We start from the raw sequence: 54,937 nt of genomic DNA on the forward strand, positions 1-54,937 counted from the left end.
CTCGTCCAGGGCCTGCCGAGCGCGAGCCCCTCCCCCACCAGCACCCCGTAGCGCAGCCCCCCCCCCCCCCCCCCCCCGGGCCCCCAGGGGGCCCCGACCCCCGGCGGCCCCCCCCCCCCACAACGCCCGGGGGGGCGCCCCCCCGCCCCGCCCCCGTACGGGGGGGCGGCCCCCCCCCGGGGGCCGGGGCGGGCCCCTCCCGCGAGTGCGGGTGCGGGTGCGGGTGCGGTTCAGGAGATGTACAGCGTGGCGGCGCCGGTGGGCGAGGCCGTCGGCGAGCCCGTGGGCGAGGGGGAGGGGGAGGCCGTCGGGGAGGCCGAGCCGGGCGGGGTGGGCAGCGTGTAGACGTTGTTCGGCGAGACGATCTGGGTGATCGCCCGCGCCAGGAACGTCGAGGGTTCCGAACCGTCGTGCAGGATGTCGGTGTTGAGGAGGATGGCCAGGCTGGCCTTGGCCTGCGGCAGGTAGATCACCACGCTCTCGTACCCGGGCAGCGAGCCGTTGTGGCCGATCCACCCGTGGGTGGTGAACACCCCGAAGCCGTAGCCGAGGTCGGGGGTCGGCCCGACCGGCACGAACTTCAGCCGCTCCGCCTGGGTGGCGGGCTTGAGCAGCGGCTCGCCGGTGGCCAGCACCTTCGACCAGGTCTGAAGGTCGGTGAGGCTGGAGATGACGGCGCCGGCCGCCCAGCCCCAGGACGGGTTCCAGGTGGTGGCGTCCTCGACCGCGCCGCTGGCCGTCTGGTTGGTGTAGCCGTGGGCGTGCGGGTCCGGGAAGGCCGCGTCGGTCGGCAGGCTGGTCTTGGAGAGCCCGGCCGGGGTGAACACCTGCTGGTTCAGGAAGTCCTGGAGCGGCTGCCCGCCGACCTTCTCGACCACCAGGCCGAGCAGGATCAGGTTGGTGTTGGAGTACTCGAACTGGGCGTTCGGCGCGAAGTTCGCCGGGTGCTTGAACGCGTACGCGAGCAGCTGGTCCGGCGTGAACGGCTGGTTGGGGTCGCCGAGGAACGCCTGCTGGAAGCCGGAGTCCAGGGTGTAGTTGAACAGGCCGCTGCGCATCTCGCCGAGCTCGCGCAGGGTGATGCCGTCACCGCCGGGCACGTTCGGGACGTACTTGGAGATCGGGTCGTCCAGGCCCACCTTGCCCTGGTCCACCAGCCGCAGGACGCCGGTGGCGGTGAAGGTCTTGGACACGCTGCCGATCCGCATGTACAGGTTGGGCGACATCGGCGTCCCGGAATTCTTGTCGGCGACGCCGAAGGTGCGCTGGTAGCTGCCGTCGGGGGTGGTGTAGCCGACGATCACCCCGGGGATGGAGACCTCGCTCATCACCTGCTTGATCGCGTCGTCCAGACGGCTCGTGACGTCCGGGGTGAGCGGCACCACCGCGCTGGTGGGGCTGCCGGTCGCCGTGGCGGTCGGGCTGAGCGCGGCCGGTTCGGCGGTGACGGCCGGACCGGCCTGCCGCGCGGGCCCGGCGTCCCCGGAGCAGGCGGGGACGGCGAGCAGGCCGCTCAGCGCGAGGGCGGCGGAGGCCACCCGTACGGACCGCGGAACGGCCGGGCGCGGAGAGCAGGGGACCCGCACGGAGCGGGGAACGGCCGGTCGGGGCCGTCGGGTGTCGGTCATCGGCGCAGACGCCTCTCTGGGGCGGACGGCCCCTTGGCGAAGGGCCCCGGAGCGCTGCCCGGGCAGGCCGGGGCGCTGCTCCACGGGGCCGCGGGGGAGCGTCGCCACCGTAAGCACCGCCGCCGTGCGGGCGCGCGCGGGTCGAGGCCCGGCTGGACCGAACGGGAGTGCGCTCAGCCGGGTGCCGCGTCCGGCTGGCGGCCCGTGCCACCCACCCGCGGCGGCATCGCGCAACCCCGGCCGGCGTCCCGTCGGACGGTGTCGCGGCGGCCGCCCCGCGCTCGGCCGGACGGGTGAGCACCGGCATGCCGCACCCGCCGTCGGCCGCTGCTCGGGCACGATCGTTCAGCCCAGCTGTGGCCGCCCTTAAGAATTCCTCGATGGACCGCACCCCATCCGACCAGGCAGATTTCTGCCTGCCCGGAGTGCGACCGTCAGGAACGGCCGAACCGGGCCCCTCGGCCTGCCCGACCCCCGAAGGCCGTCCCCGCGCACGTCAGGAGCCGTTGCCGTGAAGGCACTCGTCAAGCAGCAGGCCGAGCCCGGCCTCTGGATGATCGATGTCCCGAAGCCCGAGATCGGCCCCGGCGAGGTGCTGATCAAGGTGCTGCGGACCGGCATCTGCGGCACCGACCTGCACATCCGCAAGTGGGACGGCTGGGCCCAGCAGACCATCAGGACCCCGCTGGTGCTGGGCCACGAGTTCGTCGGCGAGGTCGCCGAGCTCGGCGCCGGCGTCGCGGACATCGCGGTCGGCGACCTGGTCAGCGGCGAGGGCCACCTGGTCTGCGGCAAGTGCCGCAACTGCCTGGCCGGCCGCCGCCACCTGTGCCGCAACACCGTCGGCCTGGGCGTCAACCGTGACGGCGCCTTCGCCGAGTACGTGGCCCTGCCCGCCTCCAACGTCTGGGTGCACCGGGTGCCGGTCGACCTGGACGTGGCCGCGATCTTCGACCCGTTCGGCAACGCCGTGCACACCGCGCTGTCCTTCCCGCTGGTCGGCGAGGACGTGCTGGTCACCGGCGCCGGCCCGATCGGCATCATGGCCGCCGCCGTGGCCAAGCACGCCGGCGCCCGCAACGTGATGATCACCGACGTCTCCCCGTACCGCCTCGACCTGGCCCGCCGGGTCGGTGTGACGCTGGCGCTCGACGTCTCCGAGCACACCATCGAGGAGGGCCAGCAGAAGCTGGGCCTGCGCGAGGGCTTCGACGTCGGCCTGGAGATGTCCGGCCGTCCCGAGGCGATGCAGTCGATGATCGCCAACATGACCCACGGCGGGAAGATCGCCATGCTCGGCCTGCCCGCCGAGCAGTTCCCGGTGGACTGGGCCTCGATCGTCACGTCGATGATCACCATCAAGGGCATCTACGGCCGCGAGATGTTCGAGACCTGGTACGCGATGTCCGTGCTGCTGGAGGGCGGCCTGGACCTCAGCCCGGTGATCACCGGCCGCTACGCCGCCACCGACTTCGAGGCCGCCTTCGACGACGCCGCGGGCGGCAACTGCGGCAAGATCATCCTCGACTGGACCGCCTGAGCCCGCCCCAGCCCCGCCGAACTGCTCCCGCCGAACTGCTTAGGAGACCGCAGTGTTCGACAACGTGCGTGCCGACGTCGCCGCCACCCTGGACGAGATCCGCGAGGCCGGCCTGTTCAAGCCCGAGCGGGTGATCGGAAGCCCGCAGAGCGCCGCCGTCACCGTGACCGGCGGCGGCCGCCCGGGCGAGGTGCTGAACTTCTGTGCCAACAACTACCTCGGCCTGGCCGACCACCCCGAGGTGCTCGCCGCGGCCAAGGACGCCCTGGACCGCTGGGGCTACGGAATGGCCTCGGTCCGCTTCATCTGCGGCACCCAGGACGTCCACAAGGAGCTGGAGGACCGCCTCTCGGCCTTCCTCGGCCAGGAGGACACGATCCTCTACTCCTCCTGCTTCGACGCCAACGGCGGTGTCTTCGAGACCCTGCTGGACGACCGCGACGCCGTCATCTCCGACGCGCTGAACCACGCCAGCATCATCGACGGCATCCGGCTCAGCAAGGCCCGCCGCCACCGCTACGCCAACCGTGACCTGGCCGACCTGGAGAAGCAGCTCCAGGACACCCAGGACGCCCGCCGCCGCCTGATCGTCACCGACGGCGTGTTCTCGATGGACGGCTACGTCGCCCCGCTGCGCGAGATCTGCGACCTGGCCGACCGCTACGACGCCATGGTCATGGTGGACGACTCGCACGCCGTCGGCTTCGTCGGCGCGGGCGGCCGGGGCACCCCGGAGCTGCACGGCGTGATGGACCGCGTGGACATCATCACCGGCACCCTCGGCAAGGCGCTCGGCGGTGCCTCCGGCGGCTACGTGGCCGCCCGCCGGGAGATCGTCGCCCTGCTGCGCCAGCGCTCCCGCCCGTACCTGTTCTCCAACTCGCTGGCCCCGGTGATCGCGGCCGCCTCGCTCAAGGTGCTCGACCTGGTCGAGAAGTCCAACGAGCTGCGCGAGCGGCTCGCGGCCAACACCGCGCTGTTCCGGACGAAGATGACCGAGGCCGGGTTCGAGATCCTGCCCGGCGACCACCCGATCGCCCCGGTGATGATCGGCGACGCGGCCGAGGCCGGCCGGCTCGCCGAGCTGCTGCTGGAGCGCGGCGTGTACGTGATCGGCTTCTCCTACCCGGTGGTGCCGCACGGCCAGGCCCGGATCCGGGTGCAGCTGTCCGCGGCGCACTCCACCGAGGACGTCGAGCGCGCCGTGGCGGCCTTCGTGGACGCGCGCGCCGCCCTGGAGGGCTGACCTCCACCCAGGCTGCCCGTGGGCCGGACCGCTCGGAACCGGACCGGCCCACGGGCTCACAACCGCCGCGCGGCGGGGGCGCAGCGGCGCCCCCCCCCCACCGCCCCCCGCCCCCCCCCCCGGCGGGCCCCGCGCTTCCGGTTTGCGGGTGCCCGTGGGGCGGGCCCCCCCGCTGGCATTCCGGCCGGAATATTTCCCGGTCGAGTCGGAGTAGAGTGTGGCTCGGTTGGGAACAGGGTTTCCCTTTCGGCCCCCGCAGTGCTCGGCCCGGGGGCGTCCGGCCGGCGGGACCGGCCCGTGAAACATGTCAGGCGGATGTCAGAATTCCCGCGGACATTTGAGTAATTCGTCCGCTATGTCCGGCGTGAAATGCCGAGATTATTCCGATTCGGCCCGTCCTGTCCCTTGACATCGAGGCGGAATTACCGGTGGTTGGCCCTGTTGCAGAGGGCGTCGATCCGGATACATTCAGCGGCGGTCGACGCAATCACCCGCTCGCCGGAAGCCGCCTGGCGTCCTGCACGGAGGGTTGCGGCGTGCACGGCTGCGCCCAGGGGGGGTTCCCCGGGCCGGCCTTCAACCAACCCGGGCCCGCGACCTGCGGGCGCGTGAAGGGCCAGCACAGCACTAGGGGAGTTCGGAATGGCTCAGGGCACCGTCAAGTGGTTCAACGCGGAGAAGGGCTACGGCTTCATCGCGGTCGACGGTGGTGCGGACGTCTTCGTCCACTACAGCGCGATCCAGATGGACGGCTACCGCACCCTCGAGGAGGGCCAGCGGGTCGAGTTCGAGATCTCTCAGGGACAGAAGGGCCCGCAGGCGGACATGGTCCGCGCCGCGGTCTGACCCCTTCCGACCCCAGGAGCTCGGCGCGGCCCTGCGGCTGGTGACCTCTCGCTTCTCGACGGGCCCGTGCGACTCGTGTCGCACGGGCCCGTCGGCGTTCCCGGGCGGCCCCGGCGGCGGCTCGCGGATTGCCGATTGGGCTTGCACTCGCCCACCCGGAGTGCTAATCATTGGCGTTAGCACTCACAGTGTGAGAGTGACAGCGGACCGGGTCGGTGAGGCCCCCGGGAGCGGAGGGAATGGACCTCCGCGCACCAGGGCCGTCCGTCGCGGGCACCCCTTGGTCCGAGCAGTCGACCGTGTCCCGGAGGACCACTTCTGATGGCCAAGATCATCGCCTTTGATGAGGAAGCTCGCCGCGGCCTTGAGCGTGGCATGAACCAGCTCGCCGACGCGGTGAAGGTCACGCTCGGCCCCAAGGGCCGCAACGTCGTGCTGGAGAAGAAGTGGGGCGCCCCCACGATCACCAACGACGGTGTCTCCATCGCCAAGGAGATCGAGCTCGAGGACCCGTACGAGAAGATCGGTGCGGAGCTCGTCAAGGAGGTCGCCAAGAAGACGGACGACGTCGCGGGTGACGGCACCACCACCGCTACCGTGCTCGCCCAGGCCCTGGTTCGCGAGGGTCTGCGCAACGTCGCCGCCGGCGCCAACCCGATGGCCCTGAAGCGCGGCATCGAGAAGGCCGTCGCCGCCGTCTCGGACCAGCTGCTGGCCCAGGCCAAGGACGTGGAGACCAAGGAGCAGATCGCCTCCACCGCCTCCATCTCGGCCGCCGACACCCAGATCGGCGAGCTGATCGCCGAGGCCATGGACAAGGTCGGCAAGGAAGGCGTCATCACCGTCGAGGAGAGCAACACCTTCGGTCTGGAGCTTGAGCTCACCGAGGGCATGCGCTTCGACAAGGGCTACATCTCCGCCTACTTCGCCACCGACCTGGAGCGCATGGAGGCGACGTTCGAGGACCCGTACATCCTCATCGCCAACTCCAAGATCGGCTCGGTCAAGGACCTGCTCCCGCTGCTGGAGAAGGTCATGCAGAGCGGCAAGCCGCTGGTCATCATCGCCGAGGACGTCGAGGGCGAGGCCCTGTCGACCCTGGTCGTGAACAAGATCCGTGGCACCTTCAAGTCCGTCGCCGTCAAGGCCCCGGGCTTCGGTGACCGCCGCAAGGCCATGCTCGGCGACATCGCCATCCTCACCGGTGGCACCGTCATCTCCGAGGAGGTCGGCCTCAAGCTGGAGAACGCCGGCATCGACCTGCTGGGCACCGCCCGCAAGGTGGTCATCACCAAGGACGAGACCACCATCGTCGACGGTGGCGGCGACAGCGAGCAGGTCGCGGGCCGCGTCAACCAGATCCGCGCCGAGATCGAGAACAGCGACTCGGACTACGACCGCGAGAAGCTCCAGGAGCGCCTCGCCAAGCTGGCCGGCGGCGTGGCCGTCATCAAGGCCGGCGCGGCCACCGAGGTGGAGCTCAAGGAGCGCAAGCACCGCATCGAGGACGCCGTCCGCAACGCCAAGGCCGCCGTCGAGGAGGGCATCGTCGCCGGTGGTGGCGTCGCCCTGCTGCAGGCCGGTGTCGCCTTCGACAAGCTGGAGCTGGACGGCGACGAGGCCACCGGTGCCAACATCGTCAAGGTCGCGCTGGAGGCCCCGATCAAGCAGATCGCGACCAACGCCGGCCTGGAGGGTGGCGTCGTGGTGGAGAAGGTGCGCAACCTCCCCGCCGGTCACGGCCTGAACGCGGCCACCAACACCTACGTCGACCTGATCGCCGAGGGCATCATCGACCCGGCCAAGGTCACCCGCTCCGCGCTGCAGAACGCCGCCTCCATCGCGGCGCTGTTCCTCACCACCGAGGCCGTCATCGCCGACAAGCCGGAGAAGGCCGCCGCGGCCGCCGGCGGCGGCATGCCGGGCGGTGACATGGACTTCTGATCCTGATCGCTTCGATCGGATCGGTTGGACCTCGTCCGTGTGGGCGGTTCCCTTCGGGGGGCCGCCCACACGGCGTTTCGGCGTTCCGGGCGTTTCGGCGTTCCGGACGTGTCGACGGAGAATGGACGGATGGCTGCTGACGACATCGAGACCGCCCTGCACAACGCGCGGGCACTGATCCTGGCCGACCTCACCGCGCGGGACGTGGCGGACGCCGCCGTCGTCTCGCTGGTGGAGCAGGCCGTGACGCACCGCCGCTGGTGGCTGGAGCAGTGGCCGGACGGCACCGAGTACGTGCTCGGGCTGGTCGCCCAGGACGTCCAGGACGCGCTGCTGGAGGCGTACGGGCGCTGGCCGCTGTGCGCCGACTGCGCGGCCGACGGGGACCCGCACGCCCTCGGCGTGGAGCCCGAGCTGGGGCCGGACCCGCACTGGGTGTGCGGCAAGCAGGGCGCGGTGGTGGCACCCGTGGGGAAGCTCGCGTAGACCCGTGCGTACGGTGGCGGCATGAGGCGCTGGGTGTGGGGTGCGGTGGGCGGGTGCTGCGGGCTCGGGCTGTGGTGGGCCGCGGTGGAGCTGTCGGGGGCCGGCCAGGACGCGTGGTGGGCCGTGGTGGGTCGCCTGCCCGCGGTGCTGGCGGGAATGGCCGCCGCGGACCGGGTGCTCGCGCGGCGGGGCTGACGGGCGTCAGAGGGCGCCGAGTTCGGCCGTCAGATTGGTCCGCGCGGCGGCCGTGAAGCGCTCGCGGGCGGCGGGGGTGCGGTAGAGCGCGGGCAGGGCGAGCAGGTGGCGCAGGACGGCGGCCCGGCCGGCCGAGAAGTCCGGCGCGGGGACGAAGCCGTACTCCTCGCGGACGGCGGCCGCGTACGCCGCGTACGCCTCGGGGCTGCCGCCGAGGACGGCGAGGTCCGCGTCGCAGAGCACCTCGCCGTTGCGGTCGCCGGGCGCCGGGTCGTGGCCGACGGTGAGCAGCACCAGGCGCTCGACCTCGGCGACCCGCTCGGCGGGCAGTCCGGCGGCGGTCAGCGCGCGGACGGCCAGGGCGGCGCTGCGCTCCTCGTTCTCGGTGCGGTCGGGGCGGTAGACGGCGTCGTGGAACCAGGCCGCGAGCCGGACGGCCTCCGGGTCGTCGGCGTGCCCGGCCAGCTCGTCGACGTGTTCCAGCACGGCGTGCAGGTGGGTGACGGTGTGGTAGCGGCGCTGCGGCTCCGACCAGCGGCGCAGCAGCTCCCGGCCGTACGGTTCGGGCTCGACGGCGGCCCCGCAGCGGTGCAGCAGGGCGGTCCAGGCGGCGAGCAGGCCTTCGCCGAGCGGGCCTTCGGTGAGCGGGCCTTCGCCGAGCGGCCGGTGCCCGGGGGTGGACGGTCGGTGCCCGGCGGCGGACGGGTCGTGCGCGGTGGTCGGCATGGCGACCATTGTGGCGGCCCGGCCGGGCGCTGGACCTATAGGTAGGTTGACGATATATGTAGTCGTATGACTGAACGCTCCATGCAGGAGCCCACGCTGCTGCTGCTCACCGCGCTGGCCGACGCCCCGCGGCACGGCTACGCGCTCATCCAGGAGATCGCCGCGATCTCCGACGGCCGGGTCAGGATGCGCACCGGCACGCTCTACGGGGCGCTCGACCGGCTGCTGGGCCAGGGCCTGATCGAGGTCGCCGCCGAGGAGGTGGTGGACGGCCGCGCCCGGCGCAGCTACGCGCTGACCGGGGCCGGCCGGGACGCGCTGGCCGCCGAGGCGGAGCGGCTGCGGGCGGTGGCCACCGAGGCCGAGCGCCGGCTCAGCAGGATCCGGTCGATGCTGCCGGGCAAGGCCGGGTCGCAGGGGCGGCCCGCGGCGGGGGGAGGCCTCTCATGAGCACGCCGGCGATCGGCGCGGCGCCCTCGGCGGTGCTGCGGGCCGCGCTCCAGCTCTACCCGGAGCGGTACCGCCGCGAGCGCGGCGAGGAACTGGCCGAGGTGTTCGCCGACACGACCGCGGCCGGCGGCCGGCTGGCGGTCGCCCGGGAGGTCCTCGGCCTGGCGGTGTACGGGCTGCGGGTGCGGCTCGGACTGACCGGGGCCTCGCCGGCCGGGCGGTTGCTGGCGCTGCTCGCGCCGATGCTCGCCGGGGCGGTGGCCGGGGCGGCGTTGGCGGCCTGGCTGACCACGGCGGACCGGGTCGCCAACCGGTTCGCCTGGGACGACTCGTTCGGGACCCGGTTCGCCATGTTCTGCCCGCCGGTGGCCGCCGCGCTGCTGGTGGTGGCGGCCCTCCTGGGACGGTGGGCGGCGGTGCGGGGCAGCGCGCTGATCCTGGGCGCGTCGGCGCTGTACGAGCTGGGGGGTGCCGTGTGGCACGACCTGGCGGACGCCGCGCTGTACCCCCGCTTCGACCTGTGGTGGAGCGGCTACATCGGGATGGCCACGCTGCCGTTCGTCGGGGCCGCGCTGCTGCTGGTCGCGGCGCCGACCGACCTGCTGCCCCGGGCGACCTGGCGCACGGGCGGCCTGGTGCTGGCCTCGGTGGCGGTGGGCGCACTGCTGGAGGCGGCCCAGAACTGGGACGACACCAACTTCCCGCTGGACCTGGGGTGGGTCGTGGTGATGCTGATCGTGCCGGTGCTGCTGACCCTCGCCGGGCTGCGCGGGCGGATGGCGCCGGCGGCGGTGGGGGCGGCGGTGCTGGTGCTGACCGGCCCCGGCTGTCTGTTCAACATCTGGCGCGAGTCCCGCGGGGTGTCGCACCTGCTCCCGGTGGTGGCGCCGACGGTGGCCGTGCTGCTGCTGGTGGCGGTGGCGGTGCACCGGTTCGGGCGGCGGGAGGCGGTCGGGGCGGTCCAGGGGCCGGCCTGACCGGGAGGAGCGGGGAGGCCGTTTCCGGGTGACCGGAACGGCCTCCTCGGAGTTTCCGGGGGCGGACGGATGTGGCAGGCTGTCGAATATGTCTAGACCAATTTTCGAAGTCATCGCGCTGACGCCCCAGGACGCCCAGGCCGCCGAGTCGGGCGGCGCCGACCGGCTCGAACTGGTCACCGACATGGCCGCCGACGGGCTCACCCCGTCCGTCGAGGACTTCGGCCGGATCCGGGCCGCCGTCGGCATCCCGCTGCGGGTCATGCTGCGGATCCGGGACGGCTTCGCCCCCGGCGACGTGGACGGGCTGTGCGCCCGGGCCGCCGCGCTGCGGGCCGAGGGGGCCGAGGAGTTCGTCCTCGGCTTCCTCGACGCCGACGGCGCCGTCGACCTGGCCGCCACCACGGCCGTCGCCGGGGCGATCGCCGGCTGCCGCTGGACCTTCCACCGGGCCATCGACCACAGCGCCGACCGGGCCGCCCTGCGGGCCGCCGTCGGCGGGCTGCCCGGCCTGGACACCTTCCTCACCTCCGGCGCGGCCGCCGGGGTGGACGCCGGACGCGAGGTGCTGTCGGCCGAGCTGGCCCGGGCCGGCGAGCCCGGGTACCGGCAGCGGATCCTGATCGGCGGCGGCCTGCGGGCCGAACACCTGAAGGAACTGCGGGCGGAGGGCTTCGACGCCTTCCACGTCGGCGGCGCGGTGCGGGTCGACGGCTGGCGGACGCCGGTGGACGCGGCCAAGGTCGCCGAGTGGCGGGCGCTGATCGACGCCTGAGCGCCCGCGGCGGGCGCCGTACCGCGCGCCCGTGCCGAGCACCGCGCCGGGAGTCCGCGTCGGGAGCCCGTGCCGAGCGCCCGCGGTGGCCGGCCGCGGGCGGCCACCGGGCGAAAGGGCCGGTCCCCGGTCCGGCCCTTTCGCGCGCTACCGCAGCTGCTCCGGCAGCGGCTCGCCGTGCAGCACCGTCAGCCCGGAGACGGCACGGGTCAGCGCCACGTACAGCCGCCGCAGGCCGGTCCGCTCGTCCGGCTCCCCGGCGATCACCGCGGCCGGCTCGTCCAGCACCACGTAGTCGTACTCCAGGCCCTTGGCCAGCGAGGCCGGGACGAGGGTGAGCCGGGCCTCCGCGCTGGTCTCGGCGCCGGGGGAGAGGTGCGGCAGGCCCGCGGCGGTCAGCGCCTCGGCGAGCCGCGGGATGCTGGCGTCGGCGGCGATCAGGCCGGTCGAGCCCTCGTGCCCCAGCGCCTCCCGGCAGGCCGCCAGGACCGCCTCCGTGGTGTCCTCGTCGGCTACCCGGCGGATCGTCAGCGAGCCCGGGGCCTCACGGACCGAGGAGGCCGGGGCCAGGCCGGGGGCGATCGCCGGGAGCAGCCGGGAGGCGTACGCGATGACCTCCTCCGGCACCCGGAAGCCCTTGGTCAGCTCCTCGATGTGCGCCTCCGGCTTGCCCAGGTGGCGCAGCGCCTCCGGCCAGCTCGCCGTCGCCCACGGGGTGGTGCCCTGGGCGAGGTCGCCGAGGACGGTCGCCGAACCGGTGGTGCAGCGCCGGCCCACCGCGCGGTACTGCATCGGGGAGAGGTCCTGGGCCTCGTCCAGCACCACGTGCCCCAGCGAGGGGGTGCGCTGCACCAGGTCGGTCGCCTCGTCCACCAGGACGGCGTCGGCCGCCGTCCAGCGGGCGGTCCGCACCGAGCGGTCGGGCTTGGGCCGGAGCACCGCCTGCTGCTCCTCCGGCGTCAGCAGGCCCTCGGCGCACGCGGCCAGGAACTCCGGCTCGGAGAGCAGCCGCAGGACGACCTTCGCCGGATCCACGGCCGGCCAGCACTCCTTGACCACCGCCTTGACTGCGCTGTTGCGGGCCACCGCGTCCTGCACCCGGTCGTCCGGGGCCTCGCCGCCCTGCTCCATCTTCAGCAGCACGGCGTGCGCGATGCGCTGCGGAAGGGCGTCCCGCGCCGCGCCGTAACGGACCTCACGGCCCTTCAACTCCTCGATGATCTCGGCCAGTTCGTACACCGGCACGCGCCAGCGGCGGGAACCGCGGACCACCACGCAGGGCTCGGTGGGCAGGGTGATGCCCGAGCGCACCGCCCGGCGCAGCACCTCGGCCATCCGGGCGTCGCCCTTCAGCCGGGCCGCCTGCGGGTCGTCCTCGCCCCTCACCTCGACGTGCCCGACCAGCTGCTGCACGGTGGCCTGGGCGACGTCCAGCTCGCCGAGGGCCGGGAGCACCTGCTCGATGTAGGACAGGAAGGCGTTGTTCGGCCCGATCACCAGGGTGCCGGTACGGGCGAGGCGCTCGCGGTGCGCGTACAGCAGGTAGGCGACGCGGTGCAGGCCGACGGCGGTCTTCCCGGTGCCGGGCGCCCCCTGGACGCAGATGGTGCCCGTGATGTCGGAGCGGACGATCTCGTCCTGCTCCGGCTGGATGGTGGCGACGATGTCGCGCATCGGGCCGACGCGGGGCTTCTCGATCTCGGCGGCCAGCAGGGCGGAGGCGGTGTCGTCCTCGGCCGGATCGCTGAGGTGCTCGTCCTCGTAGGCGGTGAGCTCGCCGCCGGTGTAGCCGAAGCGGCGGCGGCGCTCGACGTCCATCGGCGCGGTGCGGCTGGCCCGGTAGAACGGCTGGGAGACCGGCGCGCGCCAGTCGATCACCATCGGGTCGCCGTCGGCGTCGTGGACGTGCCGGCGGCCGATGTAGAAGTTCTCCCCGCCTCCGCCCTCGCTCAGTTCCTCGCTGATCGCGTGGAGGTAGTCGAGGCGGCCGAAGAACAGCGGGGTGTGCGAGAGGTCGGCCAGTGCGGCGATCCTGGCCTCGATCTGGTTCTGGAGCACGAGGGCGGTGACCCAGGTGCCGGTCACGTCGCGGATGTCGAGCGACTCGACGTCCTCGCGCATGGCGCGCAGCGCGGCCCGGGACGCGGCCAGGTGGTCGCGTTCGCGCTGGAGGGGGTCGGTGATGGGGGTGGCGGGCACAGCGAACCTTCCCGGCTGCCCCGGTGGCGGGCGCAGCGGATCGTAGGAGCTCACGGTGGGCACGCCGACCGGTTGCCGTGCGGTCGGCACCTCCCCCGGCTGCCTGCGGGACTTCAGCAGGTACCACGGTTCGGGAGGGGGCAGACGGACGATCCTAGACCCGTCCGCCCGGCGGTTCCAGCCCGGTTGCTCCCGGGGTCGGCCCCGCGGGGTCTCGGGGTTCCTCCCCTGCGGGGTCTCGGGGTTCCTCCCTGCGGGGCGTCGGGGCCGCCGTACACCGGCAGGACGACCCGTGCACCTGCGGATACGGCCTTTGGAGTGATGCCGTCGGCCGTCCGGGTGCCTACCGTTGAAGACATGAGCACCACGAACCGCATCCCCCGATCCGGCCCGGCCGGCGCCACCGCCGTCTCCGGGCGTCACCGCAATCCGCTGAGCACCGTCGTGCGCAACGTCGGCATCGCCCTGGACACCGCCGCGCGCGTGATCTTCCTCGGGCGCGACGGTGTCCGGTACTGAACGCGACGGTGTCCGGTACGGAACCGGTGCCGGACAGCAGTCCTACAGCACGTCGTCCGCGTCGATGATCCGGTACGCGTAGCCCTGCTCGGCCAGGAAGCGCTGCCGGTGGGCGGCGAAGTCCTGGTCCACGGTGTCGCGGGCGACCACCGAGTAGAAGTGCGCCGCGTGGCCGTCCGCCTTCGGGCGCAGCACCCGGCCGAGGCGCTGGGCCTCCTCCTGGCGGGAGCCGAAGGTCCCGGAGACCTGGATGGCCACGGTGGCCTCGGGCAGGTCGATCGAGAAGTTCGCGACCTTGGAGACCACCAGGACGCCGATCTCCTTGTTCCGGAAGGCGTCGAAGAGCTTCTCGCGCTGGGCGTTGCTGGTCTCGCCCTTGATCACCGGGGCGTCCAGGGCCTCGCCGAGCTCGTCCAGCTGGTCGATGTACTGGCCGATGATCAGCGTCTGGTCCTTCTCGTGCTTCCTGACCAACGCCTCCACCACCCGCCGCTTGGTCGCCGTGGTGGCGCAGAAGCGGTAGCGCTCCTCCGGCTCGGCGGTCGCGTAGGCGAGCCGCTCGGAGTCGGTCAGGGTGACCCGCACCTCGCAGCAGTTGGCGGGCGCGATGTAGCCCTGGGCCTCGATCTCCTTCCACGGCGCGTCGAAGCGCTTGGGGCCGATCAGGCTGAACACGTCGCCCTCGCGGCCGTCCTCGCGCACCAGCGTGGCGGTCAGGCCGAGCCGGCGGCGGGCCTGGAGGTCGGCGGTGAACTTGAACACCGGCGCGGGCAGCAGGTGCACCTCGTCGTAGACGACCAGGCCCCAGTTGCGGGCGTCGAACAGCTCCAGGTGGGCGTAGACGCCCTTCCGCTTGGTCGTCATCACCTGGTAGGTGGCGATGGTGACCGGGCGGATCTCCTTCTTCGTCCCGCTGTACTCGCCGATCTCGTCCTCGGTGAGCGAGGTGCGCTTGACCAGCTCGTGCTTCCACTGGCGGGCCGAGACGGTGTTGGTGACCAGGATCAGCGTGGTCGACTTGGCGTGCGCCATCGCGGCCGCGCCGACCAGCGTCTTGCCGGCGCCGCAGGGCAGCACGACCACGCCCGAGCCGCCGTGCCAGAAGCCCTCGACGGCCTGCGCCTGGTACGGGCGCAGCTGCCAGCCGTCCTCGTCCAGGTCGATCGGGTGCGCCTCGCCGTCCACGTAGCCGGCGAAGTCCTCGGCGGGCCAGCCGAGTTTGAGCAGCACCTGCTTGATCTGCCCGCGCTCGGAGGGGTGCACCACCACGGTGTCGGGGTCGACCCGGGCGCCGACCAGCGGGACGATCTTCTTCGAGCGCAGCACCTCCTCCAGCACCGGCCGGTCGGTGGTGGTGAGCACCAGCCCGTGGGTCGGGTGCTTGAGCAGCTGGAGGCGGCCGTACCGGCCCATGGTGTCCGCCACGTCCACCAGCAGCGCGTGCGGCACCGGGTAGCGCGAGTACGTCACCAGGGCGTCCACCACCTGCTCGGCGTCGTGCCCGGCCGCCCGCGCGTTCCACAGGCCGAGCGGCGTCACCCGGTACGTGTGCACGTGCTCGGGCGCCCGCTCCAACTCGGCGAACGGCGCGATGGCGCGACGGCAGTCGCCGGCCCTGGGGTGATCGATCTCCAGGAGAAGAGTTTTGTCGCTCTGGACGATGAGCGGTCCGTCGTTCACGCGGGGAAGCCCTCCACTGGCTGACAGGGTGGATTGACGCAGACCCTCCAGTGTCGCGCATTCCGCCGGGAGCGTGGGCGGGCCGGTTCCGGGCGGCTACTTCCACTCGTAGAACTTGCCGGTGATCTTGCCTCCGGCGTCCGTCTCGAACTCGAAGACGCCGACGACGCCGTTGAGGCGTTCCAGGGCGGGCGAGGCGGTGGAGAAGAAGATCGCGCCGCGGAAGCTGGTGCCTCCGCCGTCGGTGAAGTGGCCGATGCCGCTGCCGTGCCAGCCGACGCCCTGGCCGTCGGCGGTCATGTCGACGCCCTGGCCCTCGCCGAACAGGGAGCCGTCGGAGCGCAGTTCGGATTCGTAGGTGGCGATGGTGCTGACGGCGGTGCCGTAGTAGCTGCCGGTGCCCTTGATGGACACCTCGACGACCGGGTGCCCGTCTCCGGCGGAGAGGACGCGTCGGCCGGTCTCCTCGGCCTGGATCTCACCGATCAATTCGCCGAGCATGGTGGGTGCCTCCTTGTCGGAATCCCCTGCTTCCGGACTACGCCGATGGGACCGGCCCGTCAATTACTTCGAGTGACCACGGTGCGTACTCGCTCGTTGAGTCGGCCATGAAGAAGTCGAAGCGTGTTCTCACCGCCCTCGCCCTGATGGGCTCGGCCTTCGCGGCCACCGCCTCCTCGGCCGGTTCGGCCCACGCCCTCGCGGGCATCGGCGAGGGGCCCGGCGGCCTGCTCGCGGCGCCCGGGTTCCTGCTGGCGGACACCGTCACCGGGGGCTCGATGCCGGTCGGGCAGGGGCAGATCGGCAGCCTGGCGGACAAGGCCGTCCAGGACAAGATGAAGGAGGCGCAGCAGGGGCACTGAGGCCCCGGACTCACTCGTCGAGTTCCGCGACGCCGGTGATGCGGTGCAGGGCGAAGGTGCGGAGTTCGTCGGCGTGGTGGTCGAAGGCGGTGACGAAGCCGCCTTCGACCTTGACCGGGTCGATGATGCGCTGGCTGGCGATGCCCTCGGCGTTGAGGTAGCCGATCCACATGCGCTCGCCGAGCAGGACGGCCGTCTGCAGGGCGGCCAGGGTCTCGGCGGCGGCGGTGCGGGGGAGCCGGCGCGGGTCGGAGGCGGGGTCGCGGCGGGTGGCGGTGGCCGCGCGGTCGCCGGCCCGGATGGCCTTGATGGCGGCCGCGAGCAGGGTGTCGTCGGGCGCGGGCGGGCCGTCGGGGACGGGCACGGGGGCCGTCCGGGGCGGGGTGCGGTGGCTGTCCGGGCGGGTGATCAGCACGTCGCCCTCGGCGGATTCGGCGGCCGGGGCGTAGCCCATGGTGCGCAGGGTCGCGAGCAGCACGTCCGGGGCGGCCTGGGAGGCGAGGACGGTGGGCGCGAGCAGCCGCAGCCGCAGGTCGGCGGAGCGGCGGTCGGCGAGCACCTCGCCGAGCAGGGACGGGTCGTCGCACCGCAGGTAGGAGGAGGCGGCGCCGACCCGCAGGACGCCGTGCCGGCGGGCGACGTCGTCGATCAGGTAGGCGAGCGGCTGCGGGACGGGCGTGCGGCTGTGCTGCTCCAGGAAGGACCGCAGGTCGGTGGCGGTGCGGCCGGCGTCGAGGGCGCGGCGCACCGAGCCCGGGGTGAAGCGGTAGACGGTGGCGCCGCCCTTGGACTCGATGTCGGCGCACAGGGCGAGGGCCTGGGCGAGCGGGGTGAGCAGCGGGCCGGGGGCGATCGCGGTGAGGTCCGGCTGGAGGATCACGTGGTCCAGCGGCTGGGGGAGCAGCGGGGCGAGCACCTCGGCCGGGTCGGACTCGGCGGTGAGCAGGGCGCGGGCGGGGGCGGCCAGGGCGCCGCGGCCGGTGATGCCGAGGAGTTCGGCCTCGTCGAGGGTCCAGGCGGTGAGCTCGTCGCGCAGTTCGCGGCCGTCCGGGCCGGTGGGGCCGCCGCGCAGCGGGCGCTGCCAGCGCAGGGTGGGCAGCAGTTCCTCGGCGGTGGCCGGGGTGCCCGGCGGGAGTTCGGCGAGCAGGGCGAGGGCGGCGCGGCGGACGGAGGGGGCGAGGGTGCGGTCGAGTTCGGGGCCGAGGGCGGCGCGCGGCTTGCCCCGGCCGTCCGCGGTGCCGGTGAGGGCGGGGACGCGGGTGGCGGCGAGCCAGGCGGAGGCCAGTACGGACCAGCGCTCGGCGGTGTCCAGGTGCAGCCAGGTGTCGTACCCCGGGGTGGGGGCCCAGCGTTCGTCCACCTCGCCGTCGGGGGCCAGCAGCCCCGCGGTGTAGGCGAGTTCGAGCCAGAAGGCGGTCTGCCGCTCGGTGCTCTCCAGGGCCTGGGCGGTGCGCTTGAGGTCGCGCACGCCGAGGCCGCCGGCGCGCAGGGTCAACGGCGGGGTGAGGCCCCAGCCGTCCAGCAGTTCCTCGACGGTCTTGACCGCGGTGTGCGCCTGGCCGGCCGCGGCGCCGTCCACGGCCCCGGGGTCGCGCGGGGCGGCGGCGGGCGCGGGCTCGGGCTGCACCGGCTCGACGGTGCGGTGGGTGCGGCCGCCGCGCAGGTGCAGGGCGAGTTCGCGGGGCAGCACGACGCTGCCGGGGCTGTTGGGCAGCAGCAGACCGCGGGCGAGCAGCCACTCGACCGGGCTCTGGGCGTCCTCGGCGGTGACCGGGCGGGCGGCGTCCGGGACGGTGCCGGTGGGCGGGCCCCAGACCAGCCGTTCCAGCAGCCGCCGCGCGGCCTCGGGCGCGGTGTCGAGCAGCGCCGCGCAGCGGGTGCGGTCGGTGAGCAGTGCGGTGAGCGCGGCGACGGCGCTGACCGGGTCCGGGGTGGCGGGCTGCCCGGCGGAGGCGAGCAGCTGCTGCAGCCGGGCCGGGGACATGCCGATGGTGGCGTCGGCGAGGGTGGGGCCGAGGCCGGTGCGGCCCGGGTTGCCGGTGGTCGGGGCGAGCGCCTCGCGGACGGCGAGGACCAGCCGCAGCCCGTTGTCCGGGCCCCAGAGCAGCGCCCGGTCGCGCAGGGTGGCGATCGCGCGCGGCAGGGCGGTGGCGACGGCGGACCGGTCGGCGGGGGTGAGCGGGGTCGCGCCGGGGTGCGGCTTGACCTTCGCCGGGCCGGTCAGCAGGGTGCGGACGGTGCTCAGCGAGGTGCCGTCCGGGGCGGTGGCCAGCGCCTCGGCGACCTGGAGGGTGAAGCGGTCGAGCCGCTCCAGGGCGCGCAGCGCGGAGGCGCGCGAGGAGAGCCGGGCGGACAGCTGGGTGAGGTCGCCGGGGACGGGGTTCAGCAGGTCGGGGCGGGAGCGGAGCAGGGCGGCGAGCGCGTCGTCCGGACGGGCGCGCAGTTCCTCGGCGAGGGTGCGCGGGCCGGTGGCGGACCTGCTCCGGCGTTGAGGGCCCTGCTGTGTGGTCATTCGACCTAGGTTAGTCGGGCGCGGGGACGACGGGGTGTCCCTCGTCCTGCCGCACCCGCGGCGCACCGCGGACCCGCGGACGGACTCGCGCGGGCGGGGGCGGGGTGGGTAGCGTCACGCCGAGGGCGGTTCGGTGGGCGGCCGGTACGGGCGAGGCGGGGTGGTCGGTGATGACGGACGGCGAGTGGTGGCGCAAGAGCGGGCCGTGGAGCGAGCGCTCGGGCGGCGGCCCGGAGGCCGACGCGGGCTCCGGTTCCGGCGGCGCCGCGGAGGCTCCGTCCGCCCCCTCCTCCGCTCCCGTCCCCGCCCCGGGGCCCGTGCCGGACTTCGACCCCGACAGCGTGTACGACCCGCCGGCGCCGAGCGCGGCCGGCATCCCGTCCGTACCGCTGGACCCGCCGGACCTGGCCACCGCCGAGGCGCGGGCACACACGATCCCGCCGCCCACGGTGTCGAGCACCGGCCCGTGGACGATGACCCTCTTCGACTTCTCGGACGGGCCGCGGCCCGCGCCGAAGCCCATCCCCGAGCAGCGCACCGGGGAGGAGGCCGAGCCCGCGCCGGAGCCGGCGGTGCCTGCCGCGGACCTGAGGAAGAAGCCGCGCAGGGGCTTGTTCAAGCCGGCTCCCGCCGCTCCTCCCGCGCCGCCCGAGGCCCCGGCGGGGAAGGCCGTGGGCAAAGCGAAGGGGAAGGCGAAGGGCAAGGGCCAGGAGGCGCAGAAGGACGCGCCCGCCCGCAAGCCCTCCCCGCTGATCCTGCTCTCCTGCGGCCTGCTGGTCGGCGGCGCGGTCTCCGGTTTCTTCCCGGCCATGCTGGCCGGCTGGGGCCTCGGCTACCTGTCCCGCCAGATCTCCGACCTGATGCGCAAGTTCGTGATCCTGGGCATTCCGTTGGCCACGATGAGCGCGACCACCCTCTACTCCATGCGGCAGGCCAAGCAGGCCGGGGGGCAGGGCGGTGGCCTCCAGTCGGGCTCGCCGCTGGGCCAGATCAGCTGGTCGTCGGCCCCGGACGTGCTGCGGCTGGCCGCGGTGCTGTCGGCGGTGGTCCTGCTGCTGCTCACCATGCGCCGCCGCCCGCCGCAGCAGGGCTGAGCCGGGGGCGGTCGGCGGCGGCCGCCGGGTGACGGCCGTTCGCGGCTCGGCGGCTCCATGGTTCGGGCGCTCACGGCTCGTGCGCTCACGGCTCGGGTGACGCCCGGCCCGCCGCGGCGGGCCGGGCGTCAGTCGTCGGCGAGGTGGACGAGGCGGTGGAAGGTCGCCGGGTCGCCGAGGTGGCCGACGATCCAGTGCGCGACGGTGGCGCGGGTGGCGGTGCCGGCGCGGGGAAGCGGCCGGTCGTAGGAGATCTGCGGGCCCACGGACGGCGGTCCGTCCTTGAGCATCGGCACCCGGACGACCGTCCAGGCGGTGTCGGAGCCGGCGAGCACCGCCTCCATCCGGGCGAGGTCGTGATGGATCTCCCGGTACAGCCGGTCGACCACCAGCCTGCTCACGACCCGCTGGGCGAACGGGAGCCGGCTGGTGTCCAGGCCCGCCGAGCTCATCGTCACGAGGTGCCGGACGCCGCCGTCCCGGACCGCCGCGGTCAGCTCCCGGGCGCCGTCGGAGAAGACGGTGGTGGCCCCGCGGCCGGTGCTGCCGAGGGTGGCGACGACGGCGTCCTGGCCGTTCAACGGGCCGTGCAGGGAGCCGGGTTCGCCGACGTCGGCCCGCGCGGTGAGCGCGCTGCCGTGCGTGTGCGCCGGTAGCCGGGCGGGGTCGCGGGCGACGGCGGTGACGGTGTGTCCGGCCGCCAGCGCGAGGTCGACCACCAGGCGGCCGGTGCGTCCGGTGGCGCCCACGACTGCGATCCTCATCGGTTCCTCCTCAGGATTCCGGGACTCGGACGGTCCGGGGTCGGTGCTTGTCATTCATTCAGACGGACTGTATGAATGAAACCAAGTGAACCACAGCACACCGCGAGTGCAAGTCCAAAGGAGCGATGGGACATGGGAGTTCTGCAGGCTCGGTACCCCGATCTGGCCGGCCGGGTGGTCGTGATCGCCGGCGGCAGCCGCGGCATCGGTGCGGAGACCGCCCGCGCCTTCGCCCGGCAGGGTGCGGCCGTCGCCGTCCTCGGCCGCGACGAGGCGGCGCTGAAGGAGGTGGCCGGGGAGCTGCGGGCGGAGGGCGCCCGGGCGCTCGGGCTGGTCGCCGACTGCACGGACGCGACGGCGCTCGGCTCCGCCGCCGCCCGGATCGAGCAGGATCTCGGCCCGGTCGACGTCCTGGCCGCCTTCGCCGGCGGCGACGGCTACCCGGTGCCGACCGTCCGCGAGACCGAGGAGCACTGGCGGGCCGTGCTGGACGGCAACCTCACCGCCACCTTCCTCACCGTCCAGGCCTTCCTGCCCGGCCTGCTGGCCCGCGGCAGCGGTTCGATCGTCACCATGGCCTCCACGGCGGGCCGGCTGCCCAGCGGCGCCTCCGCCGCCTACGCCACGGCCAAGGCGGGCGTGCTGATGTTCACCCGGCACCTCGCCCTGGAGGTCGCCGGTGAGGGCGTGCGGGTCAACGCCGTCGCGCCGGGTGCCGTCCGTACCGAGCGGACGGCGGCGCAGATGCCGCCCGAGGTGCAGGCCGCGGTCGCCGCCGCGCACCCGCTGGGCCGCCTCGGCGAGCCGGTGGACATCGCCTCGGCCGTGCTCTTCCTGGGCTCGGACGCGTCCTCCTGGATCACCGGGCAGACCCTGGACGTCAGCGGCGGGCGGGTCATGCTCTGAGCGGCCGGGCCGTCCCGGCGGGCGCCGGGACGGCCCCGCCCGGGTGAACCGATCGGCGATACTGCCAGTTCACGCGGACGAGCGGAACGAGTGGAGGCGAGCGGGATGAGCCCCCGGTCCTACCGGATGGGACAGCGGCAGGCGGAGGTCGACGAGACCCGCGCCCGGATCGTCGCGGCCGCCCGCGCGCACCTGGCCGAGACCGGAGGGGTCTCGCTGGACGCCGTCGCCCGCCGCGCGGACGTCGCCCGGGCGACCGTCTACTACCAGTTCGGCTCCAAGGCGGGCCTGCTGGAGGCGGTCTGCGACGCCCTCGCCGCGCAGGGCGGCATGGCCGGGCTCGCCGAGGCCTTCACCCTGGCCGACCCCTGGGCGGCGGTGGACCGCTTCGTCGAGGTGATGGGCGGCTTCTGGGCGGTCGACCGGGTCTGCACCCGGCGGCTGCGGGCCCTCGCCGCGCTCGACGAGGAGGTGGGCCGGGTCATCGCCGACCGCGACGCCCGCCGCCGCGAGGGTGCCGCCGTCCTGGCCGGCCGGCTGCCCGCCGCCCCGCCGGACGCGGCGAGCCTGCTCTTCGTCCTCACCGCCTTCGAGACCTACGACGCGTTGGAGGCGGAGGCGGAGGCGGAGGCGGAGACGGGAGCGGAGACGGGGACGGCGGGCAGGCCGGACGGCGGTGGTGGTGGTCCGACCGCCGCGACCCCGGCCGTCATCCGTCTGGTCCGCGCCGCGCTCGGTGGGCCGGTGGACCGGCCGTAGCGGCGCCGGGGCCGCCCGTCGGCGGCCGTCCCGGTCAGCCGGCCTGCCGCGCGGCCATGCCGAGGATCCCGGCGGTGACCGCCGCCGGGTCGTCGGTGGGCAGCGAGTGTCCTGCGCCGGGGACGATCTCGACCCGGGCGGCGGGCACCAGCCGGTGCAGGCGGTCGGCGACGGCCCGGGAGTCGTGCAGGGCGCTGCGTTCGCCGAGGAGGAAGAGGGCGGGGGCGGTGAGTCGGCCGAGTTCCTCGTCGGTGAGGGTGGCGGCCGGGGGCAGCCGGCGGCGGAAGCCCATCGAGGCGCGGACCAGGGCCATCAGTTCGGTCTCCAGGACGGCGCTGTTGCCGACCATTCGGGCCAGCCTGGGGCGCAGCGGTCGCGGCGCCATGGCGGCGAGGCCGCCGAGGATCATCCAGGTGTAGAAGCGGCGGTCCAGGTCGGCCAGGCCCGCCGTGTCGACCAGGGTGAGTCCGGCGGTCCGGCCGGGGTGGTGGATCTGGTGGTTGAGGGCGATCCAGCCGCCGTAGGAGCAGCCGACCAGGTGGGCGGTGGGCAGGTCGAGGGCGGTGAGCAGGTCCTCCAGCCAGGCGGCGGCGTCGCGGCCGTCCGCGATGGGGGCGCTCTGCACGCTGGCGCCCGGTTCGCCGACGGTGTCCACGGCGATCACGGTGTGCTGTGCGGCGAGGGTGTCGAGGTAGCCGTGCCACATCAGCGCGTTGCCGCCGGAGCCGGGCAGCAGCACGATCGGCCGTCCTTCGGCGGGACCGGTGCGGTAGACGCGGGTGGTGCCGTAGCCGGTGGGGACGTCGAGCGGCGTCCACGGCCGGGGCCGCAGTTCGGTCAGCGCGCGCTCGTAGGCGGTGCGGAAGCGGGCTTCGGCCTTGCCGTTCCTGAACTCGCTGATTCGCATGGTACATGTGTATCACATGCATGATACGGGTGTACCAGGAGAATGGGTCGGACGTACGGAGGCCGGAACATGACCGCGAAGGTCGACCACGAGGAACGCCGCCGGCAGATCGCCGAGGCCCTGCTGCGCATCGCCGACACCCAGGGCCTGCAGTCCGCCAGCATGCGGGCGGTCGCGACGGAGGCCGGCGTCTCCCTGCGACTCGTGCAGTACTACTTCACGACCAAGGAGGGCCTGCTCCTGGACGCCCTGGCCAGGCTCGGCACCCAGCTCCAGGCCCGGATGGAGCAGTGGATCGGCCCGGCGCGCGCGCCCCGGGAGGTGGTGACGGCGGTCCTGTCCTGCATCCTGCCGACGGACGCCGAGAGCCGCCGGATCACCAGGACGTACGCGGCGTACTACACGCTGGTCCTCGGCGACCCCGAGGTGCTGGAGAAGCAGGCCGCGCAGCCGCCGGTCGTGCTGGAGGGCTTCCTCGCCAAGCAGCTGCGCGCGGCGCAGCAGGCCGGGGAGATCGGGCCGGAGCGGGACGTCGACACGGTCGCGGCCGGGCTGCTGGCGATGGTCAACGGACTCGGCTCCAGCGTCCTGGGCGGCCAGCGCACCGGTGAGCAGGCGCTCGCGGTCCTCGCGTACCACCTGGACGAGCTGTTCGGCCGGCCGGAAGCCGGCTGAGGGCACGCCCGCCGATCCCCGCCGCGGCCGGTTCCTCGCCCCGCCGCCTCCCCGCCCTGCCGAATCGCCTCCCCGCCGAATCGCCTCCCCGCCGATCCCGGCGGCGGGCCGGCACCCCTCGCGGCACGGGGGTTAACACCCGTACGGGACGGGTGCTTTCCCCGTTCTGCGGGTGGGCCGGCCACCGCCAGACTCGGGGCATGCCCGCGCAGCCCGTGATGACGACCGAAGCGCCCGAAGCCCCCACTCCCCGGCCGGGGAGCGGCGGCAGCGACTTCGCCCAGCTGACCCGCCGGATAGCCGCCGAGGGCCTGCTCGACCGGCGCCCCGGCTACTACGCCGTCCGCGCGGGCCTGGTGCTCGCCGCCTTCCTCGGCGGCTGGTACGCCCTGTTCGCGCTGGGCGACACCTGGTGGCAGCTCGGCCTGGCGGCGGCGATGTCCGTCGTCTTCGCCCAGATCGGCCTGCTCTCCCACGACCTGGCGCACCGCCAGGTCTTCGACCGGCGGCTGCCGAGCGAGATCGGCGGCCGGATCGCCGCCAACCTGCTGATGGGCATGAGCTACGGCTGGTGGATGAACAAGCACACCCGCCACCACGCCAACCCGAACCACGAGGAACGGGACCCGGACGTCGCACCCGAGCTCCTGGTGTGGTCCAAGCGGCAGGCCCGGCAGGCGAGCGGCCTCGCCCGGTTCATCGGCCGCCGGCAGGCGTACCTGTTCGTCCCGCTGCTCCTGCTGGAGGGCCTCAACCTCAGCTTCAACAGCTTCCGCGCGCTGCGCAGCCCCGTCATGAAGCGCCCGGTGCTGGAGGGCGTGCTGCTGGTGGTCCACTTCGCCGGCTACTTCGGCCTGGTGTTCGCCGCGCTCCCGGCCGGCAAGGCGGTCGCCTTCCTGGCCGTCCACCAGGCGCTGCTCGGGGTCTACCTGGGGTGCGTCTTCGCCCCGAACCACAAGGGCATGCTGATGGTGACGCCCGGGATGAAGCTCGACTTCCTGCGCCGCCAGGTGCTCACCTCGCGCAACGTCCGCGGCGGGGTGCTCATCGACTCGCTGATGGGCGGCCTCAACTACCAGGTGGAGCACCACCTGTTCCCCAGCATGCCGACCCCGGCGCTGGGGCGGGCCGCCCGGATCACCCGGGAGTTCTGCGCCGAGAAGGACGTCCCGTACTGCGAGACCGGCCTGTTCCGCTCCTACCGGGAGATCTTCGCCCACCTGCACCGGGCCGGCGAGCCGCTCCGCTCCGACGGGTGACCGTCACCTCCGCCGCGGCGGCCGGCGGTCGCCTCCGCCGCGGCGGGAGGGGCGGGAGGGCGTGAACGCCGCTGTCCCGCGCGGGAGCTCGGACCGGCCGACGTCCCGTACGGACCGGCCGTCCTGCGGCACCGCCCGTACGGTTGCGCGTTCGCGCCCGTACGATGCCCGAGCGGGGTGGGCGGAGGCCGGAGGTGGATGTGGTTCGGTTCTGGCTGCGGTGGGTGATGATCGCGGTCCTGGGGACGGCGGTCGTGTTCGGCGGCTGGGCGGGGTGGCGGCTCTACCGCGCCACGGCCATCCCGGCCCCTCCGGACGTCCCGGGGATCGCACAGGCCCAGGTGACCGGGGAGGCCCGCCGGGCGGCCGAGGAGCGGATGGCCGACCGGATCGACCGGCTGCCCGAACTGCTGCCGTGGGCGCAGGGGTTGGGGAGGTCGACGGTCGACGTGTGCCGCACCGACTACCGCGGTGATCTGTTCAGCCGGGGTACGTGGCTGCCGGTGGCCTGCGAGCGGACCGTGAACGTCTACCTGGCCTTCGACGGGGGTGACGTCCGCTCCCGGCTGGCCGATCTGGACCGGTACCTGGACGGCCAGGGCTGGCGCAGCTCGCAGAGGTGGAACAGTCTGGTCGCGGCCGACGAGTACGACCACCAGCCGCCCGCCGACCCGACCCCGGAGGAGGCGGCGGAGGCGGCGGCCAGGCCGATCGCCCCGTCCGTGGAGTTCGCGCTGGCGACGGGCGAGGCGGTGCGGACGGAACTGGCCGTGAACGTCACCCGGCCGCCCGGCCCCGAACTCCTGACCTCCGGTGAGGACTACTGGTACGAGAAGTACGGAAGCCGGCGCTACCGGAACGACGAGGGGCAGCGGTCCGAGTACCTGGCCTGGCAGCCCGTGCGGCCGAGCGAGGTCACGAAGGCGGCCGAGGGCCGGTACGTGGCGGTCCTGGGCTTCACGACCAGGTACGCGCAGCACGAGGCCGGGTAGGGGCCGGCCGGCCGCGGCCGGTTCTGTCCCGGGCCTGCCGGGCCCGTGCCTCGGGCCCTGCCGGGCCCCGGGACCGTCGGCCTCAGGCCTTCCGCTCGAAGCCGGCCAGCAGGCCGCGCGGGTCGAAGGTGACCCGGATCCGGGCGATCCTCCCGTCCTCGACGTGCATCCAGTTCGCCGTGGGCGCCGGCGGGGCGATGCTCGTGCACAGCTCGAACCAGGTGATCACCTCGTCGCCCTCGGCCACCCGGACCTTCACGTCGATCTTCTCCAGCACCTGCCCGAGCCCCTTCAGCCCGGCCAGCGCCTCCTCCACCCCGGAGACCGTCCCCAGCGCGCCGACGAAGTCGACGTCCTCGGCCAGCAGCCCCCGGACGGTCTCGAAGTCGCCCGCCTCCCAGGCGGTGAAGTAGGTCTCGGCAAGCTCACGCGCGGTCTTCGTCGTCGTCATGCCTCCATCCTCCCGGCCACCACGATCATCCGTCCAACAGATGAATCAGATGGAACCTATCTCTTCTGATGATGGAAGAAGGGTGCGCTGCGTGATCGGCGGGCCACGACTGTCACGCCGAGTGAAGGCCGGCTGAAGTGGTTTCGGACCGTTCGGGCCGGTAAGGCGCTCATCGCTGGAATGCGAAGGAGGCGTGAATCGTGATCACCGAACAGCAGGCCCGCTCCATGCTGCACCAGCCCGTCCACGACGTACGGGGCAGCCGGATCGGCAAGGCGGACCACATGTTCCTCGACGACGTCACCGGCAAGCCGGCGTGGGTCAGCGTCAAGACCGGATGGTTCGGGGCGGGCGAGTTGTTCGTGCCGATCCGCGACGCCCGGGTCGTCGGCGAACACCTGGAGGTGCCGTACCCGAAGGAGAAGGTCAACAACGCGCCGCTGGTGGACGTGGACCGTGGCGGACACCTCTCCGTGCGCGAGGAACATCGGCTCCACCAGTACTACGGCATCGGGGACGGGGGCCGGAAGGCGGCCGACCGGCCCGCCGCGGGCACCGGCACCACCGCCGCGGCCGCCGCTGCCGGAACCGCCGCCACGAGCGGGCACACCGGTACGACGGGCGCTGCCGCCGCGACCGGTCGGGCCGCCACGACCCCGACCGCCGCCACGCGTGCCGCCGCGGCTCCGGGCGCCGCCTCCGCGACCGGCCGGACCGGTGTCCACCCGGGCGAGGACGGCACGATGACCCGTTCCGAGGAGCGGATGCGCGTCGGCGTCGAGCGGTACGAAGCCGGCCACGCGAAGCTGCGCAAGTACGTCGTCACCGAGGAGGAGCGGCAGACCGTGCCGGTGCGGCACGAGGAGGTCCACGTCGAGCACGAACCCATCGCCGAGGCCGACCGGGGTGCCGTGATGTCCGGCGAGCTCATCTCGGAGGCCGAGTACGAGGTCACCCTGCACGCGGAGCGGCCGGTCGTGCGCACCGAGGCCGTCCCGGTCGAGCGCGTGCGGCTGGTGACCGAGGAACGCGTCGAGGAGCAGACCGTCACCGGCCGGGTGCGCAAGGAGCGCATCGAGGCCGACCTGCCCGACGGCGGGACGGCACGGACGCAGGGCAAGGAGATCCAGAGCAAGGCGGTCCAGGGCAAGGAGATCCAGGGCATGGACCGCCGCCGGTGACGTCGGCCGGGTCGTGACCGCCCCGCGTGGCCGCGGCCCGGGCGTCCGGGCGCCCACCGGGTCGTCCCCGGCGGACCGATCGGCCGAGCGGATGGAGCACCGGTCGAATATCGTCACCGGTCATGGAGATGCACCAGCTGCGCTACTTCGCCGCCGTGGTCGACGAGGGGACCTTCACCGCCGCCGCGGCCCGGCTGCACGTGAGCCAGTCCGGCATCAGCACCCAAGTGGCCAAGCTGGAGCGCGAACTGGGTCAGCTGCTGCTCGACCGGGCGGGCCGGCAGGTGCGCCTCACCCCGGCCGGCGAAGCGGTCCTCCCGCTGGCGAAGAACGCCCTGGCCACCCTCGACGCCATCCAGCACACCGTCGCCGAGTTCGCGGACGCCGTCCGCGGCCGGGTCCGGCTGGGCATGATCACGGGCTGTTCGATCCCGCCCTTCCTGGACGCCGTCGCCGACCTCGGCCGCAGTCACCCCGGCATCGAACTCAGCCTGCACGAGGGGCACTCCGAGGACCTCCAGGCGCAGGTCCTGGCCGGCTCGCTCGACCTGGCCCTGATCGGCTACGCGGGCGAGGTCTTCCCGGGCCTGGAGGCCACCGTCGCCATCGACGAGCCGATCGCCGCCGTCGTCCCGGTCGGGCACTCCCTGGACCGGGCTCGGCTGCGGCTCGCGGACCTGCGGGGCGAGAAGATCCTCTGCCTCTCCCCGGGTACCGGCATCCGTGCCGCCTACCGGGGCTCCTGCCGGCAGCTCGGCCTCGACCCGCGGGTGGACATCGAGGCCAGCTCCCCGGTCGCCCTGCTCCGGCTCGCCGAGCGCGGCGCGGGCGTGGCCGTCCTCAGCCCCTCCTCCGCCGCGGGCGACGGACTGCGGGCCGTCCCGCTGGTCGACGCCGCCATCCGGGCCCGGCTCGGGCTGGTCGCCCGTCGCGACCAACCCTCCCCGGCCGTACGGCTGTTGATGGCCCGGCTGAGGGCGGCGCTGCGTCAGGGCTGATCCCGTACCGCCCGTGCGACCCGGCCGGGCCCGGTGTCCTCGGCTCAGGCCTTCCCGTGCGGGTCGCGGCCCGAGGCGGCCAGCGCGCGGTCCCACGCGGGGGCGTCCTCCGGCAGGGCCACCGCCTCGGCGAAGCCCGCGTACTGCCGGTACAGCTCGGCGTTCTCCGCCACGATCTCCCCGGTCAGCAGGGCGAGTTCCTCGTCGACCTCGATCCGCCCGCCGGTCGCCCGGGCCACGTCCCAGCCGTGCAGCAGCAGCTCCAGGATCAGCATCCGGGCGATGCCGACGGCCGGCATCGGGGTGCCGCCGAGGTCGACGTCCCCCTCCCAGGCGGCCGGGTCCGCCCAGGCCGCGACCGCGCGCTCCAGCTGGGCCGCGTAGGCGGAGCGCCAGTCGGGGTCGGCGGCGAAGTCCCGCGCGTTCAGCTCCTCGGGCAGCTCGATCCGCCGGGCCCGGTGCTCCAGGCCGTGCGAGGTGTAGAGCACCCAGTGGTTGATCAGCGCGCGGGTGTCGAACTCCGGGCAGGGCGTCGGCGCGTCCAGCGGCTGGTCGGCCGGGACGGCGGCGGCGACACCGGCCGCGGCGGAGGCGGCGCGGGTCAGGAACGGGTGCATCGGGTGGGCGTTCATGGCCTCGATTCTGGGCCGGGCCGCACCGGCGGGTCTTGAAGAAACGCGACGACTAGCCTGGCGGCATGGGCATGGACTCGCCGGCCTCCCCGGCCTCCCCCGACCTCGGCCGGGGCGTGCTCCACCCCGCCCGGGCGGCGGAGCTGATCACCGTGGACCGGCTCGCGCCCGACCCGGCCGTGGCGGTGTTCGTCGAGTACTACTGGCTGGTCCGCTGGGATCTGCACGGCCTGCCGCCGTACGAGCAGAAGGTGCTCGCCCACCCCAACGTCCACCTGGTCTTCGAGGCGCCGGTGGCGCGGGTGTACGGGGTGGACCGCTCGCTCTTCGTCCGACGGCTGGAGGGCGCCGGGCACGTGCTGGGCGCGCGGTTCCGTCCCGGCGCCTTCCGCGCCCTCGCCGGGCACCCGGTGAGCGGGCTCGCCGACCGTTCCGTGCCCGCCGCCGAGTACTTCGGGCCCGCGGCCGACCGGTTCAACGCGGAGGTCCTCGGGGCGCCCGGCGATCCGGCCGCGCTCGCCGACGCCTTCCTCCGCCCCCGGCTGCCCGCGCCCGACCCGGTCGCCGCCGAGGTCGCCGCCATGGTGGACCGGATCACCCGCACACCGGACCTTCGCCGGGTGGACGAGCTGGCCGCCGGGCTGGGCCTGACCGTCCGCCGTCTCCAGCGGCTGTTCGCCGAGTACGTCGGCGCCTCCCCGAAGTGGGTGCTGCGCCGTGCCCGTCTCCACGAGGCCGCCGAACGCGCCGGTACGGACGGCGGGTTGGACCTGGCCGCGCTCGCCGCCGAGCTGGGCTACGCCGACCAGGCGCACCTCACCCGGGACTTCACCGCGGCCGTCGGCGTCTCCCCGGCCCGTTACGCGGGGTCGCGCCGGACCCCGGCTACGCCCCCAGGAAGCGCTGCAGCTCGTCCAGCACGTAGTTGGCCCCGGTGTACCCGATCCCCTGGAACCACAGCTGGTCGTCCACCGGGAACGCCCGGTGCCCCTTGACGGCTCCCAGCGCCTGCCACCCCGGGCTCGCGAGTGCCGCGGTGGCGCCCGACAGCTCCGGATCGCCGTACGTGGCGTACAGCAGCAGGTCGCCGTCGGCCCGGGCGAGCTGGTCCGGCGGGATCTCGAAGTCCGACTGGTCGACGTTCTGCGCGTCGGGCCGGCCGATCTGGGCGTCGGAGAGCACCGTCCCGGGGAAGCTCTGCCGCCCGAACAGCCGGATGCCGCCGCCCTCCACGAACCGCACCAGGCTCACCTTGCGCCCCGACAGCTTCGCCGCCGCCAGCGCCTGCGCGACCTGTCCGGCGTGCTTCTGGTACGCGCCGGCGAAGGCCGCCCCGGCCGCCTCCCGGCTCAGCGCCTGGGCGTGCAGCTGGAAGTCGGCCTTCCACGGCGCCCCGGAGGTCTGGGTGAGCACGGTGGGGGCGATCTCCCGCAGCTGCTCGTAGCGGTCGCCGTCGCGGGTCTGGTTGGAGAGGATCAGGTCCGGCCGCAGGGCCCGTACGGTCGGCAGGTCGGGTGCGCCGACCGGGCCGACCAGCCGGATCCCGGCCGTCCGGGAGGCCGGCCAGTACTCGGGGTAGCTGGTGTCGCGGCCCGGCAGCGCGGCGCCGACCGGGGTGATGCCGAGGGTCAGCGCGGAGTCGAGCACGTCGGTGTCCAGCACGACCACCCGCATCGGCGCGCCCGGCACCAGGACCGGGCCGGTGGCGGCGTTCACCGTCACCGGCGGCACCGGGGCCGGGGACGGCCAGGCGCCGGTGACGGGGCCGTCCGCGGCCCCCGGGGCCGGGTGCCGGGTGGTGCAGCCGGCGGCCGCCGCGAGCGCGCCCGCGCCGAGGCCGGTCAGGAGGGTGCGGCGGGAGATCCGGGGCATCGGCGGTCCTCTGGCGGCGCGGGCGGGTCGGGGCGCCGTCGATTATGTCCGAAATGGCAGCTAAAGTGCCGTTAAGCGGAGGCGCCGTCCGGGGTGAGCGCCGCCCACGGGGCGCCCGGCACGACCAGCGGGGTGCCGGTCACCGGGTCCGGCACCACCACCGAGTCCAGTCCGAACACCTCCCGCACCAGCTCGGCCGTCACCACGTCCGCGGGCGGGCCCTGCGCCACCACCCGGCCGTCCCGCATCGCCACCAGGTGGTCGGCGTACCGGGCGGCCTGGTTGAGGTCGTGCAGCACCGCGACGACCGTCCGGCCGCGCTCGACGTTCAGCCGGCGGACCAGGTCCAGCACCTCCACCTGGTGCGCGATGTCCAGGTAGGTGGTCGGCTCGTCCAGCAGCAGGATGTCGGTGCCCTGGGCGAGCGCCATCGCGATCCAGGCGCGCTGGCGCTGGCCGCCGGACAGCTCGTCCATGCTCCGCTCGGCCAGTTCGGCGGTGGAGGTGCGCTCCAGCGCCTCGGCGACCGCCGTCTCGTCCTCCGGCGACCACTGCTGCCACCAGCTCTGGTGCGGCTGGCGGCCGCGCGCGACCAGGTCCGCCACCGAGATGCCCTCGGGGGCGGTCGGCGACTGCGGCAGCAGGCCGAGCCGCTGGGCGATCCGCTTGGTCGGGATCCGCGCCAGCTCCTCGCCGTCCAGCAGCACCGCGCCCCGGACCGGCTTCAGCAGCCGGCCGAGGGCCCGCAGCAGGGTCGACTTGCCGCACGCGTTCGGGCCGACGATCACCGTCACCCGCCCGTCCGGAACGGCCACGTCCAGGCCCTCGACGACCGTGCGCGCCTCGTAGGCCAGGGTGAGGCCCCGGGCCTCCAGACGGTGAGCGGACATCAGGAACCTCCACGGCGGGATCGGATCAGCAGCCACATCAGGTACGGGGCGCCGACCATGCCGGTCACCACGCCCACCGGCAGCTCCGTCGGAGCGAGCAGCCGCCGGGCGATCAGGTCGGCGAGGACCACCACCAGCGCGCCGGTCAGCGCCGAGCAGAACAGCGGGATCTGCGCCGAGCGGGCCAGCCGCAGCGCGATCTGCGGGGCCATCAGCGCGACGAAGTCCACCGGCCCGGCCGCCCCGGCCGCGCACGAGGCCAGCACGATGCCCAGCAGCGCCATGCCGAGGCGGATCCGGTCCAGGCGCAGGCCGAGGCCGACGGCGGTGGCGTCGTCGAAGGAGATCGACCGCTGGGCGCGGGCGGCCCACAGCGCGACCGGCAGGGCGGCGAGCAGCACCCGGGCGAGCCATTCGGCCTGGTCGTAGCCGGCGCCGTTCAGGCTGCCGGTCATCCAGACCTTGGCGGCCTGGGCCTGGAAGCCGTCGCCCTTGGTCAGGAAGACGGAGGTGAGGGAGGACAGCGCGACGCTGATGCCGATGCCGATCAGCACGAAGCGCTGCGCGTGCAGGCCGCGCCGCCAGGCCAGCGCGTACACCAGCAGCCCGGCCACCAGCCCGCCGGCCACCGCCGCGTACGGGGCCTGGCCGGTCGAGCCGACCACGCCGTACGCCATCAGGCCGACCACGGTCGCGGTCGCGCCCCAGGTCACGCCCACCACGTCGGGGCTGGCCAGCGGATTGCGGGCGACGGTCTGGATCAGCGCCCCGGCCAGCCCGAGCGCCAGGCCGACCAGCAGCCCGACCACCACCCGGGGCAGCCGGAACTCGCCGACCACCAGCTCGTGCGGGCTGGGCCGTCCGAGCACCACCTTGACCACCTCGCCCGGCGGGACGGTGGACTCGCCCAGGCAGAGCGAGGCCACCACGGTCGCCGCCAGCGCCACCAGCAGCCCGACGGCGACGGCCACCGAGCGCCGGTGCAGCAGGAACGACGCCCGTCCGGCCCGGACGACGGAGTACCCGCGCAGGGGGACGGAACCGTTGCGGCGGCCGGGGGCCGTGCCGGGGCCGGGAGGCGCGCCGGGGCCGGGAGCCGTGCCGGGGACGGAACTCATGCGGCCACCACCTTCCGGCGGCGGACCAGGGCCACCAGCACCGGGACCCCGACCAGGGCCGTCATCACGCCCGCCGGGACCTCGGACGGCGGGAACAGGACCCGGCCGAGGGTGTCGGCGAGCAGCAGCAGCGCCGGGCCGAGGACGGCGGAGAAGGCGAGGATCCAGCGGTGGTCGGCGCCGGCCACCGCGCGGGCCGCGTGCGGGACGGCGAGGCCGACGAAGGCGATCGGACCGGCCGCCGCGACCGCGGAACCGGTCAGGACGGTCGCGCCGAGCGCGCCGACCGCCCGGACCAGGCCGGTCTTGGCGCCCAGCCCCTTCGCGGTGTCGTCGCCGAGCGCCAGCGCGTCCAGTCCGCGCGCCACCGCGACCACCAGCACCGTGCCGACGGCCAGGAACGGCAGCAGCTGCCAGGCCACGTCCGAGGTCCGCCCGGAGAGCGAGCCGACGTGCCAGAAGCGGAACTGGTCCATGGTGGCCGCGTCGGTGGTCAGCACCAGGGTGTTGAGCGAGGCGATGAAGGCGGACGTCGCCGAGCCGGCCAGCGCCAGCTTGATCGGCGTGGCCCCGCCCCGGCCGCGCCCGGCGAGCCCGTACACCAGCGCGGTGGCGATCACGGCGCCGACGAAGCCGAACCAGACGTACCCGGTGAGGGTGGAGACGCCGAAGCCGGAGATGGCGACCACCACGCCGGCCGCCGCGCCCTGGGAGACGCCGAGGATGCCGGGGTCGGCGATCGGGTTGCGGGTCAGGCCCTGCATGACGGCCCCGGCCAGGCCGAGTGCCGCGCCGACGGCCAGGCCGACGACGGTGCGCGGCACCCGCAGCTCGCGGATCACCACGGCGTTGGCGGTGTCGCCGCCGTGCAGCAGGGCGTGGAGCGTGTCGCCGAACGGGATGGTCCGGCTGCCGACCGCCAGGCTCAGCAGCACCGCGGAGGCCAGGACGGCGAGGGCGGCGGCGAGCCACAGTGCTCGGCGCCGAGGCGCCCGGTACGGCGAGCCGGGCGGTGCGCCGGGCGGTGCGCTGGTGTCGGTCATGGGCCCTCTCCGCAGACAACTCAGGTAAACCTAAGTTCAGCCGAGAAGCCCGGGCAAATCGCCTCGTGGTGCGCGGCGCCGGTTGGGTAGCCTGACGGCATGTCCGCGACCCCGCCCACTCCGCTCACCGTCGGCTTCGACCTCGACATGACACTGCTGGACACCCGGCCGGGTATCCGCGCCACCTACCTGGCGCTCTCCGCCGAGACCGGCACCTACATCGACGCCGACCTGGTGGTCACCCGGCTGGGCCCGCCGCTGCTGGACGAGATCCGCAACTGGTTCCCGGAGGCCGACGTGGAGCGGGTCGTCGACCGCTACCGCGAGCTCTACCGCGACCACGCCTTCGCCCCGACCGTGGCCCTGCCCGGCGCGCACGCCGCCGTCGAGGCGGTCCGCGCCCACGGCGGCCGGGTCGCGGTGATCACCGGCAAGTACGAGCCGAACGCCCGCCTCCACCTGGAGCACGCCGGGCTGGCCGCGGACACCGTGATCGGCGACCTGTGGGCGGAGACCAAGGGCGACGCGCTGCGCGAGCACGGCGCGAGCGTCTACGTCGGCGACCACCTGGGCGACATCCGGGGCGCCCGGCGCGCGGACGCCGTCGCGGTCTGCGTGCCCACCGGCCCGTACAGCGCGCAGCAGCTGCGCGAGGCGGGTGCGGACGTGGTGCTGGCGGACCTCACCGACTTCCCGGACTGGCTCGCCGCGCACCTGGCCGACCGCTAGCGCCGGCCCGCAGCGGCCTGTGGCGGCCCGTAGCGGTCGGCCGGGCCCGTAGCGGTCCGCGCGGACCGCAGCCGGTCCCCGGCGGCCGTCCCGGCCGTCCTCAGGACTCGACGGGCGCGCTCCGGCGGCGCTGGGACCGCGCGTTCAGCAGCAGCCCGGTCAGCGCGGCCAGGAAACCGGCCGGCATCAGCATGCTCAGCCAGTAGGCCGCCGTCGGCAGCGGCGTCAGGTGCAGGAACAGCGGGACGAAGGTGACCAGGGTGGCGAGTGCGCCGAGACCGAAGACGATCGCCCCGGCCTTGACGTACACGTCGCCGGGGTCGGTGCTCTGGCTGCTCACGTCTGCTCACTCCTCCGGGCCGGTCGGCACTGTCCCCAGTCTGGCAGAGCGGCGGCCGGGGGCCGCCACCGGAGCGGGTCGGTCACGTTGCGCAGTTTCCCGGCAGCTGAACGTTTTGATCCCTGTTGAGCGGGGGTATGCACGGGGTGCCGAGGGGCGCTACAGGTGCGCCCCGCGTCCTCAGACCCGGGGGGTGTGAGCCGATGGACCGCGCGGAGCCGCGCCCCGGCCGTGCCGGCGCCGGGTTGCCCGTGACCGCGAGATCCCGGTCCCGCCGCCCCGACCGGGCCTCGGAACGCGGATCCCTCGCGGAACGCGGATGAGGCAGTGACGGACGATTAGTCTGCTCCTGACCGCGTGCCGGCCATGAGCGCCCACGGGCGCCGAGTCGAGGCCGGTCGTTTTTTCCCACCACCCAGTGATCCCCGGCCCGGGCCGGGATCCCCCACACCCATTCGAGGACTGTTCGAGATGCCCACCGGCCAGGTCAAGTGGTTCAACGAGACGAAGGGCTTCGGCTTCCTGTCGCGCGACGACGGCGGCGACGTCTTCGTCCACACCAAGGCGCTGCCCTCCGGTGTCACGTCGCTGAAGCCGGGCCAGCGGGTCGAGTTCGGCGTGGTCGCCGGGCACCGCGGGGACCAGGCGATGGCGGTACAGCTGCTGGAGGCGCTGCCCTCGGTGGCCGCCGCCCAGCGCCGGAGCGCCGACGACATGGCACCGATCGTCCAGGACCTGATCACCACGCTGGACGCGGTGCTGCCCGGTCTCCAGCGCGGGCGCTACCCCGCCAAGCCGACCGGCCAGAAGCTGGCCGGCCTGCTGCGCGCGGTGGCCGACCAGTTCGACGTCTGACCGTCGGCCGGCCGCCGGCTAGAACGCGAGCGCACCCGGGTCGAGCGGGGGCACCAGCCCCTCCGCGGCGGCCCGGGTGAGCAGCGCGCGGACGGCGGCGTAGCCCTCCTCGCCGAGGTCCTCGCTGAACTCGGTGACGTACAGCCCGATGTGCTGCTCGGCGACGTCCAGGTCCATCTCCTGGGCGTGCGCCAGCACGTACTCGCGGCTCGCCGCCGGGTCCGCCCAGGCCTGCCGCACGGAGGCGCGGATCGCGTCGGCGATCGCCCGCAGCCGCTCGGCGCCGAGCGAGCGCCGGGCGACGATCGCGCCCAGCGGGATCGGCAGGCCGGTCTCCTGCTCCCAGGCCTCGCCCATGTCGGCCAGGCTGTGCAGGCCGTACTGCCGGTACGTGAAGCGGGCCTCGTGGATCACCAGGCCGGCGTCCACCCGGCCGTCCCGGACGGCGGGCATGATCTCGTGGAACGGCAGGACGACGATCTCGGCGAAGCCGCCGGGCACCGCCTTCGCCGCCCAGAGCCGGAACAGCAGGTAGGCGGTGGAGCGCTCGGAGGGCACCGCGACGGTCTTCCCGGCCAGGTCGGCGGGGGAGGCCACGCCCGGCAGGGTGAGCACCAGCGGGCCGCAGCCGCGGCCCAGCGCGCCGCCGCAGGGCAGCAGGGCGTACTCCTCCAGGACCCAGGGCAGCGCGCCGTAGCTGATCTTCAGCACGTCCAGCTCGCCGCGTTCGGCCCGGCCGTTGGTGACGTCGATGTCGGCGAAGGTCACCTCGGGGGCGTCCGCCCCGGGCACCAGGCCGTGCGCCCAGGCGTGGAAGACGAAGGTGTCGTTCGGGCAGGGCGAGTACGCGATGCTCAGCCGTTCAGCCACGGCCGGCCTCCTCAATCGGTTCGTGGCGCGCGGCCAGGTCCGGTTCGTGGCGCGCGGCCAGGTCGTGCACGGGCAGCGCGGCGAAGGCCCGCTCCAGGGCGGCCAGCGCCTCGCCGATCCGCCAGGCGGCCCGGTCGCGCGGGCCCACCGGATTGGACACCGTGCGCAGTTCGAGGGCCGGCACGCCGTACCGGGCGGCGGCCTCGGCGACCCCGAAGCCCTCCATCGCCTCGGCGACGGCACCGGGGTGGCGGGCGGCCAGTTCGGCGGCCCGCGCGGCGCTGCCGGTGACGGTGGAGACGGTCAGTACCGGGCCGACGGCGAGGCCCGGACCGCCCAGCGCCCGCGCGACCAGCGCGACGGCGGCCGGGGGCGGGGCGTGCCGGACGGTGCCGAAGCCCAGCTCGGTGACGTCGGCGAAGCCCTCGGGGGTCTCGGCGCCGAGGTCCGCGGCCACGATCGCGTCGGCCAGCACCGTGGAGCCGACCGGGGCGAGCGGGGCGAAGCCGCCGGCGATCCCGGCCGAGACGGCCAGCGCGTACGGGTGGGCCGCCAGCGCGGCGCAGGCGCCGGCTGCGGCGGCGGCCGGGCCGACCCCGGCGGCCAGCACGTCCACCGGCACCTCCTGGGCCCGGTGCAGCGTGCCGCCGGGCAGCGGCAGCGCGGCGGTCGCACCGGGCAGGCCGCGCAGCACGGCCTCGGCCTCGGCGGCCACCGCGACGACGACGAGCAGCCGGGCCCGTGCGGGGCCCGACTGCTCGGTGCGGCCGTCGGTGACGGCGGGCGCGGTCATCGCAGGACCGGTCAGCCGTTGTCGGAGCTGTTGCCCTCGGTCTTCAGCTGGAAGTACCAGACGGCGATCGGCGCTTCCTGGTTCGGGTCGCCCTCGACCACGGTCACCACGGTCTTGCCGCTGGAGTTGAGCACCTTGTTCGCCGACTGGGCGCCGGACCAGGTCGGGCCCTTGGCAGCCGAGAACAGGGTGTAGCGACCGCCCTGGTTGGACGAGCCGCCGTTGGTGAAGGCCCACCAGCCCGTGTCGGCCACGTTGGGGGAGACCCCGACGCCGACCCGGTCGCTCCCCACGACGTCCGAGGTGGGCAGCGTGCCGTCGCGCAGGGCCTTGGTCGCGTCCTCCTGGCACTTCTGCTGCTGGTCGTCGGTGAGCGGGCTGCCGGCGTTCCAGCACAGCGGGTCCGCGACGATCGAGGAGTTGCCGACCGTGAGGGTGGCACGGTGCGAGATGTGCTCGGTCTGACCGGCGGCAATGGCGACGGAGGTGCCCACCGTGGCGGCGCCGACCACGACGACGGCGCCGAGGGCGGCGATGGCACGGGAATTGAGGCTCATGCGTCAGAATCTACCGGGCCCGGCCGATCACGCGACGCGGGGGTCGGCACCGCGTGTTGCCGCGCCGGCGCGGTCAGGCGACCCGGGGCGTCGCCGGGTGCCGCCGCGGCCCCACCCGCAGGAGTGAGCGCAGCGTCCACAGCAGCGCCAGGCCGACCACCCCGGCGGCGATCGACAGGCCCAGCTTCCCGTTCAGCGGCAGCAGGATGCCGACCGCGCCGCCCGCCACCCAGGACAGCTGCATCAGGGTCTCCGAACGGGCGAACGCCGAGGTCCGCACCGCCTCCGGGACGTCCCGCTGGATCAGCGCGTCCAGGGCCAGCTTGCCCAGCGAGGCCGCCATTCCGGCCACCGCGGCGACCACGACCACCGTCACCACGCCGTACCAGAGCGCGGCCGCGGCCGTCGCGCAGGTCGCCAGCAGCAGCATCGCGCTGATGGTCCTCTCCGGGCCCCGGGTGCGCAGCCAGGAGCCGAGCACCGAGCCCAGCGCGTTGCCCGTCCCGGCGGCCAGCGCCACCAGGCCCAGCGCCACCGTCGGCCGCAGCCCGCCGATCGGCTCCTCCCGCAGCAGGAAGGCCAGGAACATCACCAGGAAGCCGACCAGCCACTTCATCGCCGACATCGCCCGCAGCGCCAGGATCACCGAGGGGCCGACCGTGCGCAGCGAGGCCTTGACCGGCGGCGGCCTGTGGTGGATCAGGTGCGAGCCCTCGCCGTGCACCTCGGCGTGCAGGACGGCGCGCTGCTCGCCCTTGGCGGAGTCCACCGCGGGCGGCAGGTGGAAGGCCATCAGGGTGCCGACCACGAACACCAGGAAGGCGCCGCGCAGCGGCCAGCCGGGCCCGACCAGGTGCAGCAGCCCGCCCACCCCGGCCGCCACGCCGGTGGCCAGCAGTCCGGCCAGGGTGACCCGGGAGTTCGCCTTCACCAGGGACAGCCGGCTCGGCAGCAGTCGCGGCACCACCACGCTGCGCACCACGCCGTACGCCTTGGACGCGACCAGCACGCCGAGCGCCTCCGGGTAGAGCGCGATGCCGCCGCCGACGATCACCCCGGCCATCGTCCAGGCCAGCACCGCCCGCGCCAGCATCGCCATCGCCATGGCCGCCCGGCGGCCGTGCGGCAGCCGGTCCAGCAGCGGGCCGATCACCGGGGCCAGCAGGGCGAACGGGGCCATCGTGATCAGCAGGTAGAGCGCGACCCGGCCGCGGGCCTCGCCGGTGGGCACCGAGAAGAAGATGGTGGACGCCAGCGCGACGGTGATCAGCATGTCGCCGAAGGAGTTGAGCGCGTGCAGCTCGATCAGCTTCGCGAGTCCGGACTCGCCCGCGCCCTCGGCGGCGGTGGCCCGGCGGATCCGGCGGCCGGTGCCGTGCACCACCTTGCCGGTGCGGGAGCCGGCGGCGGAGGCGGTGCGGATCAGGAAGTGCCGGCGGGGCTCGGGGGCCTCGTCCTCGTCCCCGTCCGGCTCCCGCGGGGCCCGGTCGGGGCCGTCCGGGGCTTCGGCCCCGGAGGGGTCCACGGTGTCTGCGGGCGGCCCGGGGCCGTCCGCCGGCTGCGGTTCGTCCGCGCCGGGGACCGGGGGCTGCTGTCGCGGCACGGCGTCCGTGGGGTCGGGGCTGCCGGCCTTTGGGTCGCGCAGTGCGTGCTGCGACGGGTCGTGGTCCGCCACAAGCCCATCCTGCCCCAGAATCGCCGAGCCGACGCGGGAGCGGGCCCGGCTCGGCGCGGTCCCGGAAGGGCCGGGTCCGCCCCGGACTGTGCCGGGGCGCCGACCGACGGGTAGCCTGCCCAAGGTCGACCCGCCGACCCGCCGGGGCGCCGGCAGGCCGGTCGAGCGGCGCGGCCGGTACCCGAGGGGGCTCCCGGTCACGCAGAATGGACGAGGGACACCGAGCCGCGACGGAACAGGCAACACGCCGTGGGCGACAGAAGAACTGGGAGAGAATCGACGCCGTGAGTGCTGCGATGCGAAGCCGTACCCCCGACCGGCTCTGTGCCGAGGCCGTCGAACTCGCCCGTCAGGCCGCCGAGGAGGCCGTCGGTGCGGAGGCCGTCGGACTGCACCTGGGTGTCCAGGCGGACGCCGACCGCGTCGTCACCCACACCTTCGAGTGCCTCGACGCGGCCTACCGCGGCTGGCACTGGGCGGTCACCGTCGCCCGTGCGCCGCGCGCCAAGAACGTGACCCTGGACGAGGTCGTGCTGCTGCCCGGCCCCGACGCGGTGCTCGCGCCCCAGTGGGTGCCGTGGAGCGACCGGCTGCGCCCGGGCGACATGGGCCCGGGCGACCTGCTGCCCACCGGCGCCGACGACCTGCGGCTGGAGCCCGGCTGGACCGGCGAGGACGAGCCCGCGCCGAACTCCGCGGTCGCCCTGGCGCAGGACGAGGACCTGGTCGTCACCGACCCGCACGTCCAGCCCGCCCCGGCCCGCGCCCGGATCGACGCCGTCGCCGAGGAGCTGGGCCTCGGCCGCAGCCGGGTGCTCTCCCGGCTCGGCCTGCACCTGGCCGCCGAGCGCTGGGAGAAGTCCCACGGCTCGCAGACCCCGATGGCGCAGGCCGCCCCGGCCTCGTGCGCGAGCTGCGGCTTCCTGGTCCCGATCGGCGGCTCGCTCGGACAGGCCTTCGGCGTGTGCGGCAACGAGTTCGGCCCGGCCGACGGCCAGATCGTCTCCTTCGCGTACGGCTGCGGCGGGCACTCCGAGGCGGCCGTCATCCCGGCCCCGCCGGCGCCGTCCGAGCTGATCCTGGACGAGCTGGTGGTCGAGCCGCTCCCGCTGCACCCCGACCGTGCCTCCGGCTCGGTCGAACCCGACGCCCCGGCCGAGGAGCTCGGCCACTCCTGAGCCGGGCACGCGCCCAGGCTCCAGCGGCCCGCCCGGTCAACGACCGGCGCGGGCCGCGCTGCTTTCCGGCCGGCGGACGGCGGGTGCCGGGCGGGCGGCGGAAAGGCCGTCAGGTCCGCCGCCGGCGCCGTCCCCGGCCCGCCGGCGGCGGGGCCCGTGGTCGGGAGCAGTCAGTGGGGCAGGGAAGAATGCCCTACGACGAACAGGGCAGCGGAAGGCGGCAGGTCCAGTGGAACCTCGGATCATCGGCAGCGGCACGGACGAGCACCTCGCGGACCCCTTCGGCAGCGCCGCGCTGCGCCGACGGGTGCTGGCCGCCTGGGCCGCCTCGCCGGCCCGGTTCCGGGAGGACGCCAACGCGGAGGAGGAGCTGGCGCTCGGCGGCTACCGGGACCGCCTGGTGGTCGAGTTGGCGCAGAACGCGGCCGACGCGGCGGTCCGGGCCGGGCACGGCCCCGGCCGGCTGCGGCTGACCCTCGCCGACGGCGTGCTCGCCGCCGCCAACACCGGCGCCCCGCTGGACGAGGCCGCCGTCGAGTCGCTGTCCACCCTGCGCGCCTCCTCCAAGCGCGGTGAGACGCCCGCCGTCGGCCGGTTCGGGGTCGGCTTCGCCGCCGTCCTCGCGGTCACCGACGAGCCCGCCGTGCTGAGCGCGACCGGCGGGGTGCGCTGGTCGCTCGGCGAGGCGCGGGCGCTGGCCGCGGCGCAGCCCGAGCTGGCCGACGAGCTGCGCCGCCGGGACGGCCACGTGCCGCTGCTGCGGCTGCCGTTCGCGGCCGAGGGCCCGGCCCCGGCGGGCTACGACACGGTGGTGGTGCTGCCGCTGCGGGACGCCGCCGCCGAGGACCTGACCCGCCGTCTGCTGGCCGGGATCGACGACGCGCTGCTGCTCACCCTGCCCGGCCTGCGCGAGGTCGTGGTGGAGACCCCGGACGGCACCCGGACGCTCACCCGGGACGCCGCGGAGACCCGCCCGGACGGGGTCACCGAGGTCACCGTCACCGACGACGCGGGCGGCCGGCTGCGGCAGACGGTCTGGCAGACCGTCGGGGCCTCCGGCACGCTCTCGGCCGAGTTGCTGGGCGACCGGCCCACCGAGGAGCGCGCCCGCCCGTACTGGACGGTGACCTGGGCCGTCCCGGTCGGCCCGGACGGCGTCCCGCAGCGGCCCGGGATCGCCTCCGTGCTGCACGCGCCCACCCCCAGCGACGAGCCGGTCGGTCTGCCCGCGCTGCTGATCGCCTCGTACCCGCTGGACTCCACCCGCCGGCACGTCGCCCCCGGCCCGCTGGCCGACTTCCTCACCGAGCGCGCCGCCGACAGCTACGCGGAGCTGCTGCGCGCCCGCGGCGCCGACCTCGGCTCGCTCGGTCTCGTCCCGGCCCCGCTCGGCCAGGGGGCGCTGGACAACGCGCTGCGCGCCGAGGTGCTCTCCCGGCTGCCCGGGACGCCGTTCCTGCCGCACCCGGCGCCGGTCGAGGAGGGCACGCCCGCGCTGCGGCCGCGGGACGCGACGCTGCTGGAGGGCGCGGACGGCTCGGTGGTCGAGGCGCTCTCGCCGATCTTCCCGGGGCTGCTGCCGGCCGGCCTGGAGCGGCGCACCGAGCTGCGGGTGCTGAACGTGCGCCGGGTGCCGCTGGCCGAGGTGGTGGACCAGCTCGGCGGGCTGGACCGCGAGCCCGCCTGGTGGCGCAACCTGTACGCGGCGCTGGGCGCGGCCGACCCGGAGGCGCTCGGCGCGCTGCCCGTCCCGCTCGCCGACGGGCGGACGGTCACCGGGCCGCGGCGCGTCCTGCTGCCCTCCGAGGACGCCGACTGGGCGGCCTTCCCCGGCTACCCGGAGTCGCTGGCGGGCGCGCTCGCGGCGCTCGACCTGCGCCTGGCCCACCCCGAGGCCGCCCACCCGCTGCTGGCCAAGCTCGGCGCCGGCACCGCCACCCCGGCCGGGGTGCTGGACACCCCCGAGGTGCGGGCCGCCGTCGCCCGTTCCTACGACCTGGCCGAGGACGACCTGGACGCGGCGCTCGAACTCGCCGACGCCGTCCTGGCCCTGGTGAAGGCCGCCGCCCCGGAGCCGGGCGCCCACCCCTGGCTGGCCCGGCTCGCGCTGCTCGACGACGAGGGCGAGCCCGCCCGGGCCGGTGAACTCGTGCTGCCCGGGAGCCCGTTCGCCGCGCTCGCCCGCGAGGAGGACGCCGGCTGGGTGGACGACGAGCTGCTGGAGCGCTGGGGGCCGGAGGTGCTGACCGCCGTCGGCGTGCTGGCCGACTTCGTGCTGGTGCGCGCCGAGGACGTGGTGCTCGACCCGGACGACCTGGAGCGGCTCGACCCCACCGTCCCGGCCGACCGCGCGGCCGGCGGCCACCCCACCGGTCTGCTGGACGAGGCGCCGGACGGGCTCGCCGAGTGGGCCGAGGACGCGCTGGAGGCGCTGCAGGCCGACGAGGCGGTCGGCGTCCCGCCGGTGGCCGCCGAGCTGCTGGCCGTGCGCGACCTCGACCGGGTGGACGACGACGCCTGGCCGGAGGCGCTCGCGGCGCTGGCCCGCCCGCCGTACCGGGACGCGGTGGTCGCCCCGGTGCGCACCCTGCTGCCGGACGGCTCGTACGCCGACCTGCCGCCGTACACCGCGTGGTGGCTGCGCGACCACCCGGTGCTGGCGGGCCGGGAGCCGGCCGGTCTGCGCGCCGCCGGGGCCGACCCGCTGCTGCGCGGCCTGTACGACGAGGCCCGCACCACCCTGGACGACCAGTTCCTGCACGCGCTCGGGGTGCGCACCACGCTGGCCGCGCTGCTCGCCGAGCCGCACGGGCCGGACGAGGTGCTGGACCGGATGACCGACCCGGAGGCCGAGGTCGGCCACCGTCAGCTGCACGGCATCCACACCGCGCTGGCCCGGGTGGACCGTGGGCGGATCGAGCCGCTGGACGTGGTGCGGGCGCTGCCGCCGCTGGACCCGGACACCGGGCGCCGGCCGGACCACACGGTGGTGGTGGACGCCACCGAGGCGGTCGTCGCCGACGCCCCCGACCTGGTCCAGCTGCTGCACCCGTACCCGCTGCTGCCGGTCGCCCCGGCGCTGGCCGCGGACCTCGCCGAGCGGCTGCACGTGTCGCTGGCCAGCGAGGTGGCGGGCGGCCGGGTGCTCTCCGAGGGCGTGCTGCACCGGGTCCCGGCGGTGGTGCGGGAACTGCTGCCCGGCTGCCCGGTCGCCTACGAGGAGCACGAGGAGCTGCTGGTCGTCGGGCCGGACGGCGGCGAGGCGGCGGTGGACTGGCGCTGGGACACCGGGGCGGACGCCCCGGAGCCGCCGTACGACCCGGAGCTGGCCGAGGCCGGCGACGAGGACGACGAGTTCGAGGTCCCGCCGGTGCCCGGTCTGCTGCACGCGGCCACGCCGGAGGGCCTGGCCGCCGGGCTGGCCTGGTCGGTCGGGCAGTGGCACCGCCGCTTCGAGGTGCTGGCCGCCCTCAGCGAGCCGGACCGCGCCTACGAGCTCTCGGCCGCCCGCGACTTCGAGGGCTGAGCGCCCCCCGCGGGCCCGCCCCGACCGGCGGGCCCGCGGGGCGGGTCACTCACTCCAGGCCGCGGCGCTTCATGACGTGCCAGGTGATCTCCAGGGCGATGCCGCAGACCAACGCGATGGCGACACCGATCAGCGGGTCGCGGAAGCCGACCAGGGAGAGGTCGAAGAAGGACTTCAGCGGGGGCACCAGCAGCACCAGCGCGAAGGCGCCGCCCATGCTGCCGATCAGCAGCAGGCGCCACCAGTTGTACGGGCGGGCGACGATGGCGAGGACCCAGAGGGCGATCAGGAAGAGCGTCAGGGTGGCCACGCTGGTGTCGGCCTTGAGGTCGGTCGCGTGGTCGGCGCGGGCGAGCGAGTAGGCGACGAAGGTGCCGGTGCCGGCGATGACCCCGCCGGGGATCGCCAGCCGCAGCACGCGCTTCACGAAGCCGGTGCGGGCCCGTTCGTCGTTGGGGGCGAGCGCGAGGAAGAAGGCCGGGATGCCGATGGTCAGCGAGGACAGCACGGTGGAGTGCCGGGGCAGGAACGGGTACGGCGAATGGGTGAAGATCACCAGGAGCGCCAGCAGGACCGAGTAGACGGTCTTCACCAGGAAGAGTGAAGCGACCCGCTCGATGTTGCCGATCACCCGGCGGCCCTCGGCCACCACCGACGGCAGCGAGGCGAAGGAGTCGTTCAGCAGCACGATCTGGGCGACCGCCTTGGTGGCGTCGGAGCCGGTGCCCATCGCCACGCCGATGTCGGCGTCCTTGAGGGCGAGCACGTCGTTGACGCCGTCGCCGGTCATCGCCACGGTGTGGCCGCGGGACTGCAGCGCCCCGACCAGCTGGCGCTTCTGCTGCGGGGTGACCCGGCCGAAGACGCTGGTCCGGTCGGCGGTCTCGGCGAGTTCCTCCGGGTCGGCGGGCAGGGAGCGGGCGTCCAGCGGGTGGTCGGCGCCGGGCAGGCCCAGGTGGCCGGCCACCGCGCCGACCGAGACCGCCGCGTCACCGGAGATGACCTTGGCCCGGACCCGCTGGCTCTCGAAGTAGCGCAGGGTCTCGGCGGCGTCCGAGCGCAGCCGCTGCTGGAGCACCACCAGGGCCAGCGGGGTGAGGTCGGCCGCCGGGTCGGGGGAGTCCAGCGGGACGGGCGTGCGGCCCAGCAGCAGCACCCGCAGGCCCCGGGCGCCCAGCTCGTCCACCTCGGCCAGCGCCGGGTGTCCGGCGGGCAGCAGCACGTCGGGCGCGCCGAGCAGCCAGCTGGCCTCGCCGCCCTGCGGCTCCAGCAGCTGCACGCCGCTCCACTTGCGGGCGGAGGAGAAGGGCATCGCCTCGATCACCCGCCAGCCGTCGTGGCCGGAGCGGGCGCCGTCGTCGCCGCGCCCGTACGCGTCGATGACCGCCTGCATGGACGGGTTGGGGCGGGCGTCGGCGCCCGCCATCACGGCCAGGGCGTGCTTGACCGTCTCCGGGGCGACGGCGCCGGGCTCCCCGTCGGAGAGCACCCGCAGGTCGATCACGTCCATGCCGCCCTCGGTGAGGGTGCCGGTCTTGTCCAGGCAGACGGTGTCCACCCGGGCCAGGCCCTCGATCGCCGGGAGCTCCTGGACCAGGCACTGCTTGCGGCCGAGCCGGACCACGCCGATCGCGAAGGCGACCGAGGTCAGCAGCACCAGCCCCTCGGGGACCATCGGCACGATGCCGGCCACCATGCGCCGTACGGCCTCCCGCCAGTCCCGGCCCTCGACGGCCAGCTGGCTGATGATCAGGCCAATGGCGGTGGGGATCAGCAGGTAGGTGATGATCCGCAGGATGCTGTCGATGCCGGAGCGCAGCTCCGACTTCACCAGGGTGAACTTGCTGGCCTCCTCGGCGAGCTGGGCCGCGTAGGCCTCGCGGCCGACCTTGGTGGCGGTGAACGCGCCGGCACCGGCCACCACGAAGCTGCCGGACATCACCTGGGCGCCGGGCTGCTTGAGGACCGGATCGGGTTCGCCGGTGAGCAGCGACTCGTCGACCTCCAGGCCGTCCGCCTCGGTGACCTCGCCGTCCACGATCACCTTGTCGCCGATGCCGAGCAGCACGGTGTCGTCGAGGACGATCTCGGAGACGCCGATCTGCTGGACGGCGCCGTCCCGGCGGACCTGCGGTCGGGCCTCACCGATCAGGGCCAGGCTGTCCAGGGTCTTCTTGGCGCGCAGCTCCTGGATGATGCCGATCGCCGTGTTGGCCACGATGACCAGGCCGAACAGGCCGTCCTGGATCGGACCGACGATCAGGATGATCCCGAACATCACGCCGATGATCGCGTTGAAGCGGGTGAAGACGTTGGCCCGGACGATCTCCCGGGTGGACCGGCTGGACCGTACGGGGACGTCGTTGACCTGTCCCTTCGCGACCCGCTCGGCCACCTCGGAGGCCGTCAGGCCGCCGCGTCGGCCGGGCAGCAGGCCGAGGGGGTGCGCTCCGTCCGGGCGGTCTTCGTCGGTCGGCCGCTCTTCCGCTGGCTGGGCAGGCTGCGTCATGGCACCGACTCTACGGGCGCCTTATGTCCGGTGCGTGCTACTAAAGGACCATTCAGTCCGACCGGGTGGCCGGACCCCGGCCGTCGTCCCCGGTCGCCCGTTCGGCCGTGTGCCCCGGCGCCGGTCCGGCCGCCTCGGCGGCGCGGCTGCGGGCGATCGCGTCCCGCCGGGCGCGGCAGTACCAGAGGCCGATCAGGCCGAGCAGGCCGCCGGAGAGGCAGATCCAGGGCCAGGTGCCGTGGCCGTGCGCGGAGAGGCTGCCCTGGAAGGGGAGCAGGGCGAGGAAGGCGATGAACCACAGCACCGTGCCGCCGCCGACGATGGCGACGTCGTTGGCCTCCAGCGGAGGGGGCGAGGGGTGCAGTGGCGTCTTGGGCATGGGGTCTAGCGTACGGTGCGGTGGGGCGGCTGCGCGGGTGCCGGGACGCCCCGCAGGCCCCCCGCAGGCTCTACGCGCGAAGATAGCGCGTGTGCGATCGGGAAACCATACTTAAAGATCTGCGCCCGGCCACCGTCGCCCCGGGCGTCCCCCACCCTCTCCTCAGCTCCCCCACAGAGGACGCACGCATGCCTGTGGTCCAGCCGACCACCGAGTCGCCCGAACCCGCCGACGCCGCGCCGAAGCCCCCCACGAGCGCCGTCGACCGCTTCTTCCGGATCAGCGAGCGAGGCTCCACCCTGCCGCGCGAGATCCGCGGTGGTGTCGCCACCTTCTTCACCATGGCGTACATCCTGGTGCTGAACCCGATCATCCTGGCCAGCGGCACGGACGTCACCGGGGCCCACCTGGACAGCGGCCAGCTGGTCACCGCCACCGCCCTCACCGCGGGTCTCACCACCCTGCTGATGGGCGTCATCGGAAACGTCCCGATCGGCCTGGCCGCCGGCCTCGGCGTCAACACGATCGTGGCGCTCCAGCTCGCTCCGAAGATGACCTGGCCGGACGCCATGGGCATGGTCGTGCTGGCCGGTTTCGCGATCATGCTGCTGGTCGCCACCGGTCTGCGCGAGCGCGTCATGAACGCCGTCCCGCTCGGCCTGCGCAAGGCCATCGCGATCGGTATCGGTCTGTTCATCAGCCTGGTCGGCCTGGTCGACTCCGGCTTCGTCAGCCGCATCCCGGACGCCGCCCACACCACCGTCCCGCTCCAGCTCGGCGGCAACGGGCACCTGCTCGGCTTCCCGGTGCTGATCTTCGTGGTCGGCCTGCTGCTCACCCTGGTCCTGCTGATCCGCAAGGTGCCCGGCGCCATCCTGATCAGCATCGCGGTCTCCACCGCGCTCGCCGTGGTCATCGACAAGGTGGCCGACGTCCCGGCGGACAAGTGGGGCCTCACCGTCCCGACCTGGCCGGGCAACCCGGTCTCCGCGCCGGACTTCGGACTGGTCGGCAAGGTCAGCCTGTTCGGCGGCTTCGAGAAGGTCGGCGTACTGACCGGCCTGCTCTTCGTCTTCACCGTGCTGATGTCCTGCTTCTTCGACGCGATGGGCACCATCCTCGGCGTGGCCGACGAGGCCCACCTGCTGGACGAGAAGGGCGACCTGCCCGGCATCAACAAGGTCCTGATGGTCGACGGCATCGCCACCGCGGCCGGCGGCGCCACCTCGGCCTCCGCCAACACCTGCTTCGTCGAGTCCACCGCCGGCGTCGGCGAGGGCGCCCGGACCGGCTTCGCCTCGATCGTCACCGGCCTGCTCTTCGTGGTGGCGCTCTTCCTCACCCCGCTCGCCACCATGGTCCCGGCCCAGGCCGCCACCCCGGCCCTGGTCACCGTCGGCTTCCTGATCCTGGCCAACTCGATCAAGGCGATCGACTGGGCCGACTACACGATCGCGATCCCGGCCTTCGTGACCATCGTGATGATGCCGTTCACGTACAGCATCACCAACGGCATCGGCATGGGCTTCATCGTCTTCTGCGTGATGCGCCTGGCCGCCGGCCGCGGCCGGGAGGTCCCCGTCCCGATGTACGCGGTGGCGACGGTGTTCGCCTTCTACTACCTGATGCCGGCCTTCGGCCTGCTCTGACGCCGTACGCCGCCGGAGCCCCGTCCCCCCGTTCCGGGAGGGCGGGGCTCCGGCGTTCCCGCGGGCGGCCGTCCGGTCAGTGGACGCAGAACTCGTTGCCCTCCGGGTCCCGCATGACGGTCCAGGCGCCGCCGGGCTCCTCGACGTGCCGCAGGACGGTGGCGCCGAGGGATCCGAGGCGGGCGACGGTGGCCTCGCGCTCGCCCGGGCCGGGGTGGACGTCGAGGTGCAGGCGGTTCTTGCCCCGCTTGGGCTCGGGGACGGCCTGGAACAGGACACGGCGGCCGAGGCCGGTGTCCGAGGCCGGATCGAACGGGTCCTCGGGGTGGCGGACGGCGGCCAGGGAGCGCCAGGCCGGGCGGCCGTCCAGCTCGGTGAGGTCCTCCGGGCCGACCGCGCCGGCGGCGAGCAGCCGGGTGATCAGCGCGCCGTGGTCCTCCTGCCTGTACTCCAGGGCGGCGGCCCAGAAGGCGGCCTGGCGGTGCGGATCGGCGCAGTCGATGACGAGCTTCCAGTGCAGCGGCATGTAACCGTTTTTACCGGTTACCGGGAGGGCGGGCAACGACCGGCCGTCAGAAGTTGTCAAAAAGGCACTCGTGTAGGCGAGTTGGCGGAGGGAATACTGCCTGGACGGAGAAGGGGGAGGGGACTCGACCGATGGTGCAACAGGATCCGCCGGGGGGCGTCGAGGCACAGCTGCTGCCGGAGCTGTTCTGGACGACGGACAAGGCCTCGCTGGACGGCCAGCGCGAGACGCTGCGCTGGTACCGCGGACTGATCGCGATGCTGGTGGTCGCCGCTGTGATCGGGTCGTTCCCGGGCCCGGACGACAAGGGCGACTTCGACGTCTGGCCGCTGTTCTCGGTCGCCGCCTTCCTGGTGGCCGGCTACTTCTGGTCCCGGCTGCGCCGCGGCAACCCGCAGGGCCGTTGGTACCAGGCCCGGGCGGCGGCCGAGTCGGTCAAGACGCTGGCCTGGAAGTACACCGTCCGGGCCCGGCCGTTCGACGGCCCGGCCGAGTCCGCGGACGTCGACCACGGCTACCTGCTTCAGGTCGAGGACGTGCTGCGGGCCTTCGAGGACCCGGAGATCGTGCCGCCCGGCAGCGTCGCCGAGATCACCCCGGAGATGCGCCGCCGGCGCGCCGAGAGCCTGACCGCGCGGCGCACCCTCTATCTGCGCACCCGGGTCGAGGGCCAGCGCACCTGGTACCGCTCCCGGGCCGAGGCCTGCGACTCGCAGGCGGTCTCCTGGGGGCTCGGCGTCGCGGTGCTGATCATCGTCGGTGCCGCGGCGGCCGTCGCCCAGGCCACCGGCGCCCTGCCGGTGCACCTGTTCGGCGCCACCTCGGCCGCGGCCGCGGCGATCATCGCCTGGACGCAGCTCAAGCAGCTCGGCCCGCTGGCCGCCGCCTACCAACTGGCCGCGCGCGAGCTGGAGAACGTCGGCAACCAGCTGTCCGACCTCGATCTCCGGGCGCCGGACGCCGAGGCGGGCTGGGCCCGGCTGGCCGCCGAGGCCGAGGACGCGGTCTCCCGGGAGCACACCACCTGGCGGGCCCGCAGGGCGTTCCCGCGCTGAGCCGGGCCCGGCGGGGGAGAGTACTCGACCGGAGCGGGGACTTGGGGAGATCCGGCGAAACGCGGGGCGCAGGTGTGCGGGGTGCGTGAGGGTAGAGCGCCCAGGTACGGACCGTAATCATTACGTGTCCATGCCCTGGTTTCATCGCCTGCGCGCGACCCCAGTTCCCGCCGGAGGCCCTCCTTGCGCATTCTCCTGATCGCCAGCGCGTTCAACAGCCTGACCCAGCGCGTCCACACCGCCCTGCGCGAGCGCGGCCACCAGGTCGCCGTCCAACTCGCCCTCGACGACGAGCGGATGAGGGCGGCGGTGGCCCGCACCGACCCCGAGCTGATCGTCTGCCCGATGCTCACCAAGGCCGTCCCGCAGGACATCTGGTCCACCCGGACCGTCCTGATCGTGCACCCGGGCCCCAAGGGCGACCGCGGCCCCTCCTCGCTCGACCGGGCGATCACCGAGGGGGTGGAGCGCTGGGGCGTCACCGTGCTGCAGGCCGTCGCGGAGATGGACGCCGGCGACATCTGGGCGTCCGTCGAGTTCCCCGTCCCCGCCTGCGGCAAGAGCGAGTTGTACCGGGGCGAGCTCGCCGACGCCGCCACCGAGGCCGTCCTGCTGGCCGTCCAGCGGTACGAGGGCGGGCTGTTCACCCCCGAGCCGCTGGACTACGCCCGGCCGGACGTGCACGGCGAAGCGCGCCCCTTCCTGCGCCAGGAGGAACGCCGGATCGACTGGGAGCGGGACGACACCGCCACCGTGCTGCGCAGGCTGCGCGCCGCCGACTCCCAGCCCGGCGTCCTGGACGAGCTGTACGGACGGGAGTTCTTCCTGCACGGCGGCCACCCCGAGGACGAACTGCGCGGCCCGGTGCCCGGCGCCGTGCTGGCCACCCGGGACGGCGCGATCTGCCGGGCCACCGTCGACGGCGCGGTGTGGATACCGCAGCTGCGCCCGCGCCGCACCCCCGGCGGGCCGGTCACCTTCAAGCTGCCGGCCGCCACGGTGCTCGCCGACGAGCTGTACCGGGTCCGCGAGGTGCCGGTGAGCCCGGAGCGGGCGGGCCGCCGGGACACCTGGTCGGAGCTGCGCTACCGGGAGGAGGGCGAGGTCGGCTTCCTCGAATTCGCCCACGCGGGCGGGGCGATGAGCACCGAGCAGTGCCGTCGGCTGCTCACCGCCTACCGGGAGGCGGCCGACCGGCCGACCTCGGTGCTGGTGCTCGGCGCGCCCCGGGACTTCTACTCCAACGGGATCCAGCTCAACGTCATCGAGGGCGCGGCCTTCCCGGCGCTGGAGTCCTGGGAGAACATCAACGCGATGGACGACTTCGTCGAGGCGGTGCTGACCACGACGGACAAGGTGACGGTGGCGGCGCTGGCCGGGAACGCGGCCGCCGGCGGGCTGATGGCGGCGCTCGCCGCCGACGAGGTGTGGTGCCGGGAGTCGGCGGTGCTCAACCCGCACTACCGGCTGATGGGCCTGTACGGCTCCGAGTACTGGACGTACACCCTGCCCCGCCGGGTCGGTGCCGAGCAGGCCGAGCGGCTCACCGCCGAGGCGCTGCCGGTCGGCGCCGACCACGCCCGCCGGATCGGCCTGGTGGACCGCACGGTCGGCGGGGACGCGCCCGGGTTCCGCCGCTGGGTGGCGCGCGAGGCGGCCCGGATCGCCGCCGCGCCGGACCTCACCGGACGGCTGGTGGACAAGAAGCGCCGCCGCGCGGTCGACGAGGAGGCCAAGCCGCTGGCCGAGTACCGGGCGGAGGAACTGCGCCGGATGCACGCCAACTTCTACCGGGCGGGCGAGCCGTACCACGCGCTGCGGCGGGACTTCGTGCACAAGGTCTGCCCGGTGGCCACGCCGGAGCACGTGGCGGGGCTGCTCGGGCGGCCCGGACAGCCGTAACGGTCGGCCCGGGCCCCGGCGGGGGCCGGAGGCGGGGACCGCGCGGATACCGGGAGCGGGGACGGGCGGCGCCCGGCCGGGGTGGGGGGCCCGGCCGGACGCCCGCTCGGGCCCCCGCTCCCGCGCCCGGCCTCAGCGCCGGGCGGCCCCGCCCAGCGGCCGCCGCTGCGGGAGCAGCGGGCTGCCCTGGTCGCCCGGGGTGCGCGCGGCCCCCGCGGCCCGCGCGGTCCCGGAGGCGCGCTGGGGCCGCGGAGGCAGCGGGGCGGCCGGACCGGCCAGCAGGGGCTGGGAGTCGGACCGGCTCGGCGAGACCGCGAAGGCCAGCGAGCCGAAGAACACGTAGCAGCCCAGCCCGACCCCGAGCGGGAAGATGAACTGGAGCGCCATCACGCCGGCCTCGGTGGAGCGCGAGAGGTCCAGCTGGACGGAGAGCGCCGCCATGCCGGTGTAGTGCATCGCGCAGACCGCCACGCCCATCACCGGCGCCGCCGCCAGCACGGCGAGCGTGCCCCGGATGTTGAGCGCGGCCCAGAGCGCGGCCGTGGCCGCGACCACGGCGATGGCCACCGAGGCGGCCACGGTGGGCCGGTCGTAGCCGAGCGTGCCGGGCAGGACCATCGCGGCCATGCCCAGGTAGTGCATCGCGGCGACCCCCAGACCGGTGGTCAGCCCGCCGACCAGCAGCGCCAGGACGCGGCGCCGCCAGTACCCGACGGTGAAGAGCCCGACGCCGACCACGGCGACGGCGACCAGCAGGCTGAGCACGGTCAGGCCGGGCCGGTAGCCGATCTCGACGCCGGTCACGGAGAAGCCGAGCATCGCGATGAAGTGCATGGACCAGATCCCGGCCCCGAGCGAGGTCGAGGCGAACAGCAGCCAGACGGCCCGGGTGCGGCCCCGGGAGACGAGTGCCCAGCGGGCACTGCGCAGGGCGACGAAGGCGCCGACGCAGGCGACGAAGTACGAGACCGCCGGTGTCACCCAGCCGTGGTCGGCATGGTGGATCTCACCCAATGGAGCTCCCTGGAGGAGGGTTGAGGGCACCGGGGCGCGGGCGGACGCGGTTGGCCGGGGAAGGCGCGCGGCAGCGGGCACCGGAGCGGGAACGTGCTCCCGCAGGGGAGGAGCCTGGCATGTGGTGCCCCTGACAATCGGGGAGAGTAGCCACTGCCCGGCGGTCGCACAATGTTCGTGCTTTTCGTGAAGTCCCAGGTCAGGATGGGCCTTTACGCGGCCTGCATGATCCCGGCACCAACCCCTGACACCGCCTGCGCACCGCCTCCGGGTGACTGCGGTCCGCCGTCGGCGCTCACTCCAGGGGGGCTAGCCCGAACGGGTGGCCGGCCGGGTCGATCAGCACCCGCAGGGTGCGGCCGTGCTGGTAGGCGGGCTCGGTGGCGCCGAGCGCGAGGGCCTTCGCGGTGGCCTCGTCCAGGTCGTCGACGTAGAAGTCGAGGTGGAAGTGCTTGCTGCCGTCCGGTTCCGTCCACGGCTCCGGCCGGTAGCCGGTCACCCGGCCGAAGCCCAGCGGGCTGCCGCCCTCGGGGTTGTCCAGGATCGCGAAGCGCTCGTCCGCGTGCCTGGTCTCCCACCCCAGCAGCTCGCCGTAGAACGAGGCCAGCGCGACCGGGTCGGCGCAGTCGATGGTGACCATGGCGAGCCGGGCGAAGCCGGTGTCGCCGGGCCCGGTGCGCGCGGACGGCTGCGGCTGTTCGGACCGCTGGGACCGCTCGGACTGCTCGGTGGCGAGGTCGGACATGGCAGGTCGGCCCTTCTGGGAGAGAGCTGAGGCCCATGACCAATATGGCACCGCGGTGACCCTCCGGCACGGCGGCGGATCTCATTTTCCTTAGCGAGAGTAATGACGTAGGCTAAAGAGATGCCCGAGATGTCCGAGCAGGACCTCGCAGCGATCAGTCAGCTGCGATCGTCCACGATGCGCCTCTCCCGACGACTCAAACACCAGCGGGTGGAGGAGTCGCTGAGTCCCACCGAGATGGGAGTGCTGGGCACCCTCGCCCGGTGCGGAAAGGCGACGCCGGGTGAGCTCGCCCGGAAGGAGCACGTGCAGCCTCCTTCGATGACCAGGATCGTCGCGATGCTGGAGGAGAAGGGGCTGGTGCGGCGCGAACCGCACCCCGAGGACCGCCGCCAGGTGGTCGTCAGCAGCACCGAGCAGGCCGAGACGATCCTCGCGGAGAGTCGTCGACGCCGGAACGTCTGGCTCGCCGAGCTCGCCCAGGGGCTCGACGAGGAGGAATGGGCCG

General features: G+C 74.5%; 52 protein-coding genes (1 of these 52 cut by a window edge). 28 read left to right on the forward strand and 24 right to left on the reverse strand.

All coding sequences use genetic code 11. The features are described from left to right. Window positions 1-230 precede the first annotated feature (230 nt). On the reverse strand, window positions 231-1,538 hold the full coding sequence (locus ACFWJ4_RS01890) for a serine hydrolase domain-containing protein (protein WP_380538280.1): 1,308 nt from the start codon (window positions 1,536-1,538) through the stop codon (window positions 231-233). 601 nt (window positions 1,539-2,139) lie between these two features. Here ACFWJ4_RS01890 and tdh point away from each other — a divergent pair. The 6 genes from tdh (at window position 2,140) to ACFWJ4_RS01920 (ending at window position 7,885) form a co-directional block, all read left to right on the forward strand. Further along, window positions 2,140-3,168 carry an L-threonine 3-dehydrogenase gene (gene tdh / locus ACFWJ4_RS01895; protein WP_380538282.1) on the forward strand — a complete coding sequence of 343 codons (1,029 nt, stop codon included), beginning with the start codon at window positions 2,140-2,142 and terminating at the stop codon, window positions 3,166-3,168. Window positions 3,169-3,220: 52 nt separating this feature from the next. Beyond that, window positions 3,221-4,414, forward strand: a complete 1,194-nt coding sequence (locus ACFWJ4_RS01900) for a glycine C-acetyltransferase (RefSeq protein WP_380538284.1) — start codon at window positions 3,221-3,223, stop codon at window positions 4,412-4,414. A 642-nt stretch (window positions 4,415-5,056) separates the two neighbouring features. Then, on the forward strand, window positions 5,057-5,260 hold the full coding sequence (locus tag ACFWJ4_RS01905; protein ID WP_030289665.1) for a cold-shock protein: 204 nt from the start codon (window positions 5,057-5,059) through the stop codon (window positions 5,258-5,260). Window positions 5,261-5,581: 321 nt separating this feature from the next. Next, a complete protein-coding gene (gene groL, locus ACFWJ4_RS01910) occupies window positions 5,582-7,204 on the forward strand; it encodes a chaperonin GroEL (RefSeq protein WP_359905842.1) in 1,623 nt (540 codons plus the stop codon). A 129-nt stretch (window positions 7,205-7,333) separates the two neighbouring features. Next, window positions 7,334-7,690 carry a hypothetical protein gene (locus tag ACFWJ4_RS01915; protein ID WP_359905840.1) on the forward strand — a complete coding sequence of 119 codons (357 nt, stop codon included), beginning with the start codon at window positions 7,334-7,336 and terminating at the stop codon, window positions 7,688-7,690. A 21-nt stretch (window positions 7,691-7,711) separates the two neighbouring features. After that, the gene (locus ACFWJ4_RS01920; RefSeq protein WP_380538286.1) at window positions 7,712-7,885 is read left to right on the forward strand and encodes a hypothetical protein; all 174 of its coding nucleotides are present in this window, start codon (window positions 7,712-7,714) and stop codon (window positions 7,883-7,885) included. Window positions 7,886-7,891: 6 nt separating this feature from the next. Here ACFWJ4_RS01920 and ACFWJ4_RS01925 read toward each other — a convergent pair whose 3' ends face one another. Beyond that, on the reverse strand, window positions 7,892-8,611 hold the full coding sequence (locus ACFWJ4_RS01925; protein ID WP_380538288.1) for a hypothetical protein: 720 nt from the start codon (window positions 8,609-8,611) through the stop codon (window positions 7,892-7,894). Between the two features lie 66 nt (window positions 8,612-8,677). On the opposite strand from ACFWJ4_RS01925, the gene ACFWJ4_RS01930 reads away from it, so the two are divergent. The 3 genes from ACFWJ4_RS01930 (at window position 8,678) to ACFWJ4_RS01940 (ending at window position 10,813) form a co-directional block, all read left to right on the forward strand. Then, window positions 8,678-9,061, forward strand: coding sequence for a PadR family transcriptional regulator (locus ACFWJ4_RS01930; RefSeq protein ID WP_380349060.1), 384 nt, complete (start codon window positions 8,678-8,680; stop codon window positions 9,059-9,061). Continuing rightward, entirely contained in the window at window positions 9,058-10,038 is a 981-nt protein-coding gene (locus ACFWJ4_RS01935; RefSeq protein WP_380538290.1) for a hypothetical protein, read from the forward strand. Before ACFWJ4_RS01930 ends, ACFWJ4_RS01935 begins: the two co-directional genes overlap by 4 nt. Before the next feature lie 88 nt (window positions 10,039-10,126). Next, a complete protein-coding gene (locus tag ACFWJ4_RS01940; RefSeq protein WP_380538292.1) occupies window positions 10,127-10,813 on the forward strand; it encodes a copper homeostasis protein CutC in 687 nt (228 codons plus the stop codon). Window positions 10,814-10,960: 147 nt separating this feature from the next. Here ACFWJ4_RS01940 and ACFWJ4_RS01945 read toward each other — a convergent pair whose 3' ends face one another. After that, window positions 10,961-13,012: a HelD family protein gene (locus ACFWJ4_RS01945; RefSeq protein ID WP_380538294.1), complete on the reverse strand. Its 2,052-nt coding sequence runs from the start codon at window positions 13,010-13,012 to the stop codon at window positions 10,961-10,963. A 357-nt stretch (window positions 13,013-13,369) separates the two neighbouring features. On the opposite strand from ACFWJ4_RS01945, the gene ACFWJ4_RS01950 reads away from it, so the two are divergent. Next, window positions 13,370-13,531 (forward strand): hypothetical protein, encoded by a 162-nt coding sequence (locus ACFWJ4_RS01950; protein WP_359905820.1) that lies wholly within the window; start codon window positions 13,370-13,372, stop codon window positions 13,529-13,531. Between the two features lie 42 nt (window positions 13,532-13,573). Here the strand turns inward: ACFWJ4_RS01950 and ACFWJ4_RS01955 are convergent, their stop codons facing one another. Together ACFWJ4_RS01955 and ACFWJ4_RS01960 are read right to left on the reverse strand one after the other, a co-directional pair. Further along, window positions 13,574-15,211: a DNA repair helicase XPB gene (locus tag ACFWJ4_RS01955; protein ID WP_380538296.1), complete on the reverse strand. Its 1,638-nt coding sequence runs from the start codon at window positions 15,209-15,211 to the stop codon at window positions 13,574-13,576. Between the two features lie 96 nt (window positions 15,212-15,307). Beyond that, on the reverse strand, window positions 15,308-15,712 hold the full coding sequence (locus tag ACFWJ4_RS01960) for a hypothetical protein (protein ID WP_359905814.1): 405 nt from the start codon (window positions 15,710-15,712) through the stop codon (window positions 15,308-15,310). A gap of 107 nt (window positions 15,713-15,819) precedes the next feature. Between ACFWJ4_RS01960 and ACFWJ4_RS01965 the strand changes: the two genes are divergently transcribed. Beyond that, window positions 15,820-16,074 carry a hypothetical protein gene (locus tag ACFWJ4_RS01965; RefSeq protein ID WP_049652328.1) on the forward strand — a complete coding sequence of 85 codons (255 nt, stop codon included), beginning with the start codon at window positions 15,820-15,822 and terminating at the stop codon, window positions 16,072-16,074. 10 nt (window positions 16,075-16,084) lie between these two features. Here the strand turns inward: ACFWJ4_RS01965 and ACFWJ4_RS01970 are convergent, their stop codons facing one another. Further along, window positions 16,085-18,586 (reverse strand): helicase-associated domain-containing protein, encoded by a 2,502-nt coding sequence (locus tag ACFWJ4_RS01970; RefSeq protein ID WP_380538299.1) that lies wholly within the window; start codon window positions 18,584-18,586, stop codon window positions 16,085-16,087. Window positions 18,587-18,756: 170 nt separating this feature from the next. Here ACFWJ4_RS01970 and ACFWJ4_RS01975 point away from each other — a divergent pair, with 170 nt between their 5' ends. After that, window positions 18,757-19,680 carry a hypothetical protein gene (locus tag ACFWJ4_RS01975; RefSeq protein WP_380538301.1) on the forward strand — a complete coding sequence of 308 codons (924 nt, stop codon included), beginning with the start codon at window positions 18,757-18,759 and terminating at the stop codon, window positions 19,678-19,680. A 128-nt stretch (window positions 19,681-19,808) separates the two neighbouring features. Here ACFWJ4_RS01975 and ACFWJ4_RS01980 read toward each other — a convergent pair whose 3' ends face one another. Continuing rightward, on the reverse strand, window positions 19,809-20,444 hold the full coding sequence (locus tag ACFWJ4_RS01980) for an NAD(P)-binding oxidoreductase (RefSeq protein ID WP_359905805.1): 636 nt from the start codon (window positions 20,442-20,444) through the stop codon (window positions 19,809-19,811). Window positions 20,445-20,576: 132 nt separating this feature from the next. Here ACFWJ4_RS01980 and ACFWJ4_RS01985 point away from each other — a divergent pair, with 132 nt between their 5' ends. Together ACFWJ4_RS01985 and ACFWJ4_RS01990 are read left to right on the forward strand one after the other, a co-directional pair. Then, window positions 20,577-21,350 (forward strand): SDR family NAD(P)-dependent oxidoreductase, encoded by a 774-nt coding sequence (locus tag ACFWJ4_RS01985; RefSeq protein ID WP_380538303.1) that lies wholly within the window; start codon window positions 20,577-20,579, stop codon window positions 21,348-21,350. Between the two features lie 105 nt (window positions 21,351-21,455). Beyond that, window positions 21,456-22,109, forward strand: a complete 654-nt coding sequence (locus ACFWJ4_RS01990; RefSeq protein ID WP_380538305.1) for a TetR/AcrR family transcriptional regulator — start codon at window positions 21,456-21,458, stop codon at window positions 22,107-22,109. Window positions 22,110-22,143: 34 nt separating this feature from the next. On the opposite strand, the gene ACFWJ4_RS01995 is transcribed toward ACFWJ4_RS01990, so the two are convergent. Then, complete coding sequence (locus tag ACFWJ4_RS01995) at window positions 22,144-23,016, reverse strand: alpha/beta fold hydrolase (protein ID WP_380538307.1); 873 nt, start codon at window positions 23,014-23,016, stop codon at window positions 22,144-22,146. 69 nt (window positions 23,017-23,085) lie between these two features. On the opposite strand from ACFWJ4_RS01995, the gene ACFWJ4_RS02000 reads away from it, so the two are divergent. From ACFWJ4_RS02000 to ACFWJ4_RS02010, 3 genes are all read left to right on the forward strand, one after another. Further along, entirely contained in the window at window positions 23,086-23,691 is a 606-nt protein-coding gene (locus tag ACFWJ4_RS02000; protein WP_380538309.1) for a TetR/AcrR family transcriptional regulator, read from the forward strand. A 200-nt stretch (window positions 23,692-23,891) separates the two neighbouring features. Next, window positions 23,892-24,950, forward strand: coding sequence for a fatty acid desaturase family protein (locus ACFWJ4_RS02005; protein WP_380538311.1), 1,059 nt, complete (start codon window positions 23,892-23,894; stop codon window positions 24,948-24,950). A 194-nt stretch (window positions 24,951-25,144) separates the two neighbouring features. Then, on the forward strand, window positions 25,145-25,942 hold the full coding sequence (locus ACFWJ4_RS02010; RefSeq protein WP_380538313.1) for a hypothetical protein: 798 nt from the start codon (window positions 25,145-25,147) through the stop codon (window positions 25,940-25,942). An 82-nt stretch (window positions 25,943-26,024) separates the two neighbouring features. Here ACFWJ4_RS02010 and ACFWJ4_RS02015 read toward each other — a convergent pair whose 3' ends face one another. Further along, window positions 26,025-26,393 (reverse strand): nuclear transport factor 2 family protein, encoded by a 369-nt coding sequence (locus ACFWJ4_RS02015; RefSeq protein WP_380538315.1) that lies wholly within the window; start codon window positions 26,391-26,393, stop codon window positions 26,025-26,027. 200 nt (window positions 26,394-26,593) lie between these two features. On the opposite strand from ACFWJ4_RS02015, the gene ACFWJ4_RS02020 reads away from it, so the two are divergent. Further along, the gene (locus ACFWJ4_RS02020; RefSeq protein ID WP_380538317.1) at window positions 26,594-27,574 is read left to right on the forward strand and encodes a PRC and DUF2382 domain-containing protein; all 981 of its coding nucleotides are present in this window, start codon (window positions 26,594-26,596) and stop codon (window positions 27,572-27,574) included. A 122-nt stretch (window positions 27,575-27,696) separates the two neighbouring features. Further along, window positions 27,697-28,572, forward strand: a complete 876-nt coding sequence (locus tag ACFWJ4_RS02025; RefSeq protein ID WP_380538319.1) for a LysR family transcriptional regulator — start codon at window positions 27,697-27,699, stop codon at window positions 28,570-28,572. A 44-nt stretch (window positions 28,573-28,616) separates the two neighbouring features. Here the strand turns inward: ACFWJ4_RS02025 and ACFWJ4_RS02030 are convergent, their stop codons facing one another. Next, window positions 28,617-29,204, reverse strand: a complete 588-nt coding sequence (locus tag ACFWJ4_RS02030; protein ID WP_380538321.1) for a TIGR03086 family metal-binding protein — start codon at window positions 29,202-29,204, stop codon at window positions 28,617-28,619. A 65-nt stretch (window positions 29,205-29,269) separates the two neighbouring features. Here ACFWJ4_RS02030 and ACFWJ4_RS02035 point away from each other — a divergent pair, with 65 nt between their 5' ends. Next, complete coding sequence (locus ACFWJ4_RS02035; protein ID WP_380538323.1) at window positions 29,270-30,199, forward strand: DUF6597 domain-containing transcriptional factor; 930 nt, start codon at window positions 29,270-29,272, stop codon at window positions 30,197-30,199. On the opposite strand, the gene ACFWJ4_RS02040 is transcribed toward ACFWJ4_RS02035, so the two are convergent. The 4 genes from ACFWJ4_RS02040 to ACFWJ4_RS02055 all read right to left on the reverse strand — a co-directional run bounded on the left by ACFWJ4_RS02040 (window position 30,090) and on the right by ACFWJ4_RS02055 (window position 34,127). After that, complete coding sequence (locus ACFWJ4_RS02040) at window positions 30,090-31,076, reverse strand: ABC transporter substrate-binding protein (RefSeq protein ID WP_380538325.1); 987 nt, start codon at window positions 31,074-31,076, stop codon at window positions 30,090-30,092. The two genes, ACFWJ4_RS02035 and ACFWJ4_RS02040, sit on opposite strands and share 110 nt — an antisense overlap. Before the next feature lie 71 nt (window positions 31,077-31,147). Beyond that, window positions 31,148-31,966: an ABC transporter ATP-binding protein gene (locus tag ACFWJ4_RS02045; protein WP_380538327.1), complete on the reverse strand. Its 819-nt coding sequence runs from the start codon at window positions 31,964-31,966 to the stop codon at window positions 31,148-31,150. Then, the gene (locus ACFWJ4_RS02050; RefSeq protein ID WP_380538329.1) at window positions 31,966-33,084 is read right to left on the reverse strand and encodes a FecCD family ABC transporter permease; all 1,119 of its coding nucleotides are present in this window, start codon (window positions 33,082-33,084) and stop codon (window positions 31,966-31,968) included. The genes ACFWJ4_RS02045 and ACFWJ4_RS02050 overlap by 1 nt, the downstream gene beginning before the upstream one ends. Beyond that, entirely contained in the window at window positions 33,081-34,127 is a 1,047-nt protein-coding gene (locus ACFWJ4_RS02055; protein WP_380538331.1) for a FecCD family ABC transporter permease, read from the reverse strand. The genes ACFWJ4_RS02050 and ACFWJ4_RS02055 overlap by 4 nt, the downstream gene beginning before the upstream one ends. A gap of 99 nt (window positions 34,128-34,226) precedes the next feature. Between ACFWJ4_RS02055 and ACFWJ4_RS02060 the strand changes: the two genes are divergently transcribed. After that, window positions 34,227-34,856, forward strand: a complete 630-nt coding sequence (locus ACFWJ4_RS02060) for an HAD family hydrolase (RefSeq protein WP_380538333.1) — start codon at window positions 34,227-34,229, stop codon at window positions 34,854-34,856. Window positions 34,857-34,956: 100 nt separating this feature from the next. On the opposite strand, the gene ACFWJ4_RS02065 is transcribed toward ACFWJ4_RS02060, so the two are convergent. Beyond that, window positions 34,957-35,196, reverse strand: coding sequence for a hypothetical protein (locus tag ACFWJ4_RS02065; protein WP_380538335.1), 240 nt, complete (start codon window positions 35,194-35,196; stop codon window positions 34,957-34,959). A 471-nt stretch (window positions 35,197-35,667) separates the two neighbouring features. Here ACFWJ4_RS02065 and ACFWJ4_RS02070 point away from each other — a divergent pair, with 471 nt between their 5' ends. After that, window positions 35,668-36,051: a cold-shock protein gene (locus ACFWJ4_RS02070; RefSeq protein ID WP_359905755.1), complete on the forward strand. Its 384-nt coding sequence runs from the start codon at window positions 35,668-35,670 to the stop codon at window positions 36,049-36,051. 18 nt (window positions 36,052-36,069) lie between these two features. Here the strand turns inward: ACFWJ4_RS02070 and ACFWJ4_RS02075 are convergent, their stop codons facing one another. From ACFWJ4_RS02075 to ACFWJ4_RS02090, 4 genes are all read right to left on the reverse strand, one after another. Then, window positions 36,070-36,921, reverse strand: a complete 852-nt coding sequence (locus ACFWJ4_RS02075; protein ID WP_380538337.1) for a 1,4-dihydroxy-6-naphthoate synthase — start codon at window positions 36,919-36,921, stop codon at window positions 36,070-36,072. Beyond that, the gene (locus ACFWJ4_RS02080; RefSeq protein WP_380538339.1) at window positions 36,914-37,714 is read right to left on the reverse strand and encodes a futalosine hydrolase; all 801 of its coding nucleotides are present in this window, start codon (window positions 37,712-37,714) and stop codon (window positions 36,914-36,916) included. The genes ACFWJ4_RS02075 and ACFWJ4_RS02080 overlap by 8 nt, the downstream gene beginning before the upstream one ends. 11 nt (window positions 37,715-37,725) lie before the next feature. Further along, window positions 37,726-38,271 (reverse strand): hypothetical protein, encoded by a 546-nt coding sequence (locus ACFWJ4_RS02085; RefSeq protein ID WP_380538341.1) that lies wholly within the window; start codon window positions 38,269-38,271, stop codon window positions 37,726-37,728. A 73-nt stretch (window positions 38,272-38,344) separates the two neighbouring features. Continuing rightward, a complete protein-coding gene (locus ACFWJ4_RS02090; RefSeq protein WP_380538475.1) occupies window positions 38,345-39,694 on the reverse strand; it encodes an MFS transporter in 1,350 nt (449 codons plus the stop codon). A gap of 548 nt (window positions 39,695-40,242) precedes the next feature. Between ACFWJ4_RS02090 and ACFWJ4_RS02095 the strand changes: the two genes are divergently transcribed. Together ACFWJ4_RS02095 and ACFWJ4_RS02100 are read left to right on the forward strand one after the other, a co-directional pair. Then, on the forward strand, window positions 40,243-41,124 hold the full coding sequence (locus tag ACFWJ4_RS02095; RefSeq protein WP_359905871.1) for a DUF3027 domain-containing protein: 882 nt from the start codon (window positions 40,243-40,245) through the stop codon (window positions 41,122-41,124). A 229-nt stretch (window positions 41,125-41,353) separates the two neighbouring features. Next, entirely contained in the window at window positions 41,354-44,650 is a 3,297-nt protein-coding gene (locus ACFWJ4_RS02100; protein ID WP_380538343.1) for a sacsin N-terminal ATP-binding-like domain-containing protein, read from the forward strand. Window positions 44,651-44,699: 49 nt separating this feature from the next. Here the strand turns inward: ACFWJ4_RS02100 and ACFWJ4_RS02105 are convergent, their stop codons facing one another. Both ACFWJ4_RS02105 and ACFWJ4_RS02110 read right to left on the reverse strand, forming a co-directional pair. After that, complete coding sequence (locus ACFWJ4_RS02105) at window positions 44,700-47,159, reverse strand: cation-translocating P-type ATPase (protein ID WP_380538345.1); 2,460 nt, start codon at window positions 47,157-47,159, stop codon at window positions 44,700-44,702. A 52-nt stretch (window positions 47,160-47,211) separates the two neighbouring features. Then, entirely contained in the window at window positions 47,212-47,538 is a 327-nt protein-coding gene (locus ACFWJ4_RS02110; protein WP_380538347.1) for a DUF2530 domain-containing protein, read from the reverse strand. A gap of 188 nt (window positions 47,539-47,726) precedes the next feature. Here ACFWJ4_RS02110 and ACFWJ4_RS02115 point away from each other — a divergent pair, with 188 nt between their 5' ends. Beyond that, the gene (locus ACFWJ4_RS02115; RefSeq protein ID WP_380538349.1) at window positions 47,727-49,187 is read left to right on the forward strand and encodes an NCS2 family permease; all 1,461 of its coding nucleotides are present in this window, start codon (window positions 47,727-47,729) and stop codon (window positions 49,185-49,187) included. Between the two features lie 76 nt (window positions 49,188-49,263). Here the strand turns inward: ACFWJ4_RS02115 and ACFWJ4_RS02120 are convergent, their stop codons facing one another. Next, window positions 49,264-49,713: a VOC family protein gene (locus ACFWJ4_RS02120; protein ID WP_380349027.1), complete on the reverse strand. Its 450-nt coding sequence runs from the start codon at window positions 49,711-49,713 to the stop codon at window positions 49,264-49,266. Between the two features lie 131 nt (window positions 49,714-49,844). Here ACFWJ4_RS02120 and ACFWJ4_RS02125 point away from each other — a divergent pair, with 131 nt between their 5' ends. Then, entirely contained in the window at window positions 49,845-50,768 is a 924-nt protein-coding gene (locus ACFWJ4_RS02125) for a DUF4231 domain-containing protein (RefSeq protein WP_380538351.1), read from the forward strand. 183 nt (window positions 50,769-50,951) lie between these two features. Beyond that, window positions 50,952-52,670, forward strand: a complete 1,719-nt coding sequence (locus tag ACFWJ4_RS02130) for a hydrogenase maturation protein (protein ID WP_380538353.1) — start codon at window positions 50,952-50,954, stop codon at window positions 52,668-52,670. A 132-nt stretch (window positions 52,671-52,802) separates the two neighbouring features. Here ACFWJ4_RS02130 and ACFWJ4_RS02135 read toward each other — a convergent pair whose 3' ends face one another. Beyond that, window positions 52,803-53,684 (reverse strand): MHYT domain-containing protein, encoded by an 882-nt coding sequence (locus ACFWJ4_RS02135; protein ID WP_380538355.1) that lies wholly within the window; start codon window positions 53,682-53,684, stop codon window positions 52,803-52,805. A 295-nt stretch (window positions 53,685-53,979) separates the two neighbouring features. Further along, window positions 53,980-54,429 carry a VOC family protein gene (locus ACFWJ4_RS02140; RefSeq protein ID WP_380538357.1) on the reverse strand — a complete coding sequence of 150 codons (450 nt, stop codon included), beginning with the start codon at window positions 54,427-54,429 and terminating at the stop codon, window positions 53,980-53,982. 120 nt (window positions 54,430-54,549) lie between these two features. On the opposite strand from ACFWJ4_RS02140, the gene ACFWJ4_RS02145 reads away from it, so the two are divergent. Continuing rightward, window positions 54,550-54,937: the 5' portion of a MarR family winged helix-turn-helix transcriptional regulator gene (locus tag ACFWJ4_RS02145; protein ID WP_030235202.1), read on the forward strand. Its footprint extends 47 nt past the window's final position; 388 of the gene's 435 nt are visible here — the first part of the coding sequence; the start codon lies at window positions 54,550-54,552; its stop codon lies off the right edge, out of view.

This window comes from Kitasatospora sp. NPDC127067, from assembly GCF_042724755.1.
Lineage (GTDB): Bacteria > Actinomycetota > Actinomycetes > Streptomycetales > Streptomycetaceae > Kitasatospora > Kitasatospora lactacystinica.

Coding starts and splice junctions, on each gene's coding strand:
- ACFWJ4_RS01925 (WP_380538288.1), bottom strand. CDS start 8,611: ATGCCGACCACCGCGCACGACCCGTCCGCCGCCGGGCACCGACCGTCC.
- ACFWJ4_RS02140 (WP_380538357.1), bottom strand. CDS start 54,429: ATGTCCGACCTCGCCACCGAGCAGTCCGAGCGGTCCCAGCGGTCCGAA.
- ACFWJ4_RS02025 (WP_380538319.1), top strand. CDS start 27,697: ATGGAGATGCACCAGCTGCGCTACTTCGCCGCCGTGGTCGACGAGGGG.
- ACFWJ4_RS02095 (WP_359905871.1), top strand. CDS start 40,243: ATGCGAAGCCGTACCCCCGACCGGCTCTGTGCCGAGGCCGTCGAACTC.
- ACFWJ4_RS02030 (WP_380538321.1), bottom strand. CDS start 29,204: ATGAACGCCCACCCGATGCACCCGTTCCTGACCCGCGCCGCCTCCGCC.
- ACFWJ4_RS01920 (WP_380538286.1), top strand. CDS start 7,712: ATGAGGCGCTGGGTGTGGGGTGCGGTGGGCGGGTGCTGCGGGCTCGGG.
- ACFWJ4_RS01940 (WP_380538292.1), top strand. CDS start 10,127: ATGTCTAGACCAATTTTCGAAGTCATCGCGCTGACGCCCCAGGACGCC.
- ACFWJ4_RS02040 (WP_380538325.1), bottom strand. CDS start 31,076: ATGCCCCGGATCTCCCGCCGCACCCTCCTGACCGGCCTCGGCGCGGGC.
- ACFWJ4_RS01930 (WP_380349060.1), top strand. CDS start 8,678: ATGACTGAACGCTCCATGCAGGAGCCCACGCTGCTGCTGCTCACCGCG.
- ACFWJ4_RS02060 (WP_380538333.1), top strand. CDS start 34,227: ATGTCCGCGACCCCGCCCACTCCGCTCACCGTCGGCTTCGACCTCGAC.
- ACFWJ4_RS02120 (WP_380349027.1), bottom strand. CDS start 49,713: ATGCCGCTGCACTGGAAGCTCGTCATCGACTGCGCCGATCCGCACCGC.
- groL (WP_359905842.1), top strand. CDS start 5,582: ATGGCCAAGATCATCGCCTTTGATGAGGAAGCTCGCCGCGGCCTTGAG.
- ACFWJ4_RS02110 (WP_380538347.1), bottom strand. CDS start 47,538: ATGCCCAAGACGCCACTGCACCCCTCGCCCCCTCCGCTGGAGGCCAAC.
- ACFWJ4_RS01970 (WP_380538299.1), bottom strand. CDS start 18,586: ATGACCACACAGCAGGGCCCTCAACGCCGGAGCAGGTCCGCCACCGGC.
- ACFWJ4_RS02045 (WP_380538327.1), bottom strand. CDS start 31,966: ATGTCCGCTCACCGTCTGGAGGCCCGGGGCCTCACCCTGGCCTACGAG.
- ACFWJ4_RS01975 (WP_380538301.1), top strand. CDS start 18,757: ATGACGGACGGCGAGTGGTGGCGCAAGAGCGGGCCGTGGAGCGAGCGC.
- ACFWJ4_RS01950 (WP_359905820.1), top strand. CDS start 13,370: ATGAGCACCACGAACCGCATCCCCCGATCCGGCCCGGCCGGCGCCACC.
- ACFWJ4_RS02055 (WP_380538331.1), bottom strand. CDS start 34,127: ATGACCGACACCAGCGCACCGCCCGGCGCACCGCCCGGCTCGCCGTAC.
- ACFWJ4_RS01905 (WP_030289665.1), top strand. CDS start 5,057: ATGGCTCAGGGCACCGTCAAGTGGTTCAACGCGGAGAAGGGCTACGGC.
- ACFWJ4_RS02050 (WP_380538329.1), bottom strand. CDS start 33,084: ATGAGTTCCGTCCCCGGCACGGCTCCCGGCCCCGGCGCGCCTCCCGGC.
- ACFWJ4_RS02005 (WP_380538311.1), top strand. CDS start 23,892: ATGCCCGCGCAGCCCGTGATGACGACCGAAGCGCCCGAAGCCCCCACT.
- ACFWJ4_RS02035 (WP_380538323.1), top strand. CDS start 29,270: ATGGGCATGGACTCGCCGGCCTCCCCGGCCTCCCCCGACCTCGGCCGG.
- ACFWJ4_RS01915 (WP_359905840.1), top strand. CDS start 7,334: ATGGCTGCTGACGACATCGAGACCGCCCTGCACAACGCGCGGGCACTG.
- ACFWJ4_RS01980 (WP_359905805.1), bottom strand. CDS start 20,444: ATGAGGATCGCAGTCGTGGGCGCCACCGGACGCACCGGCCGCCTGGTG.
- ACFWJ4_RS02070 (WP_359905755.1), top strand. CDS start 35,668: ATGCCCACCGGCCAGGTCAAGTGGTTCAACGAGACGAAGGGCTTCGGC.
- ACFWJ4_RS01965 (WP_049652328.1), top strand. CDS start 15,820: ATGAAGAAGTCGAAGCGTGTTCTCACCGCCCTCGCCCTGATGGGCTCG.
- ACFWJ4_RS02115 (WP_380538349.1), top strand. CDS start 47,727: ATGCCTGTGGTCCAGCCGACCACCGAGTCGCCCGAACCCGCCGACGCC.
- ACFWJ4_RS02105 (WP_380538345.1), bottom strand. CDS start 47,159: ATGACGCAGCCTGCCCAGCCAGCGGAAGAGCGGCCGACCGACGAAGAC.
- ACFWJ4_RS02125 (WP_380538351.1), top strand. CDS start 49,845: ATGGTGCAACAGGATCCGCCGGGGGGCGTCGAGGCACAGCTGCTGCCG.
- ACFWJ4_RS01960 (WP_359905814.1), bottom strand. CDS start 15,712: ATGCTCGGCGAATTGATCGGTGAGATCCAGGCCGAGGAGACCGGCCGA.
- ACFWJ4_RS02085 (WP_380538341.1), bottom strand. CDS start 38,271: ATGAGCCTCAATTCCCGTGCCATCGCCGCCCTCGGCGCCGTCGTCGTG.
- ACFWJ4_RS01935 (WP_380538290.1), top strand. CDS start 9,058: ATGAGCACGCCGGCGATCGGCGCGGCGCCCTCGGCGGTGCTGCGGGCC.
- ACFWJ4_RS02000 (WP_380538309.1), top strand. CDS start 23,086: ATGACCGCGAAGGTCGACCACGAGGAACGCCGCCGGCAGATCGCCGAG.
- ACFWJ4_RS01985 (WP_380538303.1), top strand. CDS start 20,577: ATGGGAGTTCTGCAGGCTCGGTACCCCGATCTGGCCGGCCGGGTGGTC.
- ACFWJ4_RS01995 (WP_380538307.1), bottom strand. CDS start 23,016: ATGCGAATCAGCGAGTTCAGGAACGGCAAGGCCGAAGCCCGCTTCCGC.
- ACFWJ4_RS02015 (WP_380538315.1), bottom strand. CDS start 26,393: ATGACGACGACGAAGACCGCGCGTGAGCTTGCCGAGACCTACTTCACC.
- ACFWJ4_RS02080 (WP_380538339.1), bottom strand. CDS start 37,714: ATGACCGCGCCCGCCGTCACCGACGGCCGCACCGAGCAGTCGGGCCCC.
- ACFWJ4_RS01990 (WP_380538305.1), top strand. CDS start 21,456: ATGAGCCCCCGGTCCTACCGGATGGGACAGCGGCAGGCGGAGGTCGAC.